Below are 57,671 nucleotides of genomic sequence, written 5' to 3'. Positions count from 1 at the left end.
GATGCCAGCGGCACCGGCACGATCATCAACGACGATATCAGCCTCATCGGCATCCACGACATCCAGGGCGCCTCGCACACGTCGCCGCTCGTCGGCCAGACGGTGACGACGCGCGGGATCGTGACCGCGGTCGACACCAACGGCTTCTACTTCCAGACCCCCGATGCCGAGATCGATGCCAACGATGCCACCTCGGAAGGCCTGTTCGTCTTCACCAGCAGCGCCCCCACCGTCACCGTCGGCCAGCTCGTCACCGTCACCGGCGCGGTTGCCGAGTTCATCCCCGGCGGTGCGGGCACCAACAACCTCTCCACCACGCAGCTCACCGGTCCGGTCATCAACGTCATCAGCAGCAACAATCCGCTGCCCACCGCGACCATCCTCGGTGCCGGCGGCCGCATGGCGCCGACCGAGATCATCGACGACGACAATTTCACCAGCTTCGATCCGGCAACCGACGGCATCGACTTCTTCGAGAGCGTCGAAGGCATGCTCGTCACCGTGCCGCAGCCGCTGGTCGTGGCCCCCACCACGAGCAACGGCGAGATCTTCACCGTTGCCGATCTTGGCGCCAATGCCTCGGGCCTCTCGGAGCGCGGCGCGCTCGTGTCGCGCAGCAGCGTGGGCGATGGCCTCAATGTCACCAACACCGGCCCGGGTTCGGACTACAACCCCGAACGCATCCAGATCGATGGCGACGCCTTCACCCCCGGCGGCGCCAACAGCATTCCCTTCGTCAACACCGGCACCGTGCTGGGCGACGTCACCGGCGTGGTCGCCTACAACTTCGGCAATTACGAGGTCCTCGCCACATCGGCCGTCACCGTGGCGACGCCGTCGATCCTCACCGACGATGTGACGACGCTGACCGGCAACGCCAACACCCTCACCATCGCCAGCTACAATGTCCTCAACCTCGATCCGGGCGATCCCGCGGCGCGCTTCACCAACCTTGCCCTCGATATCGTCGGCGGCCTCGGCTCGCCCGACATCATCGCGCTGCAGGAAATCCAGGACAACAGTGGCCCCAGCAACAATGGCGTGGTCTCGGCCAGCATGACGTTGCAGATGCTCGCCGATGCGATCAACGCCAATGGCGGCCCCACCTACACCTTCATCGACAACCCTTTCATCACCAACAACACCAATGGCGGTGAGCCCGGCGGCAACATCCGTGTGGCGTATCTCTACAATGCAGCGCGTGTCAGCCTCGTCGAAGGTTCGCTCGCCACCACGCCCGATGCCGCCATCGATTTCGCCGGCTCGCGGCCGCCGCTCATCGCCACCTTCGATTTCGAGGGCGAGCAGGTGACGCTCATCAACAATCACTTCACGTCCAAGGGTGGCTCGTCGCCGCTGTTCGGCGCGGTGCAGCCTTCGGGCAATGGTGGTGCGGCCGACCGGCTGGTGCAGGCGCAGAATGTCGCCGACTATGTGGCCACGCTCGATCCGGGCGCCAAGGTCATCGTGCTCGGGGATCTCAACGAGTTCGCCAATGAGGAATCGCTTGCCCCGCTCACCGCGGCCGGCCTCGGCAACCTGTCGCTCACCCTGCCTGCCAATGAGCGCTACAGCTACAGCTTCGACGGCAATGCCCAGCAGCTCGACCAGGTGTTCGTGAGCGGCGCGCTCGACGGCATCGCAGCGATGGACATCGTCCACCTCAACTCCGAATATGTGGCGACGAGCACCTCGGCGGCCGACCATGACCCGATCGTGATCGCGCTCACCTTCGCCCCCCCGGTGCCGTTCGGCCAGCCGGGCGACATCGCCTTTGTCGGCTTCAACGCCGATGGCAATGACGATCTGGCGTTCGTGGCGCTGAAGGCGATTGCCGCCGGCCAGGTGATCTACTTCAACGACCAGGAATGGCAGGGCACCGCATTCAACACCGGCGAAGGCCAGGTCACATGGACTGCCTCAGCCAATATCGCCGCCGGCACGGTGGTCACCATCAACAGCTTCAGCAACGCGCCGGTGAGCAATCTCGGGACCACGAGCGGCTCCTCGGGCCTCGGCAGCGATGGCGAGATCGTCTACGCCTATGTCGGCGCGCCCTTTGCGCCGACCAGCTTCCTCGCCGCCATCGCCAATGACGGCTTTGCGGTGTCCGGTGGCACGCTCGACGGCACCGGGCTGGTCGTCGGCGAGACCGCCATCGACCTCTCCAACGGCGGCACCAATCCCGGCGAAGACATCGGCGTGTTCAATGGCGAGCGCTTCGGCGCCACCAGCTTTGCCGACTATCTGTCGATCATCAACAACCCCGCCAACTGGCTGACGCAGGATGGCGCCGGCGACCAGTCGAACGACGGCATCGGCCCCGATCTGCCCTTCGAAACCACCGCTTTCATCCTCGGCGGCGTGGAAACCCACTCGGTCGGCTTCCAGCCGAACGCGGTGGCGCAGGCCGAAGGCGATAGCGGCACCACCGCCTTCACCTTCACCGTCGCGCGCACCGGCGGCACCACCGGCGTGTTGGACTTCAGCGGCACCGTCATGCTCGGCAGCGCCGACGCCGATGATTTCGGCGGCATCGCACCCACCGGTTTCAGCGGCCAGATCGCGGCTGGCGCGACCAGCGCCACCGTCACGATCAACGTCTCCGGAGACACCGTCATCGAAGCCGATGAGGACTTCACGCTCACCCTCACCAGCGTGACCAACGGCAGCGGCATCGCCGCCAGCATCGGCACCGCCACTGCCACCGGCACGATCACCAACGACGATGCTCCCGCTGCCGATTTCGCCCCCGGCGATCTCGCGTTCGTGGGCTTCAATTCGGACGGCGCCGACAATCTGGCGCTCGTGGCGCTGAAGGCGATCGACGCCGGCACCGTGCTCTATTTCAGCGACAATGAGTGGAACGGCACCGCCTGGACCGACCTCAACGAGAGCAGCTTCGCGCTCACCCTCACCAGCAGCGTGGCCGCCGGCGGCATCATCAAGCTCGACAACATCAGCACGGCCGCATCGACCACGAGCAACGTCGGCACCGTGGCGAGCGTGGCGGGCGGCGGTGGCAACCGCGGCCTCGCCAACGCCAACGAGCAGGTCTACGTCTATGTGGCCGACGCAGCGGCTCCGCTCGCCCCGACCGCCTTCCTCACCGCCGTCTCCAACGACGGCTTTGCCGGCGCGCTGCTTGCCGGCACCGGCCTTGTCGCCGGCCAGACCGCGCTCGATCTCGCCACTGTCGATGCCGGCGCCGATATCGCCGCCTTCACCGGCGCGCGGAACACCGCGGCGAGCTTTGCCGATTACCTTCCCATCCTCAACAACGCCGCCAACTGGGCGACACAGGATGCCGCTGGCGATCAGTCCGCCGATGGTATCGCCCCCGACGTGCCGTTCAGCAACGAAGCATTCACCACGGCGGGTCCCGGCCTGTCGATCGGCGGCATCGACGTCTACGACGCCGCGTCCTCGCTCGCCGGCAGTGTCACCACGCCGGTGGCTACCGACGATCTGGTGCTGGTGCGGCTCGGCTCGATCCAGGGCGGTGTCGCTGGCGCCGAGAGCATCGCCTTCGCCAACGGCCGTGTCTATGCGACCAGCGGCAACGGCGATGCCATCAACATCCACAGCGTCACGGCACAAGGCACGCTCGTCAACGAGGCACCGATCCTGCTGGGCGGGCTGCCGTCCTATGCACCGAGCGGTGTCACCAGCGTCGATGTCAGCAACGGCATTATCGCGGTGGGTTATGCGAACATCGATCCGGAGGCCGCGGGCTTCGTGGCGCTCTTCAACGCCGCCGACAACAGCCTGATCAAGACCATCCAGGTCGGCGTTCTGCCCGATGATGTCACCTTCTCGCCCGATGGAGCCAAGCTGCTGGTGGCCAATGAAGGCGAGCCGCTTTCGGCGCAGGGCAGCATCAGCATCATCGACATGAGCGGCGGTGCGGCCAATGCTGCGGTCAGCAACACGATCAGCTTTGCGTCGCTGAACGGCATGGAGGCGGCGCTGCGGGCCCGCGGTGTCGCCATCGCGCCAGGCCAGCCGGCCGCCGGCGACATCGAGCCCGAATATATCACCATCTCGGCCGATGGCACGCGCGCCTATGTCACGCTGCAGGAGGTCAATGCCGTCGCGGTCATCGATCTCACCAATCCGGCGGCCGATCGGCCGCTGGCGATCCAGCCGCTCGGCACGATCGATCGCAACCTGCCGGGCAATGCGCTCGACACCTCGGACCGCGATGGTGGCATCAACCTGCGCAATGTCGATATCCAGAGCCTGCCGCAGCCCGATGCGATCGCGACGTTCGATGTCGGCGGCGTGAGCTACTTCATCACTGCCAACGAAGGCGATTCGCGCGTCAACGTCCCCGATTCGGTGCGCCTGTCGTCGAGCAGCTATGTGCTCGATCCGATCCTCTTCCCCAACGCGGCGGCCATCAAGGCCGATGCCGATCTCGGCCGCCTCAACGTGCTGACGACGATCGGCGATACCGATGGGGACGGTGATTTCGACGTCATCCACACGCTCGGCGGCCGCGGCGTCTCGATCTTCCGTCAGGAGGCCGATGGCAGCATCACCAAGGTCCGCGAGACCGGTGGCGAGTTCGAAGCCATCATCGCCGCCACCAACCCGGCGATCTTCAACTCGAACCAGAGCACCAACCCGAGTTCGCTCGACACCCGGTCGGACGACAAGGGCCCCGAGCCCGAAGGTGTTTCGATCGGCGTGATCAATGGCCGGACCTACGCCTTTGTCGGGCTGGAGCGTGTCGGCGGCTATATGGTCTATGATGTGACCGATCCCGCCAATGCCACCTTCGTCACCTACAAGCCGCAGACCGCCGACGATCTCGGGCCGGAAACGAGCGTTTTCGTGAGCGCTGCGGACAGCCCCACCGGCCAGTCGCTGCTGCTGAGCGCACAGGAGATCAGCAACACCGTGACGCTCTATTCGGTGCAGGCGCAGACGCAGGGCGATGACGTCCTCACCGGCGGCGCCGGCGACGATGTGTTCAACGGCCGTGGTGGCAACGACATCATCTTCGGGCGCGGTGGCAACGACCGCATCGATGGCGGTGCCGGCAGCGACGTCCTCGATGGCGGAGACGGTATCGACACCGTCAGCTATGCCAGCGCCACTGGTGGCGTGCGCGTCAGCCTGATGAGCGGCACCGGCTTCGGGCCGGGCGGGGATGCCGATGTGCTGCGAGGCTTCGAGAACATCCTCGGCTCGTCCTTCGATGACGTGCTGTTCGGGGACAAGTTCGACAACATGATCGAGGGCGGCGCCGGCAACGACGTGCTGATCGGCGCGCGCGGCAACGACATCCTGATCGGCGGCGATGGCAGCGATGTGCTGCAGGGCGGTGTTGGCGCCGACATCTTCCGCTTCGACAGCGTGTCGGATGGGGCAGTCGATATCATCACCGACTATTACTTCACCACCGGGGACACGCTCGTGCTGGGGGAGGGGGTCACCGTCTCCAAGGTCCAGGTCTCCTACCTCTCGACCGGACAGGTCGCCAACGAAGTGCCGACCTACAACAAGGAAGGCTCGCTCGACCTGGTGCTGACGCTCACCGGCGAGGGCGGCACGCAGACGCTCAAGATCGTCGATGCCTACAGCTTCGGCAACAACGGCTATTGGGAAGGCGTGCTCGGAATGGACCTCGAATATGCCCGCCCGGCCTTCGGCACGCCCGATCTGGTGACGATCGGCTGACCGCCATCAACCGAGGACAGCGCCGCCGCCGGCTGAAACCGGCGGCGGCGTTATCCCCATTGCTTTTGGCCGTCCGTATTTGCACTCTGCCGTGCGCACACCGCACCGCAGGGGTATCATGAACGTTCAAACTATCGCATCGCCGCTCAACCGGCGCGCTGCTCTCGGCCTGCTGGCCGCCGGCATCGCGGCGCCGCTTGCCGCGGGCCAGTCCGGACCCGCGCTCACGCCTGCCGCGCGCCTGCGGGCGCTGATCGATGCAAGCTCGGCGGCCGAACTGGCGCTCGATCCGCTCGGCGAGCCCGGCCGGCCGCGCCCGGCGGGCACCGCGGTGTTCATCGATCCGCTCACCGACGCGCATGCCGATGCCGTGCTGGCGAACAAGCGCCGCGAGCTCGCCGAACTGCAGGCCATCGATCGCGGCGCGCTGACGGCCATGGACGCCATCGCCTATGATGTCTTTGCCTACAAGCTGCAGACATCGCTCGGTTTCATCACCTCCGGGCTGGCTGCAATCCAGCGCGAGGCGCCGCTCAACCCGTCGTTCGGGCTGCATGTCTCGATGCCCGATTTCGTCTCGGGCGCCGGCGCCGGCTTCGCCACTGTCGGGGACTATGAGGCGGGACTTGATCGGCTGACCGGCTTCACCGGCTTCATGGACACGACGCTGGTGCGGCTGCGCCAAGGCATGGCCGCCGGCCGGGTGCAGCCGAAGATCATTGTCGAGAATGTGCTCAAGCAGGTCGATGCGATGCTCGCACTGTCGGTGGAGGCGACGCCCTTCTACGCTGCCATCACGCGAATGCCCGCAGATTTTTCGCCGGCAGACCGCGTGAGGCTCACACAAGCCTACACCCAGGCAATCGCCGGGCAGGTGCTGCCGGCCTTCGCACGCTGGCAGGCGTTCCTCACCAAGGATTATGCGCCAAAGGCGCCGGACGGCCCCGGCCGCGCCTCGATGCCCGGCGGCGACCGCCTCTACGCCGCCGAGCTGGCCCGCCACACCACCACGAGCATGGGCGCCGATGCCATTCATGCGCTGGGGCTGCAGGAAGTCGCGCGCATCCGCGGCGAGATGGAGAAGGTGCGCGGCCAGGTCGGCTTCAAGGGCGATCTCAAGGCGCTGTTCGAGCATGTTCGCACCGATCCGAAATTCTACTGCAAGGACGAGGCCGAGCTGCTGGCGCGCTTCGCCGAGATCGAGGGCCGCATCTGGAAGGGCATTCCAGCCCTTTTCCACAACCGCCCCAAGGCGCCGTTCCGCGTCGCCGGGCTGCCGGCACTCGGCGGCCAGCGTGGCACCGGTTACTACAAGCCCGGCCCGCCCGATGGCGTGACGCCGGGCACGCTATTCTTCAACATGGCCATGCTCAACACCCGGCCGATCCCCACGCTCGAAACGCTCACCCTGCACGAGGGCATCCCCGGCCATCACTTCCAGATCACGCTGGCGCGCGAGAACACCAGCCTGCCACCGCTGCTGCGCTACGGCTCGACCACCGCCTATTCGGAAGGCTGGGGGCTCTACGTCGAATCGCTCGGCCGCGAACTCGGGATGTTCAAGGACCCCTGGCAATGGTTCGGGCATCTCGACATGGAGATGCTGCGCGCCGTGCGACTCGTGGTCGATACCGGCCTCCACGCGCGCGGCTGGAGCCGGCAGCGCGCCATCGATTTCATGATGGACAACACCTCGATGGCGCCGCGCGACGTCGCTGTGGAAATCGACCGCTACATCGCCCAGCCCGGCCAGGCCTGCGCCTACAAGATCGGCGAGCTGACCTTCGCCCGCCTGCGCCGCGAAGCCACGGCAGTCCTGGGCCCCCGCTTCGATGTCCGCGATTTCCACGGCCAGTGCATCGATACCGGCGGCATGCCGCTGGCGGTCCTCGAAGCCAAGATCACCGCCTGGATCAAGGCGGGCGGCGGCCGACAGGCCTGAGCTTGCCTGCCAGCGCCTGCCCCGACTAGATGACACCATGGCCGGCACCAGACCGGCAGGGAGAGTGATCCATGCGCGCAATCGACCATTTCATCGACGGCGCTGCCGTTTCCGGCACATCGGGCCGTTTCGCCGATGTGTTCGATCCCAACAGCGGAGCCGTGCAGGCGCAGGTGGCGCTGGCATCGGCGGCCGAGATGGACGCCGCCATCGCGTCGGCGGTGGCCGCGCAGAGGGGCTGGGCCGCCACCAACCCGCAGCGCCGGGCGCGCGTGCTGTTCGAGTTCAAGCGCCTGGTCGAGCGCGACATGGACGAACTGGCAGCACTGCTCTCCTCCGAGCACGGCAAGGTGATTGCCGACAGCCGCGGCGACATCCAGCGCGGCCTCGAAGTCATCGAGTTCGCCTGCGGAATCCCGCATCTGCTGAAGGGCGATTTCACGCTCGGCGCGGGGCCGGGAATCGACGTCTATTCGATGCGCATGCCGCTCGGCGTCGTCGCCGGCATCACCCCGTTCAACTTCCCCGCGATGATCCCGATGTGGATGTTCGGGGTCGCGATCGCCTGCGGCAACGCCTTCATCCTCAAGCCCTCCGAGCGTGATCCATCGGTGCCGGTCAGGTTCGGCGAACTGATGATGGAAGCCGGGCTTCCCCCCGGCATCCTCCAGGTCGTCCATGGCGACAAGGCCGCAGTCGATGCCATCCTCGACCATCCGGACATCAAGGCCGTCAGCTTCGTCGGCTCGTCGGACATCGCGCACTATGTCTATTCGCGCGGCACCGCCAACGCCAAGCGCGTCCAGGCGATGGGGGGTGCCAAGAACCACGCCGTCGTGCTGCCCGACGCCGACATGGACCAGACCGTCGCCGATCTCGTCGGTGCCGCCTTCGGCTCGGCTGGCGAGCGCTGCATGGCGCTGCCGGTGGTGGTGCCGGTCGGCGCCGCCACCGCCGACACGCTGCGCGAGGCGCTGCTGCCCGAAATCGCAAGATTGCGGCTCGGCGTGTCGACCGACAAGGATGCGCACTACGGCCCCGTCGTCAGCGCCGCCCACAAGGCGCGCATCGAGAATTACATCCAGATGGGCGTCGACGAAGGCGCCGAACTGGTGGTCGATGGCCGCGGCTTCAGCCTGCAAGGCCGTGAGGGCGGCTTCTTCGTCGGCCCCACCTTCTTCGATCATGTGCAGTCGACGGCGCGCAGCTACCAGGAGGAGATTTTCGGCCCCGTGCTGCAGATGCTTCGCGCAGAGACGTTCGAGCAGGCGCTGGCGCTGCCGAGCAACCACCAATATGGCAATGGCGTCGCGATCTTCACCCGCAACGGCCCCGCGGCGCGCGAGTTCGCGGCCAATGTCGAGGTCGGCATGGTCGGCATCAACGTGCCGATCCCGGTGCCGGTCGCCTATCACACCTTCGGCGGCTGGAAGCGCTCGGCCTTCGGGGACAGCAATGTCCATGGCCCCGAAGGTGTGCGCTTCTACACGAAGATCAAGACCGTCACCCAGCGCTGGCCAAGCCTCAACGCCGAGGGCGGTGTGACCGACAGCAGCTTCGTCATCCCGACGATGAAGTAGGGGAGGGGGAAGCATGGCACGCATCGCTTTCATCGGCCTCGGCAACATGGGCGGCGGCATGGCCGCCAATCTTGTCCGCGCCGGCCATCAGGTCACCGCTTTCGATCTCGCCGCCGACGCCATGGCGCGCGCGACCGAGGCCGGCTGCACCCCCTCCACATCGGCGGCCGAGGCGGCGCAGGATGTGGACGCCGTCGTCACCATGCTGCCCGCCGGCAAGCACGTCGCTGCAGTCTATGCCGAGTCGGTGTTCTCCGCAGCCGCCCCCGGCACGCTGTTCCTCGATTGCTCGACGATCGACGTGGGCACCGCCCGCAACACCGCCACCGGAGCCACGGCACAGGGCTTCGCGATGGTCGATGCCCCCGTCTCGGGCGGCATCGCCGCGGCCAATGCCGGCACTCTCACCTTCATGGTCGGCGGCAGCCAGCAAGCCTTCGCCCGCGCCGAGCCGTTGCTGCAGGCGATGGGCAAGGTGGTGATCCACGCCGGCGAGGCCGGTGCCGGCCAGGCTGCCAAGATCTGCAACAACATGCTGCTCGGCGCCTCGATGATCGCCACCGCCGAGGCCTTTGTGCTGGCCGAGAAGCTCGGGCTCGACCTGCAGACCTTCTTCGACATCAGCTCGAAAGCCAGTGGCCAGTGCTGGTCGATGACGAGCTATTGCCCGGTGCCGGGACCGGTGCCGACCTCGCCGGCCAATCGCAACTATGAAGGCGGCTTCGCGTCGGCGCTGATGCTCAAGGATCTCAAGCTGGCCGTCGAGGCGGCGGCGGCGGCCGGCGGTAGCGTGCCGATGGCAAGCCAGGCCGAGTCGCTCTACCAGATGTTCGTGGGGCTCGGCGGCGGCAGTCGTGATTTCTCGGCGATCATCAAGCTTCTCGATGGCAGCTGGGACAACGCCGGCTGACTGACCTGAGCGCTCGCCTTCTTCGCCCATCGCAAAGCGCATGCTCCGCATGTAAAATCATTGCGTGAGCAGCGACTGCCGGTGTCGCATCGCCAGCGACACAACGCATCCAGCGCAACGATGCGATGCAGACAGCGGTGTTTTTCCCTCCTGACATAATTGTTACACCTCACCCCGTGCTTTGGATTTCGGGGGAATTTCGATGAGGGTCCGGCCAACAGGGGGAAAAAGCCGGCAGGGCCTGTTGCGCGGCGCAGCGTTGGGCCTTGTTGCCATGGTGATGCTGGCGTCTCCGGCGATGGCGGCGATCGAGGAGCGTCCTGCCTATCCGAAGGTGCTGCCGATGCGCGAACGCGCAGCCGTGGTGAACCGGCTGCTCGCGGACAGGCTCGATACCGTGGTGCCGGCGATCATGCGCGAGCGCGGCGTCGACATGTGGGTGATCGTCGCCCGCGAGAATTTCGAGGAGCCGGTTGTCGCCACGATGCTCGATGCCGAAAGCCTGCTGGCGCGGCGGCGGACGATCCTGGTGTTCTTCGATCCGGGTCCCGGCAAGCCTCTCGAGCGCTTCACCGTCAGCCGCTACGGCCTTGGCGGGCTGTTCGCGCCGTCATGGGAGCCTGAAAAGCAGCCCGACCAATGGGCGCGGCTGGCCGAGATCATCGCCGAGCTCAACCCCTCGCACATCGCCATCAATTCCTCACCGCTCACCGCCTTTGCCGATGGCATGACGCTGAGCGCCTATGAAGGCATGATGGCGGCGCTCACGCCGGCAATGCGGTCGCGCATCATCCGCGACGAGCAGCTTGCCGTGCGCTGGCTCGAAACCCGCACGCCGGCGGAGATGGCGATCTATCCCGAAGTGATGCGGCTGGCGCACGCCATCCTCGCCGAGGGCCTTTCCAGCGCGGTCATCACCCCGGGCAAGACCACCACGCGCGACGTCGTCTGGTGGTACCGCCAGAAGATCGCCGACCTCGGCCTCACCGCCTGGTTCCAGCCCTCGGTCGCCATCAGCCGCAAGGGCGCCGAGCGCGCGCTGTCAGGCGACACCGTCATCGAGAAGGGCGACCTGATCTGGACCGATTTCGGCATCACCTATCTGCGGTTCAACACCGATACCCAGCAGAACGCCTATGTGCTGCGGGACGGCGAAACCGAGGCGCCGGCGGGGCTGCGCGCCGGCCTCAACGCCAGCAACCGCCTTCAGGATGCGCTGACCGACAGCTTCCGCGCCGGCGATACCGGCAATGCCGTTCTGGCGCGGGCGCGGGCACGCGCGCTTGCCGAGGGGCTGGACCCGAGCATCTACTCGCACCCGATCGGCTTCCACGGCCATGGCGCCGGCACCGCAATCGGCTTCTGGGACAATCAGAACCCCGATCCCCGCGGTGAGCACCGCGTCTTCCCCAATACCGCCTGGTCGATCGAGCTCAGCGCCACCGCCGCCGTGCCGGAATGGGGCGGACAGCGGATCGGCTTCAAGACCGAGCAGGACGCCTTTTTCGACGGCAACAAGGTCACCTACATCGACAAGCGCCGCACCGAGCTGTGGCTCATCGGCAAGGGAGGGAAATGACATGACAGCAACACTCCGCGGGCTCACCAGCCTCGGCGCCATGGCCGCGATGCTCGCCGCCATCCCCGCAGCGCCCGCCGCTGCCGAAAACTTCCGCATCACGCTGCCCGCCAGCGCGCCCGACGCGCAATATGATGGCCGGGTGCTGCTCATCCTCACCCCCAAGGGCGAGACCGAGCCCCGCTTCCAGGTGGCGGCGGATTTCGACGCGGCCCAGGTGGTCGGCATCACCGTCGACGGGCTGCGGCGCGGCCAGGCCGTCACCATCGATTCGACCATGCTCGGCTTCCCCGCCGAAAGCCTTTCGGGCGTCCCCAAGGGCGAGTATTTTGTCCAGGCGGTCCTTCACAAATACGACACCTACAACCTCGCCAACGGCAAGACGGTCAAGCTGCCGGCGGCGCGCGGCGCCGGGCAGAACTGGCGCAACGAGCCGGGCAACCTCGTCAGCAAGCCGGTCAAGCTCGCCTATGATCCGGCCAAGTCCGGCACCATCAGTCTCAACCTCGATACCGTGCTGCCGCCGATCGAACCGGCGAAGGACAGCGAATTCATCCGCCATTTCAAGTTCAAGAGCCCGAGCCTGACGAAGTTCTGGGGCCGGGACACCTTCATCACCGGCCATGTTCTGGTGCCCAAGGATTTCGACAAGCACCCCGAGGCCAAATATCCGCTGGCCATCTTTCACGGCCATTTCCCCGATGATTTCGGCGGCTTCCGCACCACTCCGCCCGAAGCCGACCTCAAATGCGTTCCTGCAGCCCGCTTCGGCGAGCCCTGCTACAACCGCATCGAGCAGCAGGAAGCCCATGACTTCTACAAGAAGTGGATCTCCGACGATTTCCCGCGGATGCTGATCGTCGAGATCGACCATTCCAACCCCTATTACGACGACAGCTATGCGGTGAACTCGGCCAACATCGGCCCCTATGGCGATGCCATCACCCATGAGTTCATTCCGGCACTCGAAAAGCAGTTCCGCGGCCTCGGGCAAGGCTGGGCGCGCTACCTCTACGGCGGATCGACCGGCGGCTGGGAGGCGGCCGCCGTCCAGATCTTCTATCCCAAGGAATATAACGGCGCCTTCATCGCCTGCCCCGATCCCATCGATTTCCGTCATTACATGGTCACCAACATCTACGAGGACAAGAACGCCTATTGGCGCGAGGGGCCGTTCGGCCGCGTCCCCAAGCCCGGCAAGCGCAACTATCTCGGCCATGTTCCCTATCTTGCCGAGCATGAGAACCGGCTGGAGCTGGTGCTCGGCGAAAAGACCCGCTCGGGCGGCCAGTGGGACATCTGGGAAGCGGTCTATTCGCCGATGGGGGAAGACGGCTATCCCAAGCGCATCTTCGACAAGCGCACCGGCGTCATCGATCCGGCGGTGGCAGCGCACTGGCGCGAAAACTACGACCTTCGCCACATCCTCGAGCGCGACTGGAAGAAGATCGGCCCCGACCTGCAGGGCAAGCTCCACATCTATGTCGGCGACATGGACAATTACTACCTCAACAACGCCGTCTACATGACCGAAGCGTTCCTCGAAAAGGCAGACCCGCCCTATCAGGGCGAGGTCAAGTACGGCGACCGCGCCGAGCATTGCTGGAACGGCGATCCCACCCAGCCCAACGCCATTTCGCGGCTGCGCTACAACAGCATGTACATCCCCAAGATCCTCGACCGGATCAAGAAAGCCGCACCGCCGGGCGCCGATCTGACCAGCTGGAAATACTGAGGCCCAGTTACAGGGCCCAGTCACAGGGCCCAGCCACGCGGCCCAGTCACAGGGCCAAATCAGAAGCCCCCGCAGACGCGCTGCGGGGAACACTCAACCTTTATCAACACAACAGGGAGAATTGCGATGGTCCGGGTCCGGCCGATACTGATGACGACGACAATCCTTGCCGCACTCGGCGGCCATGCTATGGCCAGCGCGCAGGATGTGCCGGCAGCCCAGCCGGCCGGCGCTCCCGCCGCCGCCGCAGCTCCTGCCCCCGCTGATGCCGATGAAATCGTCATCACCGGCAGTCGCATCCGCAGCCCCAATCTGCAGAGCGTCAGTCCGATCATCCAGGTCACCGCCGCCGAATTCGCCCAGCGCGGCACGGTGCGCACCGAGGATCTGCTCAACCAGCTTCCCAACGTCTTCGCAGCCCAAGGCGCCAACAACTCGAACGAGGCCACCGGCACCGCCCAGGTCGATCTTCGCGGCCTGTCGCCATCGCGCACCCTCGTCCTCGTCAACGGCCGGCGGCTTGCCTATGGCAGCCCCAAGAACATCCCGTCGGACGTCAACCAGGTGCCGGCTGCGCTCATCGAGTCGGTCGATGTGCTCACCGGCGGCGCCTCGGCCACCTATGGCTCCGATGCCATCGCCGGCGTCGTCAACTTCCGCCTCATGGAGAATTTCCAGGGCGTCCGGCTGATGGGCAATGTCTCCGCCTTCCAGCACAACAACAACAATGACGGCCTGCGCGATCTCGTCAGCTCGTTCGACCAGCGTTTCCCCGGCCAGTACCGGCTTGCCGACGATTCGGTTTGGAACGGCTTCGCGCAGGATTATTCCGCCGTGCTCGGCACCAACTTCGCCGAAGGCCGCGGCAACGTCACCGCCTATGCCTCCTACCGCAAGGTCAACCCGATCCTGCAGAAGGACTATGACTATTCGGCCTGCGCCCTCGGCGCGACCGGCCCGGGCGGCAACGCCTTCACCTGCTCGGGCTCGGCGAACAACGCGCCCGCCAACCTCACCAATGCCGCACGGCTTCCCGGGCTGCCCACGTCGTTCCGCGTGTCCGAAAGCCAGTTCGTGCCGGGCACCGCCAGCTACAATTTCGCGCCCTTCAACTATTACCAGCGCCCCGACGAGCGCTACATGCTCGGCACCGTGGCGCATTATGATTTCAACCGCCACCTGACCCTTTACATGGAGGGGCATTTCATGGACGACCGCTCGGTCGCCCAGATCGCGCCGGGCAACAACAATGGCGGCATCCTCGTCAATTCGTCGGGCATCAGCGGCATCAACTGCGATAACCCCTTCCTGTCGGCGCAGCAGGCGCAATTCCTGTGCACATCCAACGGCCTGTCGCTGGGCAGCACCTATGATGCCAGCGGCAATTACGTGGCGCCCCAGGGCATCGCCCAGGGCGTGCTCGTCGCGCGCCGCAATGTCGAGGGCGGCAACCGGCAGGACGATATCCGCCACACCACCTACCGCATCGTCGTCGGCGCGCGCGGTGATCTGGTCGGGTCGTTCCGCTACGATCTCTATGGCCAATATTCCAACGTCGGCTATCGCAGCCGCTTCTCGGGCGATGCGAACCGTCCCCGCACCGCCAACGCCTTCTATGCCGTTCGCGACGGTCGCGCAGGGTCCTCCACTTTCGGGCAGACGGTCTGCAAGATCAACGCCGACAACAACCCCGACAACAACGACCCCAACTGCGCGCCGCTCGATTATTTCGGCGCCGCCGCAAGCCAGGAATCGGTCGATTACATCGCCGAGTTCAAGAGCATCACCGGTGACACGAGCCTGACCAACATCGTGCTGTCGATCGACGGCAACCTCGGCGATTATGGCATCACTTCGCCGTTTGCCGAAACCGGCGTCGGCATCGCCTTCGGTGGTGAATATCGCAAGAACACCGTCGACTATGTGCCCGACGAGATCTACCGCGCCTCTGCCAGCCCCGAGCTGCCCATCTCGGGGCAGACCGTGGCCAAGGAAGCCTTCATCGAAGTCAATGTGCCGCTCGTCGAGAACGCGCCGTTCATGGAGCTGCTCAGCGTCGAGGGCGCCTATCGCTATTCGGACTATGATACCGGCTTCACCGCCAACGCCTGGAAGCTCGGCGCCACCTGGGCTCCGGTTTCCGATGTCCGGCTGCGCGGCAGCTTCCAGCGCGCCGTCCGCGCCCCCAACGTCATCGAGCTGTTCTCGGGCCAGTCGCTGTTCGAAGTCGAGCTGACGCAGAATGCCAATGGCTCGTTCGATCCCTGCTCCGGCGCCACTCCGTTCGCCAGCGCCGCGCAATGCGCCAACACCGGCGTCACCGCGGCACAATATGGCAACATCGTCGACAACCCGGCCGGGCAGTTCAATTCGCTGATCGGCGGCAACCCCGATCTCAATCCCGAAACCGCCGACACCATCTCGGTCGGCGCCGTGCTGCGGCCGTCGTTCCTGCCAGCACTCACCGTCTCGATCGATTACTTCGACATCAAGGTCAAAGACCTTGTCGGCAGCGTCAACCCCAATCTGTCGCTGGCAAACTGCATCAACAACGGCGATCCATTCTTCTGCAACCTCATCCAGCGCAATCCGGGGTCGGGCTCGCTGTTCCAGGGCGAGGCGGGCTTCTTCCGCCGCTTCAACGTCAACACCGGCTCGCTGCGCACCACGGGCATCGATCTCGCCGTCGATTACCGCACCAGCCTCGCCGGCATGCTCGGCGAAAACGCCGGCGGCCTCGCGTTCAACCTGCAGGGCACCTACCTCGGCAGCTTCGAGACGATCCCGCTGCCAAACTCGCCCGAATCCGACATCTACGAGTGCAAGGGTCTTTACGGCGGCCTGTGCGGCCGGCCCCGGCCCGAGTGGCGCCACCGCTTCATGACGACATGGCAATCGAACTTCAACTTCGACCTGTCGCTCATCTGGCGCCATGTGTCGTCGGTGGCCATCTCGTCGACCAGCACCCAGCCGGTGCTCGCCGGCAACGCGCCGGAGATCATCCGCACGCTGGGCTCGCGCAACTACTTCGACCTGTCGGCGGCGTATCGCGTGCGCGAAGGCTTCGTCTTCCGCCTCGGCGTCAACAACCTGTTCGACCGCCAGCCGCCGCTCACCACCAGTGCGGCAATCGAGGACGGCGGCAACGGCAACACCTATCCGCAATTCTACGATGCCACCGGGCGCTACCTCTTCCTCAACGCCTCGGTCGACTTCTAGAATTGCATCCCTCCGTCCGGCACGCAGCCGGACGGAGGGACCTGACTTGATACTGGAGAATGCCATGATCGGTTTCGCAAGGCTGGCGGCCATTGCCGCGTCAGGAGCCCTTGCGGGCGCAATCGCGCTGCCGGCGCACGCAGCCCCCGTCACCGATGCCGACCGCGCCATGGCGCGCGAAATCGTCTCCGAGCTTGTCGCCATCCCCACCGTCAAGGGCGCCGGCCATGTGCCCGCCCTCATCGCCACCGTCACCCGCCGCCTCAAGGCCGCCGGCTTCACCGATGCCGACATCATCACCGTGCCCGTCACCGTCGATACCGAGCCCACCGCCGGCCTCATCGTCCGCCTCGCCGGGCGCGGCAAGGCCAAGCCCGTCGCCCTGCTCGGCCATATGGATGTCGTCGGCGCCGTCCCCGGCAGCTGGGATACCGATCCCTTCAAGCCGGTCGAGAAGGACGGCTATCTTTATGCGCGCGGCGCTTCGGACAACAAGGCCGGCGTCTCGGCGCTGCTCGCCACCTTCATCCGCCTCAAGCGCGAGAACTGGGTGCCGTCGCGCGATTTCCTCCTCGTCTTCTCCGGCGACGAAGAAACGGGCATGCAGACCACCAAGGCACTGGTGAAGCATCCGCTCGTCGCCAGCGCCGAGTTCGCGCTCAATTCCGATGCCGGCGGCGCCGAGATGGAGGCCGATGGCTCCAACCCGGTCTTTTCCATCCAGTCGGCAGAAAAGACCTTCGCCACCTTCCTCCTCACCACCAGCAATCCCGGCGGCCACAGCTCGGCCCCGCGCCCCGACAACGCCATCTTCGATGCCGCCGAAGCCATCCAGGCGGTGCGCACGCTGCGCTTTCCCGCCGCCTTCAACGAGATCACCCGCCCGATGGTGGAAAGCCTTGCCGCGCGCAGCCCCGGCGCATTCGGCACCGCGCTCAAGGCCCTGCTCGCCAACCCGCAGGACACCGCGGCGCGCGGCATCGCCGAGCGCAACCCCGAAAGCGCGCTGATGTGGACCACCTGCGTGCCCACCATGCTCAAGGCCGGCAACGCCCCCAACGCGCTGCCGCAGACCGCCGAAATCACCGTCAACTGCCGCATCCTCCCCGGCACCAGCATCGAATCGGTGCAGGCGTCGCTGCAGGATGCCGTCCAGAAGACCGGCGCCAGGGTAACGCTCGACAATGCCGGCACCGCCAGCCCGGTCTCGCCCGTCAATCCACCGCTTTTCGCCGCCATCCGCCGCGCCGTCCACGCCAATTATCCCGGCGCCCCCGTCGAGCCATCGATGTCCTCGGGCGGCACCGATGGCCGCGAATTCCGCAGCCAGGGCATCCCCACCTATGGCGCCGGCAGCCTCGCCATGGTCCGCGTCCTCGATGCGCGCGCCCACGGCGCCAACGAGCGCCTCCTGCTCAAGTCGTTCGACAAGGAGCTGGTCTTCTGGGACACCTTGCTCCGCGATCTCGGCAAATGAGGCCGCGAGGAGCCCGCTCATGACCGCAATCGACCGCCGCCAGCTTCTTGCCTTCGGGGCCGCCGGCGCCGCCCTCGCAAGCCTTCCCGCCCGCGCCGGCATCGGCAGCATCCCCGCCAACAGCCCCATCGCCAACGCCGAGCCGATCACCACCGCCGAACGCATGGCGCGCATGGCCAGGGTCCAGTCGCTGATGCAGCAGGGCGGCATCGGTGCCCTTTTCGTCGAAGCCGGTTCGACGCTCCGCTATTTCACCGGCATCAACTGGTGGCGCAGCGAGCGGCTCACCGCCGCCCTCATCCCCGCCGAGGGGCCGATCTGCGTCGTCACCCCCTTCTTCGAGGAGCCATCGATCCGCGAGATGCTTGCCGTTCCCGGCGATGTCCGTGTCTGGCAGGAAGACGAAAACCCGCATGCGCTGGTCGCCGCATGGCTCACCGAGCGCAAACTGGCCGGTCGTCCCGTCGCGATCGAGGAGACCGTCCGCCACTTCGCCATCGATGGCCTGCAGCGCGCTCTCCCCGGCGTTGGTGTCCGCTCGGGCGCAGCACTGGTCAACGCCTGCCGCATGATCAAGTCCCCGGCCGAAATCGCGCTGATGCAGCGCGCCTCGGACATCACCATCGCTGCCTATCGCGCCATGGCGCCAAAGATCGAGAAGGGCATGTCGGGCCCCGACGTCTACCTCCTCATGGCCACCGAAACCGCCCGGCTCGGCGGCCAGACGCCCTCGGGCGGCGTCCAGCTCAACGAAGGCAGCGCGCTTCCCCATGGCTCGAAGGAGCGCCAGGCCGTGCGCGAAGGCTCGGTCATCCTGATGGACTGCGGCTGCACGGTCGATGGCTATCATGCCGATATCTCGCGCACGCTCGTCTTCGGCAGCCCCGATGCCAGTCAGCGCCGGCTGTTCGATCATGTCCGCCTCGGCCAGGAGGCCGCCATGGCGGCAGCCCGCGTCGGGACGCCCGCCGGCCGCGTCGATGATGCCGTCCGCGCCGTCTACGAGCCGCTCGGCTATGGCCCCGGCTACAAGCTGCCCGGGCTGTCGCACCGCACCGGCCATGGCATCGGTCTCGATGTCCATGAGCCGGTCAACCTCGTCCATGGCGAGGCCACCCCGCTGGCACCGGGCATGTGCTTTTCCAACGAGCCGGGGCTCTATGTTCCGGGGAGCTACGGCGTGCGCATCGAGGATTGCTTCTACATGACCGAAACCGGCCCCCGCTGGTTCTCGACCCCGCCCAAAAGCCTCGACGAGCCTTTCTCATGACCTTGAAACTCCTGCTCGCCGCCGCCGCCGCCCTGGCTTGCGCCCCGGCCAATGCCGCCGACCTGCCGCCGGCCGACCAGGCCGAAGCCTCGATGCGCCCCGCACTCCCCGCCATCCTGCCGCTCCGCCACCGCGCCGCGCTGCAGGATTTCTGGCTGCGCGAGCGCCTCGACACGCTCGTCCCGGCGCTGATGCGCGAGCACGGCATCGACATGTGGGTGCTGGTGGCGCGCGAATATCTCGAAGACCCGGTGATGGCGACCATGCTCAACGCCACCTCGCTCCACGCCCGGCGCCGCACCGTACTGATCTTCTTCGATCCCGGCGGCGGCAAGCGCGTCGAGCGGCTCGTCTTGAACAAGCACGGCATGGGGGATCTGTTCGCGCCGGGATGGGACATGGACAAGCAGCCCGACCAGTGGCGCCGCATCGCCGAGGTCATCACCGAGCGGTCGCCGCGCCGCATCGCGCTCAATGTCTCCCCAGACAGCGCCTTCGCCGATGGCCTCACCCACAGCCAGCACGAAGCGCTGATGGCGGTGCTCACGCCCGCACAGCGCGCCAGCGTCGTCCCCGGCTTCCCGCTCGCCATCGGCTGGCTCGAGACGCGAACGCGCGCGGAGATGGCGCGCTATGGCCAGATCGTCCGCATCGCCCATGCCATCATCGGGGAGGGCTTCAGTGGCGCCGTCGTCAAGCCCGGCACCACCACCAACCAGGATCTGGTCTGGTGGTACCGCCAGCGTGTGTCGGATCTCGGGCTCGGCTCCTGGTTCCAGCCGTCGGTCGAGATCACCCGCAAGGGTGTCCCCGGCATCTTGCGCGAAACCGACGAGCCCATCCAGCGCGGGGACATGCTGCGCGTCGATTTCGGCATCAGCTATCTCGGGCTCAACACCGATACCCAGCATGTCGCCTATGTGCTGCGTCCCGGCGAGCAGGACGCACCGGCCGGGCTGAAGGCGGGGCTGCGCGCCAGCAATGCCGTCCAGGATGCCGTGACGAGCGAGATGCGCACCGGCGACACCGGCAATCAAGTCCTCGCCCGGGCGCGCGCCAAGGCGATCGCCCAGGGCCTCGACCCCACCATCTATTCGCATCCCATCGGCTATCACGGCCATGCCGCCGGCAGCGCCATCGGCCAATCGGAAAATCAGACCTTCGTGCCGCACGGCGAATATCGGCTCCGCCCGAACATCGCCTGGTCGATCGAGCTCAAGGCCACTCAGGCAGTGCCCGAATGGGACGGCCAGATGGTCGATTTCAAGAGCGAGGAAGATGCCTTTTTCGACGGCAAGCGCGTCACCTATATCGACGGGCGGCAGACGCAGTTCCACCTCATCGAGGCTGAGCCATCCTGATCCTCTCACCCTCGCGCAGATTGCCTAACCCGCGCCCGGGGCGCATGACGCCCGGGTTGGTTGCTTGAGCGAGAATTTGGCGTGATCACCGATGCGGCCCTGCACTATTTCTACGAGACCGCGACCTTGGGATCGATGCGCCTCGCCAGCGACCGCATCGGCGTTGCCGTGTCCTCGGTCAGCCGCCAGATCGCCACGCTCGAAAAGGATCTCGGCATCCCGCTCTTCGAGCGTGGCCGCCGCACCATCCGGCTGACCGAAGCCGGCCAGCTCACCTACGAGCACTACAAATCGCAGATGGCGAGCCGCGAGCATCTGTTCGCGCAGATCCAGCAGCTTCTCGAGGTCAAGCTCGGCCATGTCGAAGTCGCCGTCGGCGAAGGCTTCCTGTGCCGCGCCTTCATGCAGCTCATCGCCGATTTCCAGCACCGTCATCCCGGCGTCTCGGTCACCATCCGCACCGCCACGACGCCCGATGCCGCGCGCCTTGTCATCAACGACGAGGCCCATATGGCGGTCATCTTCACCATGGCCGGCGAGCCGCGCCTGCGCACCCGCGTGTCGATGGCGCAGCCGCTGCACGCCGTCTGCGCCCCCGATCATCCCGCCGCGCGCAGCCAGGGCCTCACGCTGGCCGATCTCGCCCGGCATACGCTGTGCCTGCCGCCCAACGGCTTCCGCATCCGGCAGGTTCTCGCCGCCGCCGAAATCCGCCAGCACCTGCGGCTGAAGCCGGCGCTCACCACCGATTCGATCCACACGATGCGCGCCATCGTCAAGCAGGGCGAATCGATCACCGTGCTGCCGCACATTGCCATCGTCGACGATCTCCGCGCCGGCGAGCTCGTGGCGCTGCCGCTGATCGGCGTCGAGGAAGAGGAGGAGCGCATCGCCCTCGTCCACCGCATCGGCCGCCAGCTCGAAGGCGTGCCGGCGCGGATGCTCACCACCCTGCAGGGTCGCTTCCGCGCACTGTTCGAACTCGATTCGCCAGCAACCCGGACCGGCTAGAGGCTCGGCTCCATCCGCGTGTTCATCACCAGCTCCGCCACCGAGGCGGTGTTGGGCAGCGACAGCAGGAACGCCACGGCCTCGGCCACGGTTGCGGGCTGCATGCGATCGGCCTTGGGCGTCACGCCGGGCAGGTCGGCGATCAGATCGGTATCGACCGCCCCGGGGCAAAGTGCGGTCGCGCGCACCCCCTTGTCCCAGCCTTCCAGCCGCGCCGCATGCGTCAGCGCCACCACGGCATGCTTGGTCATCGCATAGGCCAGCGCGCTTCCCGGTCGCACGCGCTTGCCGTCGGTGGACGCGATGGTGACGATCCGCCCCCGCCCGGATGCCTCCAGATACGGCATGGCGGCCCGGATCAGCCGCAGCGGCGCCTTGACGTTCACCGCCCAGTGCCGGTCGAGCTCGGCTTCGCTGCCGGTTGCCAGCGTGAACGGCGTCAGCGTCCCGGCATTGTTGATGAGCGCGTCGATCCGCCCGAATGCGGCCACCGTCGCCGCCACCCAGGCCGAAGCGGTCTCGGCCACCTCGGCATCGAACCGGTGATGGAAGGCGCCCGGAAAACCGCTCCCCGGCCGCCGGTTGCCCAGCGACAACCGAAAACCCTCGGCCTCAAGCCGCTCGGCGATCGCCCGGCCGATGCCCCGCCCGGTCCCCGAGATCATCACCACCCGGTCGGCCGCCGCCAGCATCAGAACAGCCCCTGGTACACACCGCCGTCGTTGACGATGTTCTGCCCGGTCATATAGCCATTCTGCGCGCTGCACAGATAGGCGATGAGGTCCCCGCACTCCGCCGGATCGGCAAAGCGCCCGGCCGGCGTCGATTGCAGCCGGTTCTCCACAATCGCCTCATAGGTGGTGTTGCCGCGTGCGGCATGGCCATGGAGGTTGGTCTGCAGCGCCTCGGTGTCGAAAAACCCCGGCAGCACCGAATTGATGACGACATTGTGCGCCACAAGCTCGCGCACCATCGCGCCGATCGCCCCCGCCAGCGCCAGCCGTGCCGCATGGCTTGGCCCGAAATTGACCTGCGGAAACTTGATGAAGCTCACCGAGATATTGACGATTCGCCCGAAACGCCGTTCGCACATCCCCGGCACCACGGCGTTGATCAGCTCGAGCGTCGCGAAGAAATGCGCTTCCATCCAGCCATCCCATCCGGCGCGGTCCAGCGTCCGGAAGTTCTCTGGGGTCTGCCGCACCCCGGGGTTGGCGACCAGGATGTCGGGGTCCGGACACGCCGTCAGAATCGCCGCGCGGCCTTCCGCCGTGGTGATATCGGCCGCCACCGTCGCCACCGTCACGCCATGCTCGGCCCGCAGCTGCGCCGCCACATCCTCGAGCAGTGCCGCCCCGCGCGAAACCAGTGTCAAATTCACCCCCTCGCGCGCCAGCGACTCCGCCGCCGCATGCCCCAGCCCCTTGCTGGCACCGCAGACCAGCGCGTGACGCCCCTTGATGTGCAGGTCCATGTGCCTCTCCTCAGGCCGAAATCGCAGTGGCGGGCACGCTGCCCCCGAACCCGAGGTCGGCCAGCCCCCGCTCGAGATGCGCCATCTGCGCCTTCGTCAGCGGTTGCAGCGGCCCCCGCGGCCGGCCCCCGCCGGGCAGCCCGAGCAGGTCCATCGCCGCCTTGGTCGCCGGATAGAGCGACATCCCGTCGCTGGTGAACAGCTTCGTCAGCCGCTGCCCGGTGCGCTGCAGCGCATGCGCTGCCTCCAGATCACCGCGCTTCGCCGCATGGCAAAGCTCGAGCCCGCCTGGCCGCCACATGTTGGGAAAACAGTCGATCGTGCCATCGGCGCCCGCCAGCATCGCCGGCACGCCGAACAGCGACGATGGCCCGCAAAACACCCGCAACCGGTCGCCCACGCGCAGCAGGCTGGCATAAAAGTTGTTCCAGTCGCCGCTGCTCTCCTTCAGCGCCACCACCGTCGGCAGCTCGGCGAGCCGATCGAGAATGTCCGGCGTCAGTGCATTCCCCGCGTTGCCCGGGATGTTGTAGAGCATCAGCGGCAGCCCGCAGGCCGCCCCCACCTCGCGGTAATGCGCCACGATCTCGTCAGGCGTCAGCGCAATGAAATAGCTCGGCAGCACCAGGGCCACATCGGCGCCATTGCGCTCCGCCGCGCGCGTCAGCACGATCGTCTCCGCCGCCGTCGCCGCCCCCGTCGCCACAATCAGCGTGCCGCGTGCCGCCAGCGCCTCGCGCGCCACCGCCGTCAGCGCCACCCGCTCGTCATGCGTCAGCGCCCAGAACTCGCCGGTGCAGCCGCCCACCAGCACGCCGGTGGCGCCCTCGCCCATCAGTCGGTCGATGTTCGCCGCCAGCGCATCATGGTCCACGCCGCCCGCGGTGGTGAAGGGCGTGGTCACCGCCGGCATCGGGCCGTGCCAGTCGAAGTCGTTCCTATCCATCATGTTGCTCATCTCTGGGGGTTGGGCCCCTCACCGGGGAACAAGGCGCATCGAGGCGAACCCCGCTGCGGTCATCGAAAAGATGCAGCCGCTCGGCGCGTGCAGCCCAAGCCGCGGCATCGCCGGGCACCAGCGCACAATCGGCGGCGGCGCGCGCCGTCACCCGGCCGAAGCCGCCCTCCAGCGTTACCAGCGTCTCATGGCCCACCGCCTCGACATGGCTCACCCGCGCTGCGATGCCGCCATCACCGATCGTCACATCCTCGGCGCGCACGCCCACAGTCACCGCGCCGTCAGCCGCGCCGGTCGCGGCCACCACCTCGCCCGCCACCAGCAGCCGCCCCGCCGCCACCACGCCATCCAGAAACGCCATCGCCGGCGTGCCGATGAAGCCCGCCACCATCCGGTTCGCCGGCCGCCGATACACATCCGCCGGCGACCCGAACTGCTGCAGCACCCCGCCATCGATCACCGCGACATGCGTCGACATCGTCATCGCTTCGAGCTGGTCGTGCGTCACATAGACCATCGTCCGCCCGATGCGACGGTGCAGCGCCACCAGCTCGCTGCGCATCAGGCTGCGCAGCGTCGCGTCGAGGTTCGAAAGCGGTTCGTCGAGCAGGAAGATCCGCGGATCACGCACCAGCGCGCGCCCCAGCGCCACGCGCTGCTGCTGCCCGCCCGAAAGCTCGCGCGGGCGCCGCGCCAGCAGCGCATCCAGCTGCAGCATCGCCGCCACCCGCGCCACCGCGGCGTCGCGCTCGGCGCGCTTCACCCCGCGCTTGCGCAGCGGATAGGCGATGTTCTGCGCCACCGTCATGTGCGGGTAGAGCGCGTAGGACTGGAACACCATCGCGATGTCGCGCCGCCCCGGCGGCACGTCATTGACGACCTCGCCATCGAACAATATCCGCCCTTCGCTTGGATCCTCCAGCCCGGCCAGCATCCGCAGCAGGGTGGATTTTCCGCATCCCGAAGGCCCGAGCAGGCTCAGGAAAGCCCCCGAGGGCACCGCCAGATCGATGCCGCGCACCACATCGGTGGTGCCGAAGCGCTTGGTCAGCCCCTCGAAAGCAATGCTCGCCATCAGCCCTTCACCGCGCCGGCGCCGAAGCCCTTGACCAGATAGCCCTGCAGAAACGCCAGGATGATGATCAGCGGCACGCTCATCATCACCGATGCCGCCATCAGCAGCGACCATTCGATGTTGAAGCCGCTCACCAGCATCGTCATCACGCCGGTGGTCAGCGGCCGCACATCATCGGCGTTCACCAGCACCAGCGCGAACAGATACTCGTTCCACGCGAGGATGAAGGTGAACAGCGCCGTCGAGATGATCCCCGGCAGCGCCTGCGGCAGCAGCACATCGAAGAACGCCCCCATCCGCGACGCCCCGTCGATCAGCGCCGCTTGCTCGATCTCGGCTGGAATCGCCGCCATGAAGGTCCGCAGCAGCCACAGCGCATAGGGCAGCGCAAAGCTCGTATAGGCGATGACGAGGCTGGCGATGGTGTTGGCCAGCCCCAGCTTCACCATCATCAGGTAGAGCGGGATGATCAGCACCACCGACGGCAGCATGTAGCAAAGCAGCACCGCCGAGGCGATCGTCTCGCGCCCCCGGTATCGAAACCGCGCCAGGCTGAAGGCCCCCAGCACCGCCAGCCCCACCACCACCACCGTCGTCGCGGTGGCAATGGTCGCCGAATTGGCGAAATAGCCGGCAAAGCCGGTCTCGGTCAGCAACGTTGCATAATGTTCGAGCGTCGGTTCCTCGGGCAGCAACGCCGGTTCGAGCGAGAACACCTCGTCCTCGGGCTTGAGCGATGTCGCCACCATCCACACCAGAGGTGCGGCCACCAGCAGGATCAGCCCCCAGGCAAACAGGCTCCAGCCCCAGCGCGCGAGCCGGCCCTTCACGACCTTCCCCGCACGGCGAGCCGATAGGCGACGAAGAACCCGAGCATCACGATCATCATCGCCACCGCATAGGCCGCCGCCATCCCCATCCGGTTCAGCCCGAAGGCCTCCTGATAGACGGTCAGCGGCAGGGTCCGCGTGGCATCCACCGGCCCGCCGCCGGTCAGCAGGTAAATCAGGTCGAATTCCTTGAAATCCCAGATCGCCCGCAGCAGCACGACGATGCCCAGCACCTCGCCGATCTGCGGCAGCGTCACATCGCGAAAGCGCCCCCAGGCCCCGGCGCCGTCGAGCCGCGCCGCGTCGTAGAGCGATTCCGGAATCGTCTGCAGCCGCGCCAGCACCGCGATCACGACGAACGGAAAGAACTTCCACGCCCCCACGACGATCACGCTCAAGAGCGCATTGGGCATCGTCCCCAGCCAGTCGATCGGCGCCTCGATCACACCCAGCGCCATCAGCCCCTGGTTGGCGAGCCCGAACAGGTCGTTGAACAGCCAGCGCCACACCAGCACCGCCACCACCGTCGACACGAAATAGGGAAACAGCACGAGGCTGCGCGCCAGGCTGCGCAACCACAGGTCACGGTTGAGCAGCAGCGCCATCGCCACCCCGAGCACGACCTGCAGCGCCAGCGTCGCCGCCGTCCACACCAAAGTCACGCCGAGTGCAGGCCAGAAGCGCCCGCCCGGCCCGAGCAGTTCGGCGTAATTGCCGATGCCGGCAAAGCTGGCGCGCAGCGTCGGCGTGTCGACCTCGAACAGCGACAGCGCCAGTGCGGTGAACAGCGGATAGCCGATCACCGCCCCCAGCACGACTACCACCGGGGCGATCAGCAGCGGCCCCAGCCAGCCGTCGCCGCGCAGCTTTGCGGTCGCCGCCATCATCCGCGGTCGGTCCCGGCGCGCATGATGGCCGCGATGCGGTCGGTCGCCCGCGCCACAGCGGCTTTCGCCGGTTCGCCCGAAATCGTCACCCGCTGCACCATCTCGGCAATGGCGTTGCTGGCGATGATCTCGCCCGCCTTCACATTGGGCGCATGTGCAGCGCTCTCGAAGCCCAGATTATGCCCCGCCGCCGCCGCCGCCGTCATCGTGGCGATTTCCTTGGCAAACATCGTGGTGATCGGATTGCCGGAATAGTCCGGGCTGTTGGTGATCCCGCGCAGCACCGGCAGCACATGGCCGGGTGCAGCCAGCATCTGCCCGATATAACCCTCGGGCTCGTAGAGCGAGACCGCGAGCGCGCGCGTGGCCGCCATTTCGCTCGCGCCTTTGGGGATGAACAGGCAAGGAAAATCGTTGAAGGTCCAGGCCGGCGTTGCTGCGGTCTGGCCGGGGTAGGGGACGCAGAGCAGCTGTCGCGCCATCGCCGGGTTCTGCCGCGCCACATTCACCAGCACCCGCCCGCCATAGATGCCCGTCGCCGTGGCACCCGAAACAAAGGCATTGAGGCTGTCCGCCCAGCCGAAGCTGCTGGCGCTCGGCGGGCAGAATTCGCGCATCGAGCGGTAGAAGTCGAGCGCCGCATAGGTCGCCGGGCTGTCGAGCGTCAGTGTCAGGTCGGGGGCAAAAACCTGCCCGCCGGCGCGGTGGATGAAGGAGATGAACACCAAGGATGTCATGCTGTTGGTGCCAAAGGGCAGGGGGGCGCCATAGATCCGTGCCGTCTGCATCCGCCGGCAGGCGTCGCGCAGTTCGTCCCAGTCGCGCGGGGGTGCTGCAAGGCCCGCCGCTTCCATCAGGTCGCGCCGCAGCCACAGCATGTCCACCGCCGTGCCGCCGAGCGCCACCGCACTCAGCCGTCCGTCCGTTGCCAGATACGGCGCATTGGCGCCGGGCAGAAAGCGGTCGGCGCCAATGCTCGCCACCACGGCGTCCATCGGCTCGACCAGCCCTTGCGCATAATAGCTTTGCGCCGCGAAAGACGGCAGGTGCGTCACGATATTGGGCACCTGCCCGGCGGCAAAGGCCGCGGCGAACTGCGCGGGATAGCCATCGTCCGAGGTCTGCTCGAAGGCCACGCGGTAGCCGGGGTTCGCCGCCTCGAAGCGCTTGATCTGTGCCTTGTAGGCACGCGCCTGCGCGGGTGCGGCCTGCGGGGACCACCAGCGCAGCAGCTTGCGATCGTCGGGCGCCCCGCACGCCGCCACCGGCAGCGCCAGCGCAGCCGCCAGCACGCTCCGCCGGTCGCAGAGCGACGACGTGTCGCTGAGTGCTGGCTTGCCGGTCATCGTCCCCTTCTCCTGCGCGCCTGTCGCCCCGGCACGTCGGTTCCACCATCCGCCGGACCGTCGTCCGGTGCAAGACCATCAACAACAGCGGACCATAGTCCAGCCGACCCCGAAAGCCCTTAACCATTCCAGAAAAATGCGAACAATTACAAAGGTATGACCAAGATTATTGCCCGTTGCCTCCGCCGTCGCCTGCCGCTTGTGCGGGCAACGCAACATTGAAGCGCTCCGGGCGGAACTGTTCGATGTCCACCATCGGTGCGCGGCCGAGAATATCGTCGGCCACCATCCGTGCCGCGAGTGGTCCCAGCGTGTAGCCGGCGTCCCCGGGGATCGCCACCGCCAGCCCCGGATGGCCCGCCACGCGCCCCAGCACCCCGCGCCCGTCGACAACGGTGTTGTTCCCCGCCCAGCAGCGCAGGATCCGCAGCTGGCCGAGTGCCGGCACCACATGCAGCCCCAGTGTCGCGCTGGCGATCAGGCTGTCGAGTTCCAGTCCCGGCGCCGCATTGCCCGCAGCGGGCAGCGCCGGCCAGCCGCCGCCGATCACCACCTGTCCCGAGCCGAGCTGCTTCAGCGTGATCATCCGGTCGGCATGCTGGACCAGATGCCCGATCAGCGGTGACGCAGGCTCGGTGATGGCGATGTTGAGCGGCTCGGCCACGCTCGGGATCGCCAGTCCGAAGGGTGCCGCCAGCCGCCCGCTGTCCCAGGCTGCGGCAATCACCAGCCGCCGGCACGCCATCCGCCCGGCGTCGCTCTCGACCACGAAGCCATCCGTATCCGCCGCCACCGCCGTCACCCGCACTCCGGGTCGCCGGTCCACCCCCAGCCCGCGCGTCCATCCGGCAAGTGCCTTGTTCGCCGCGAGCGGGTTGAGCTTGCCTTCGTCGCGGCAGAGTTCGGCGCCGACGATCGCCGGCCCCAGATACGGCGCCATCCGCTCGACATCGCTGCGCCCGAGAATTTCGACATCGAGCCCCAGCGCCCGCTCGCGCGCCGCCTTGTGGCCGAGAAACGCCAGCTGCTCCTCGCTTTCGGCCACCATCAGCCCGCCGGTCAGCTTCATCTCGAAATCGAGCCCCAGCCGCGCGCCCAGCTCGGCCCAGAACCGCACTGCCAGCGGATAGAGCGGCAGCTGCGCCTCCAGCCCCGGCACCTGTGCCGGATAAAGCCGCATGAACCGGCTCTGCATCTGCACATGCAGGCTGCCGGCATTGCTCGTGGAGCCTGCCGCATGACCGGAATCGAGCAGGGTCACCGCCATCCCGGCCTCGGCGAGAAATCCGGCGATGCAGGTGCCGACAATGCCGCCGCCGATCACCACCGTCTCGGCCCGCTGCGGTAACCTTGGTGTCACCGCGCCAGGTCCGCAATCCGCACTGGCCGGACCGGTGCTCGCGGCGCCAGCCCGGCGGGCATTGCCTCGGGCGCCAGCCGTGCCAGCAGCGGCGCGCAGCTCCGCCCCTGGCACGGCCCCATCCCCAGCCGCGTCGCCTGCTTGATCGCGGCATGGCTCGCCGCGCCTGCGGCCTGCGCCGCCGCCACATCGCCGGCGGTCACGCCTTCGCAGCGGCAGACGATCGTCTCGGCCGTCAGATGCCCGACCAAAGGCCGCGCCGGCGCAAACAGCGTCCACAGCGCTGCCTGAAAACCCCGGTGCCGCGCCAATCGCACTTCGGCATCACCGGCATCGGCCACCAGCCCCAGGTGCCGCGCCGCCGCCGCCCCCGCCAGCGCCCCCGCCGCCGCCGCCACATGCGCGCCGCCGATCGTGGTGCAATCGCCCGCCGAAAACACTCCGGGCTGTTGCCCGAGCCCCCGCCCCAGCTCATCCGCCGGCGCCAGCTCATAGCCCAGGCACAGCGTATCGGCCGCGAGCACCTGCCCGGTGTCGGTCTCGATCTCGAGGCCCGGCCGCACCGCCCGCACCTGCGCCCCCCACAGCATCCGCACCCCGCGCAGCCGCAACCGATAGGCAAGGCCCTGCCGCACCAGCCCCGGCGCACTCGCCGCCATCCGCGCCACCACCCCCGCCTGCCCGATCCCCGGCGCCCGCGCCGCCTCCACCAGCGCCACCACGTTCGCCCCCGCTGCGACGAGCTCCGCCGCCAACTGCAGGTTGAGCGGCCCATTGCCGGCAATCACGATCCGCCCCGGCGGCACCCGCCGCGCCGTCCGCCACATCCCCTGCACCGCCCCGGTGGTCATCACCCCCGGCAGCGTCCACCCCGGCACCGGCCACGCCACTTCCTGCGCCCCGGTCGCGATCACCGTTGCGCCGGGCACCACCCGGAACGAAGCCCCACCGCGGCTGGCAACAAACACCGGCCCCGGATACGCGCCCCACACCAGCGTGTCGGCAAGCATCTCCACCCCCGCCGCCAGAGCCTCGGTGATCAGCGCCGCCCCCTCGCGCGCCTGTGCGTCCGCCGCCGGCCCGGCGGTCACCGCCGGCTGCTTGTAATATTGCCCGCCGGCACTGCCGCGTTCATCGAGCAGCAGCACCTCGGCGCCCGCGCGCCGCGCCACCAGCGCTGCCGCAAGCCCCGCCGGCCCGGCACCGATCACCAGCACATCGGGCCGCCGCTCGGGCAGGTCCGCCGCCCGCCGCAGAAACCCTTCAATCGCCCCTCCGCTACCCGCCGACAGCCCCTCAAGGCCCCCGCCGGGTACCGCCACCATCCCGTCCGCCACCTTAACCATGCATGCCCGGCGGTTGGAAACGCCGTCCACATTCACCAGACAAGCCTGGCACGCGCCCATGCCGCACCACGCCCCTTGCGCCGCACCCTGCGCGTCATGGCGCAACGTTGTCACCCCCGCTGCGGTCAGCGCCGCCAGCAGGCTCTCGCCCGGCCGCGCGGGCAGCCGCCGACCATCCCAGAAAATGGCGATAGGGTCAGGGATAGCGCCAGCTCGTCATGTCCGCCCCGGCCGGCGCGGTCTTCGCCATGCGGTCGAGAATCTTGGGCACATACATGGTGTTGTAGCGCAGCCGGGTGATGGCATTGGGAAGCGTCGGATCACCGTTCCAGCAATGCTCGGCCCGGTCGCCATAGGTCACCTCGCCCTCATACGGCGGGTCGGCCTTGGTCAAAAAATCCTCCATCAGATAGACGGCATTGTTCAGGTAGAAATTGTCCATGTCGCCGACATGGATATGGATCTTCCCCTGCAGCTTGGGCGCCAGCTTCACCCAGTCACGCTGCAATATGTGCCGCAAATCATAATTCTCCCGCCAATGCGCCGCCACTGCCTTGTCGATCACCCCGGTTGTCTTGTCCCAGATCGGCCTGGGATAACCATCATCACCCATCGGCGAATACACAGCGTCCCAGATGTCCCACTGGCCGCCCGAGCGCGATTTCGAGCCGATCACCCGCTCGTACCGGTTCTCCATCTCGTTGGTCCAGTTCACATGGCCCAGATAGTTGCGGTTGACGAAGCGCGGCACCCGCCCGAACGGCCCCTGCATCCAGAAAGCATTATCGTCGTCATAGATGTTGACGACCTTGGTCTGGCGGAAGTCGATCGTGTCCGGGCAGGCAGCAAAGGCGCCATTATATTCGTCCGGATAGAACACCTGCACCGCCAGCGCCTCCCACCCGCCGGTCGAGCCGCCATAGGTGAACCGCGCCCAGCCGGCGCCGATGCCGCGGAACTTCTTCTCCAGCGCGGGGATGAACTCGTACTGGATTGCATCGCCATAAGGCCCGAGATTGGCCGAATTTACCGCATAGCTGTCATCGAAATAGGGGTTGGAATGGTCGATTTCGACCACCAGGAACCGCGGAAAATCGGCCGATGTCCATGTCTTGTAGAAGCCATGCGCCTCCTGCTGCTCCACCCGGTTGTAGCAGGAGTCATTGAACCGCGCGCTCGGCTCGCAAACGAGATCCGCGGCGGGCGGCGTCGCACGGATGCCGCTGAAACCTTCGGGAAAATGCCCGTGGTTGATCATCACCGGGTAGCGCGCCTGCGGGTGCCGGTCGAAGTCCTTCGGCACCAGCACATAGGCGTTGAGGAAGGTGTCGCGCCCCCAGAATTTCGAAAGGCTCGGGCTTCTGAAGCTGAACCGCCGCACGAATTCGGTGTCGACCGGCGGCGCGATCTCGGGCAGCACCTTGTCGAGCACCAGGTCAATCGTGTCCGCCGATGCCGAATCGAACTCGATCTCCTTGACCGCACTCACCAGATTGCCTGGCTCCTTGCGCCAGTTCTGCCCCGCCCCGCGCGCCGCCGGCAGCTTCACCGTCTTGCCATTGGCAAGCTTGTAAGTGTCATACTTGTGCAAAATCGCCTGGACGAAATAGCGCCCCTTGGGAATTTCGCGCATCGTTTCCAGCGGATAACCGGTCACCTCATCGCCCAGGCTCACTGCCTGCCCGGCACGCATCGCTTGCGCATCCACCCCGAAAACCTGCGCCGAAGTATTGCTGCGGTTGGCCTGGAAGCGCGGCTCGCTGGCGCCGTCCTTCGTCAGCACCACCAGCACCCGGCCGTCATAGTCGCGCTGCGGCTGCCCCGGCCCCAACGTCACCCGCACCTGCGCAGCCATCGCCGGCGCCGCCAGCATCAGCGCAATGAGGGCCCCCATCCGCAACATCACGCCGCCTCCGGCCGCGCGAACGACGCCGCGAGCAGGTGTGCCGGCACCCGGAAGCGCCCCGCCACGTCCTTCATCTGCTCGCGCTCGGTGATAAGCGCATGGCGGCCGCCGCTCACCAGCACGGTCGCCGGCAGCAGTTGCGCATTGTACCGCGCCGCCGAGCTCTCGGTGTAACCCCCGGCATCGAGGAACGCGACCAGGTCACCCCGCGCCAGCGCCGGCATTTCCCGATGCGCGCCAAGTTCGTCGGAGTTGCACAGCGGCCCCACCAGATCGACCGTCTCGCAGTCGCCATCGGCCGCATTCCGCACCCGCACGGCATGGTAATACCAGTCGAGCACCGACGCCCAGGAGAGATGGTTGGTCGAAAGATCGAGGTTCACCCAGGTCTTGGCGCCGCGCTTCACGGCACCCACGCGGCCCACCGCCACCCCTGCAGGGCCGGACAGGGCGCGCCCCGGCTCAAGCCGCAGCTTGGGCAGCGGCAACCCGCGCGCTTCCGCTTCCTCCCGAATGGCACTGCACACCGCCCGCGCATAGTCCGCCGGCGTCGGCGCATCGGGCCCGTCGATCTGCCGGTTCGGCCCCGTTCCGTACCATTTGCCGAAGGTCCAGCCGCCGCCGATATCGATCGTCGGCGGCGTCCACCCCGTTTCGTCGCGCAGATTGGCCGACCAGACGATCATCTCGCGCGCCATCACGGCGAAGTCGGCGGGCTCGTTCGACATGCGCGAGAGGTGGAAATGCGTCTCCTTCAGCCGCATGGCCGGCATCGCCAGCGCGCGGCGGACGATGTCGACGGTCTGCTCGCGCGTCATCCCCCATTTGGTGCTGTCGCTCTGCTGCTTCAGCGAACCCGGCCCGTGCATCGAAACGCCCATCCGGTCGCGCAACGGCTCGAGGTCGAGCTTCAGCCGGATGCCCAGATTGGCCACCACCCCCAGACGCGCGGCAATGTCGGCAATCCGGTCCAGCTCGTCCTCGGCATCGATGTTGATGCACAGCCCGTTGGCGAGCGCCATCTCCAGCTCTTCGTCCTGCTTGTTCGAGCCGTTGAGCACCAGCGTCGCCGGGTCGGTGCCCGCCAGCAGCGCCATGTACATCTCCTGCGCGCCGAAACAGTCGCCGCCAGCACCTTCCTGATTCATGATGTGCCGTATTGCGAGCCCGTTGTTGGACTTGTTAGCAAACAGGATCTCGACATCGGGATACTCCGCCGCAAAGGCATCCCGGAACGCCCGGTAATTGTGCCGCAACTGGTTTTCCGAAATCACATAGAGCGGCGTGCCATAGGCCTCGGCCAGTGCCGCCACATCGCATCCATCCACCCAGAGATTGCCGTTGGGCCCGATCCCCACAAACTCGCCGAACCGCGTCGCATAGTCGGGGGCCGCCAGCGGCGGCGCATGTATCGGGCTGGTCACATTGCTCTCCCTGCTCGGTTGCCCCCGCCTCTGCGACGGTCAGCAATCCCTGCCGGATCATGCCCAGCGCCGCCGGCGAGGCAAGGGGGCTTTGCGGGGCCACGGCGCAATGCAACCAGATGCGCCGCCAAACGCAACAACGTGGCGTCGGTGCATGCAGGTCGACCTCAATGCAGATAGTCTGGAGCATGTCCGGCATGCCGCGCCAGAATGCGCTTCCAAGCCGCAAGCAGCTATGTTGTCGGCAGTTGCTCAACAGAACGAAGCCGAGTCACCGGTGGTGCAATCGTCTCGCCCAGCGTCGTGCCTTCCTCAGCCTCGTTGAGCACCAACGCGATCTTCGCCTCGCTGAGCTTTGGCTACTTCATCGCATCCTGCTCAGCTGCTCGCCGATACGTCACGACTGGTGATTCCAAATTGGTCGTCGGCTGAGCGTGTCTCGGGCAAAATATAGGCAATGCCATTGGTAGTGGCAAAGGTCGGTTGGATGAAACGTTCATAGAACGTGCCTGAAACATTGATACAGCCAAGCGAAACACGTTTTTCAGCCGGCGTGGCGCTGGACAAGCGTGCCAACCGGCTTTTGCTGCTGAGCCCCGGCTTTCGGTCCGAGGCTCGATGCAGCGCAATTGCAGTGTCATAGTCGATCCAGAGGATTTGCGATCCGTCCAGATCCTGCCCGATCTGTGCGACGAAGCGGCCCGCGGGGGTTATGCGTTCCTGTGGCGCAATCTCGGACAGTTTTCGCGTGCCAATTTCAGGCGGCGAGTCGTCCCCGCGAGCCAGACCCAGAAGCACGGGCGTCGTCGCACGGAGCTTGCCTGCGGCGTCGAACAGAAACAGTCGCGCGTTCGCCTTGTCTACCACCATGAAAGGCTGGTTGACGCTGTCGTTGGTGGCCACGATCCAGTCGGAGACACGACGCGCTTCGGCAAAGTCGGTTGTGTCGAGCAAAGCGACCTTGCCGCGCTCGTGGTCGACAGACCCTTGCGATGCAGCGGACGGCACGGCGGAGGTGAAGAAAGCAAGCGCCACAACGCAAAGAAGAACGGGTTTCAAACTCAATCTCAGCTGAACAAATGGTTAAGAACATATTTACTAGCATGAGTGGTTGCAACTGACCAGAAATGTTTTCGCTGTGAGTTCTCCTGGTCATCGAATGCCGAAGATATTGCCACGGGCTTGCTGGCGGGCTCGCGACCGCCAGCAGGTCTCTTTGGGCGGACACGGCCGACCACCGAAGGTCCAGATTGAGCAGCGCCGGGGAGGTATCGATCAACGGCGCTTTGTCACTACGGGGCTTGCCCACTTCGCGTGTTCTTTATATGTTCCAACAAACCGATATGAAGGGAGAACCGGGATGAGCCATCTGACGCTTTACACGAACCCGCAGTCTCGCGGGATGATTGCGCACTGGATGCTGGCGGAATTGGGACAGCCGTTCGAGCTGGTAAACCTCGACTATGGGACCACGATGAAAGCTCCGGATTATCTGGCAATCAACCCAATGGGCAAGGTGCCGGCGCTGGTGCACCGGTTGAGCGGCCGGGAGGTGGTGGTGACGGAGGCAGCAGCTATTTGTGCCTATTTGGCGGAAGCCTTCGCCGACGCCGGGCTTCTGCCCGACATGACCGGCCGAGCGGCCTACTTCCGCTGGATGTTCTTCTGCGCCGGGCCGATGGAGGCCGCGATAATGGATAGACACATGAAGGTGGAAGTGTCGGACGAGCAAAAGGTGATGGTAGGCTACGGCCGCTATGACGAGGCAGTTGCAGCGCTGGCAGGTGCGATGCCGACGGGTGACGAGTGGATTTCGGGAAGTCAGTTCACGGCGGCCGACGTTTATGTCGGCGCGACGGTGAGTTGGGGCCTCCAGTTTGGCACGCTGCCCGAGCAGCCGGAGTTCCGGGCCTATTTCGAGCGGCTGAAGAAGCGGCCAGCATATCTGAAGGTATTTTCCGAGATGCCGGCGAGTTAGGCGGGATCGCCAATGTCTTTAACTGGCCGCGAGGACAAACCTATAGTCCAGACCATTGCCGATCGTTTCGAGCCTCAGGATCTCTTGGGCGGCTCCTGACATGCATTGCGCACGGTGCGCGTCGGCGCCTGAAAGACCCGGTGCAGCCCCTATCGCCGTGAGAGTTCGCGCGTGTAATCAACCAGCGCGAACAGGGTCGCGGGGGTCGCGGTGTGCAATTGAGCCTCCCACTTTGCTTCGGCGGCGAGTTCGTCAAGCTTCTTGTCGGCCGCCGGAAGTGCTGTGATCATCGCTGCCGAGATGATCGTCAGGTCTTCCGGCGTCGGATCGGGCTTGCAGAACAGCGCCGAAATGCTCGGGTCGGCGATGGCGAGCGAGGCCGGCAAGGTGAGAATCCCGTCGCGCAGGTCTTCCTCACCGCCACCGCCCAGCGATTCGAGGCCCTTGACGTCACCGACGTCGTCGCAACCATGGTAGAGCACGCCGAGCAGGTGGGCGAATTTGCGCAGGGCATCGTCGCGGGTGGCGAGGCAGGCGCAGGTTTCGAACATCGAACCCGTGTCTTCGCCGGCAATGGCAAGCCAGTCCTCGACGCCGAGCGGTTGCCGGCGCAGGCGCCATTGCGCGCATTCGGCGACTCCGAGGCGCTTCAACAGGTCGGAAAACAGCAGGATGTCGTGCGGGTCCTCGGCCGACAGGCGATAGCCTTCCGCGACGATGAAGCCCGAGGCCATCAGCGCGTTCAATTCGCCGAACCTGGTGTGCATCGTTGCCTTGCCGCGACGCTCGGGCGATTTGTCGAGGATGTCGTCGATGACCAGCGACACATTGTGCATCATCTCGAGCACGGCGGCGGAGCGGATGATGCTTTCGGGAATCTCCCCCTCGCGGACGGCGCGGTAACAGCTGAAGATCGTCAGCGGCCGGAAGTATTTGGGCTTGGCGATGAACTGCCATTCCAGCAACGGGCGCATTTCGGCGCTGCAGCCGGCGACCCAGGCCTCGATATAGCGGCGCAGGCGCTCGATCTCGTCGGTAAAGCCGAGATGCTCGATGATATCGCGGGTGATGGTGTCGGTCATGGTTTCACCCGCCAGCGGCGCTTGTAGGGAGCATCCGGCGCGGGTGGTTTCCCCCGCGCGGCTTTCGTCAGCGCGGCTTCGGCAGCGCGCATGGCAGCCCCGGCGAATGCCGAAAACGTCGTGGCAAGCTCGGACGGCGGCGGCCGCGGGTCGCCGCGGCCGGGCTGGTGCCGGGCAAAGTCCTGCAGAAGGTCCACTGCCTTCAGCAGCGTCGCCTTGCCGGCGTCGGCAAGGCTGGCCGACTTGATCCCCGGCGCCAGTTCGAGCGCGAGCGAATAGGCGGTCGTCCACCAGTCGAGGGTGCAGGACAACGGCAGCAGCAGCGGGTAGTTCTCGGTCCCCGGACGCTCACCGCCCGGATTTGCGAGGCTTTCCGAAAGTGCTGCCCAGGCACTGGCGCCATAGGCGGCGGGAAGCAACGCCAGCTTGGCGGCAAGCAGCTTGGCGCTGCCATCGAGCTGTTCGGCGGCAAGGGTGATGGGCTCTCCGCGCATCTTGCCATGGCTGCGGGCATCCGCCGCCTGCAGCGCCTGCGCCGCCAGCAATCCAGTCTGCACCGCAGCCTCGATGGTCGCCATGTCGGCGCTCGACTGGCAGTAATCGCCGGCGAGGAAGATGTTGGACAGCGCGGCCGGGTCGCTGGCCGTCGGGCGAAAGGCCCAGCTGCTGACGTCGTCGATGAACAGGCGGTTGGTGTCGTTGGCGCGGAAATGGCTCATCGCCCATTCGATGTCGCTGTCGGGGTCGCCCCAGTGCGTGCCGAGGTTGAAGATCGGCAGCCAGCGGTGCAACTGCTCGATCATCGCAAAGCCACGCGCCTCGGGCCCCACGGCGGGAATGGCGAACCCATCGGAAGCGGCAAGAACCAGCGCGGTACGCTCCCGCATCATCGAACTCGTCTCCCAAAGCTGCGAGATATCGATGACGCTGAGCATCATCGACGACCCGGTGAGGCCGATCTGGCCCTGGGGGACCCCGGCCAGCTTTTTCTTGAAATAGATGTCGACGACCGGGATGGCGGCGTCGTGGAAATGCTGGAGCTGGGCGATGCGGGGCTCCACGGCGACAATCTTGGTCGCAGGGTCCTCGCCAGGGGCGCCCATCGCAAGGCGGATCATGGCACCTGCCGGCGTCGCGATGATGGCATGGTCAAAGGCTTGCGGCGCGGCGACGCCATTGCGCGCTTCGACGATGAGGCGGGGGCGCCCGTCGATGATGTCGAGCGCGGTGACCATGGTGTCGGTGTGCACGGTGACGCCAAGGTCGCGCAGCTTGTCGGCGAGCGGCTGCATGATCTTCTGGCGCAGGCTGCCCCGCAGCAGCCACGCGAGCGGCCGCTGATTGGGAAAGCTGCTGAAATGGCGAAGGAAATCCTGATAAGTCTTGGCAGCGGTGACGTCGCTGTTCATCGACCAGACGAGGGTGAGGATATAGTTGTGAACCTTGGCGACATCCTCGGTCACATAGCCGCGCGAATAGAGGAAGCCGTTGACGTCGATCCGTTCAAGATTGTCGGTGACGTCGCCGCCGAAAGGGTGGGCGGCAAGATCGAGCATCGAGAACATCAGGACGATCATCTCGGGCACCGAGAGGATGCCCGAGGTCAGGTTTTCCCAGACGGTGGAGAGGGTCGAAGGGTTCCGGAGGTCGAGATAGGTTTCGGCACCGAGTTCGAGCAGCTTCACGCCGTCCTGCGGCTCGAAGTGCGTGGCGCGCGCGAACCCCAGATCCTGTTCGAATATCGTCCAGAAATTGGCGTACCAGTCGCAGAACATGTGCGGATAGACGTCATGGTCGATGCCATGGACGTTGGTCGACGACATGTTGCCGCCGAGCTCGGGCTTGGCCTCGAAGACCGTCACGGCAAAGCCGCGCTGGGAGAGGCGGAGGGCAGCGCTGAGCCCGGCGATGCCGCCGCCGATGATCGCGACCTCGGGTCGGGCCGGGGCGGCTTTCGCCGGGCTTGCCTTGCGGGATCGGGCCTTGGCCATGGCAGTTCCCTTCAGAGTTCGAGGCCGCGGACGCGCGGATTGTCGGTGGTGGCAAGCGCCGGACCCATGCGGGCAAAGGCGCGAGCGACATCGGCCAGCCAGGCATAATGCCAGGCGGCATCGTCGGCGATCGATGCCTGCCAGCCCCGGTGCCAGGCGCCGAGATCCCCGAGCATGTCGCGGGCGCTGCCGCCGGGGGCACGGCCGGCGAGCAGCGCGCTGACGGCATCGACGCCGCCCCGGGCGAGATGGCCGAACACCGCGCTCCACAGCTGGATGAGAATGGCACGCGGCTGCACATCGACACCGCCGAAGCCGGCGCCGGCGACGCGGCCGAATTCGGGATCGGGGTTGGCGCGTTCGAAGCCGCGGCGGGTAACGCGCCACAGGATCTCGCGGAAGTGCCAGTTGCGCATGAGGGCGGCGCAAAAGCCGACATAGAGCATCGACGGATCGAAATGGGCGCGGAAGTCGGTCTCGTAGCGGCCGAGGAAATCGGCGTCGAAGCGCCCGGCCGCCATCGCTGCGACGACGGTGCGCGACGCGATGATCGCCGATTCCATGCCCTGGGTGATGCCTTCGCCGGTTATCGGATCGACGAAGGACCCGGCGTCGCCGATCAGCAAGCCGCCGTCGAAATGGTTGTGATCGATTCCGCCATAGGCCTTGACCACGCCGCCCAGCGGCTTGCTGGCGGCGCGTGCGTTGCGGCACCCGGGGTGGCGAAGGCGCAGGCGGGCAAGGCTTTCTCCAAAAATTTTCGGTACCGACAGCCCGAAGCGATCGGCGCTTTCGCTGAGCACGCCGATGCCGAAATTGGCGCGGCCGCCCGGCATCGGAAACATCCAGCCGTAACCGGGGATATGGTCCTCGTCGAACCAGATGGTGGTTTCGCCGGCGTCGACCTCGACGCCTTCGAGGTACATGCGGCGAGCGATACCGATGTGGCGGCGGTCGCGGCGCGGCAGCCCGGCGCTGCGCCCGATCAGCGATTCAAAGCCGTCGGCGCCAATGACGAGAGGCGCCGAGAGCGTGCGGCTGGCGTCGCCGGAGCGGATATCGACCTGGTTGATGCCGTCGCTGCGGCGCACGGCGGTCGCCTCGGTCGCCATCAGCACCGTCGCGCCGGTGTCAGCGGCATTCTGCAGCAGCATGGTGTCGAGCTCTGCGCGCGGGATGATCAGGCTGTGGCGCGGCTGGCCATGCTCGCCGTCGTAATAGGGAATGGTGTTGTGGTAGGCGAGGTGCGGGCCGAAATAGACCCGGTTAGCTGTGATCGGCAGGCGCGACTGACCATCGAGCGCGGCGCCGCAGCCCATGGCGCGGATCAACCGGAGCCCGGCCGGCTCGACGAAATCGCCGCAGACTTTCTCGCGCGGGAAGCGCGTCCGCTCGAGCACGGCGACGTTGATGCCCTGCCGCGCCAGGGCCCAGCCCATCGTAGCCCCGGCCGGGCCGCCGCCGACGACGATGACATCGAAGCAATCGCCCGCCATCAATCCCCCGTCTGCGCCAGCAGCGCCTCGAAGCGACGGATAACGAGGCTGCGCCCCTGGCGGGCCACGATGCCGGCGTCGACAAGGCGGTTGAAGGCGCGCGTCACCGTCTCGCGCTGGCCGCCGACGATTGCTGCAAGTTCGGCATGGGTCGGCAGGTCGGGCACGATGCCGCCATCGCCGACGACCCCGGCGGCGAGTGCCATGCGGGTGACCTCGGCGGCGACCCGGCCCGGCAGGCTGACAGTGCTGGCGGCGAACAGCCGGTCGCTCAATTCGCGGACCCGGCTGGCGAGGTCGGCGAGCAGCGCCGCGGCGATGGCCGGGTGGTCGGCGACCAGCGCCCGGAAGTCGGCGGCGGCGATGACGCCAACCCGCGCCTCGCCCAGCGCGACGACGCTTGCCGAACGCGGGCCGCCATCGAGCGCAGCAATTTCGCCGAAATAGCCGTGCACCGGGATGCGACGGTAGCCGAACTCCTGTCCGGACGCCGAGAAGCGCTTGGCGAGCAGCGGCCCATCGCACAGCAGGAAGACGTCGCTGCCGCCGGCGCCGAAGGAAACAAGCGTGTCGCCGCGGCTGAAATGGCGCATCCGGATGCGGCCGACAAACTTGTTGGCGGCCGCGTCGGGCATCTCGGCAAAAAGCGTGAAATGGGCAAGGTCGGCGGCGGTGAAGCCGGCTGGAGCCGCCCCTGTCCAATCCGGCCCACCCGCCACCTCATCCCCCCGATACGGTCGTCATTCCAACCCCGTGCCTTTCTATGGCCTGCCGGTGATTGGTGCAACGCCGTCGCTGGCGGCTGCTGCCGCCAGCAGCCGTGCGGCCTCGGCATGGTCCAGCGGGTTGCAGCCCGTCGGGCATCGTTTGGCGACCGGCGCAAGGATAGCAAGGGCAGCGGCGGGATCGTCGCGGTCGAGATGCCAGGCCGCCAGCGCGCACGCCGCCGGCAGTTCGATGCCGCGCGCGCCCATGGCGCCGGCAAGGGCCAGGGCCTCGGCAAAGTCGCTCGCCGCGGCGGCGCCGGTGCGCAGGCGGCCACGCAGAAGCAGGCTGGCGGGCCGATAAAGGCGTTCCTGCGGATTGAAGGCAAGAGCCTGTTCGACGGTCGCGAGCGCCGCTTCGGTATCGCCTTCGGCCAGCTCGATCTCGGCAAGGCGATTGAGTTGCGTCGGCACGGCGATCCGCGCGCCGGCGTCGATCTGGCCTTGCAGGGAGGCGCGCACCTGCGCGGCATGGCCGTTGCCGACCCCGCGATAGGCACGGCCCCAGGCGATCGGCCCCTGCACAAGCGCCGCGAGATAGGCGAACCCCTGTTCCTCGGCGAGCGCCAGCAACCGCATTCCGACCCGCTCCGCCGCCGCCGCATCGCGTTCGCAGAGCAGGAGCTGGCTCTGGTAGTGAAGCGCCATGGCAAGATCGTAGGGATTGCAGCTGGCGGTGGCAAAATCGAACGCGGCGTCGAGGCGCGCCCGGGCCGTCGGCGTGTCGCCGCGCCACCAGGCGGCCATGGCGGCGACGCCGATGGAACTGACGGTGTTGCCGGGCGGTTGGCGCCGGCCGATGCCGTCGACAAGACCGGCAAGCCGGGCATAGCTCGCCTCCATGGCGGCGAGCGCGCCGGTGAAGAAATCGACCTGGATGCGCGCGCCGAGAGCGAACATGAGGAGATCGCCATCGCTGCGATCGGCCTCCCACATGGCCATCACCTCATCGGCCCGGGTGCCGGCGGCATCATGGTCGCCGCGGGTCAGTGTCGCCTGCCACAACCGGCGCTCTTCGGCGAGGAACGCGACGTTGCCCGCTTCGTCGGGCTGCCGGGCGCGAACCGTCGCCTCCACCGTCTCCGCCGCCGCATAGCCCTGCGTCAGCTGGAGGATACGGCCGAGCTCGCCATACAGGCCATGGACCGCATCGCCGTGTTCAGCGGCTTCCGCGATGGCGATGGCTCGGCGAAAGGCCGTCTCCGCCTCGCGATATTCGGCGCGCGCCTGGGCGCGACTGCCGGCGCGTCGATACCAGTCGAGCGCCTCCGGGCCGGCGCCCGCCTCGGCGAAATGATGGGCGAGGCGCATCGGGTTATCGGTGGCGATTGCCGGGAACTGGCCGGCAAGGGTGGCGGCAATATGCTGGTGGTTCTGGCGATACTGCTGCCGCAGCATCGAATCGGCGGCCGCATCCTGCAGCAGCGCGTGGCGGAACGTATAGGTCGCCCGCGGCGGGATGCCATCGCGGTGAAGGATCCCGCGCGACACGATCTCGGCGAGTGCCGGGCCAAGGAAGGCCTCATCGAGACCGGTGACCGCGGCAATCATCTCGTGACCGAACGACCGCCCGAGCAGCGCACCAACCTGCGCCAGGCGCTTGGCCGGACCCAGGCGATCGAGGCGGGCCATGATCGAATCCTGCAGCGTCGCCGGAATGCCGGCGCCGGGCGCGTCCTGCTTCACATGCTCGACAAAGGCCTGGGCAAGTTCCTCGGCGTAAAGGGGCACGCCGTCACAGCGATCGACAAGGGCGGCGACGGCGCCGGGATCGGTGCCGCCGACGATTTCGCGGACGATCGCCGCAATGTCGGCAGCGCCGAGACCGGGCACGTCGATGATCCGATAACGCGCCGGCGGCCAGGGCAGCGTCGTTTCCGGACGCATCGTGCCGATCACATAGAGCGGGACATCGGCGGCGGCGTCGATGATCAGCTGCAGCAGCTCGAGGCTCGAGGGGTCGTACCAGTGCAGATCCTCGACGGCGATGACGAGCGGCTTGCCGCGGGCAAGGTGAACGCACCAGCGGGCGAGCGAATCAAGGGCCGGGGCGCGGTCGTCCGGCCCCAGCGCCAGGCCGTCGAAGCCGAGGAGGCGCGCTAGGCGATCGACAAAGCCCGGGGTTTCGAGCCCGAGTTCGGCAAGCGCCGCGGTCAGGCGGTCGCGAGCGACGCCCGCCGGTTCGTCGCCGTCGAGGCCGAGGCTGGCGCGCATCGCCTCGACGATCGGGTAAAGTGCGCTGGCTTGTTGCAGGGCGGCGCCGTGGCAGGAAATCCAGCCATGCGGGGCGGCGCCGAGGTGTTGGCGCAAGGCCTGGAGGAGCCGCGTCTTGCCGATGCCCGGTTCGCCACGCAGGATGGTGACGCGACGCTGACCGGCGCAGATGGCGCTCCAGTCGCGGGCGAGATCGGCGAGAATGGCGTCGCGCCCGACGATCGTGCGGCCGGAGCCATCGGACCAGGCTGCAATCCGGCTGCGAATGCCGCGTGGGGCGGTGGGGCGAAACGCCATCACGGGGGTGGAGAGGCCCTTCAGCGCCTTTGGCCCCAGCGCCTCGAGCTCGAAAGCGCCGCGGGTGCGGCCGGCCGTGGCGTCGCTGACCATGACGGTGCCGGCGTCGGCCGCGGCCGCAAGGCGCGCCGCAACATTGACGGTGCTGCCCGTGGCGAGGGTTTCGCGCCGCAGGCCGGAACCGACCGAGCCGACGACGACGGGCCCGGTGTGGATGCCGATGCGCACGGCAAGGTCGCCGGCGCGCAGATGCGGGACGCTCGCCCGCAAGCGTTCGCCAAGGCGCGGAACTTCGCCCGCAATCTCCATGGCGGCACTGACCGCGCGGGCAGGGTCGTCCTCATGGGCGGCCGGATAGCCCAGGTAGATCAGCATGCCGTCGCCGAGATACTGGGCGACATGGCCGTCGACGTTGCGGATGATCTCGGCGGCGAGTTGCTGATAGGCGCGGAGCACCGCCTGGACATCTTCAGGGTCGAGGCGCGACGCCATTTCGGTCGACCCCACCAGGTCGCAGAACATCACGGTCAGCTGGCGGCGATCGCCGACGGTTGCGGTCGCCGGAGAGGCACGGGGGCGTGACAAGCGGGTGCCGCAGGCACGGCAAAACGAATCGCCGATATCGACGGGGGCGTCGCAGCCGGTGCAGCAGGCATGGGTTGATCGCGGGGCGGCAGTCATGGCGTCGTCCTGGGTACTCCTTTCGCGACGCCAATATGCCGACCGCGGCGCGCGGCAAAAGCCCCGAAGATCGATTTAGACCATGTTTGTGACGCCGGTCACAGCCTTGGCGCTTCTGGTCGCGCTAGCAAGCCCTTGTTGTCGTTGCCGCGACCGTCGTGGTGGCGAATCGAATGGAAGGGGAATTGCCATGCTCCGCACCTATGCCGACCTCGTCGTCCAGCACCGCAAGGTCATATTGGCGCTGTCGCTTCTGCTGACCCTTTTGTTGGGGCTGCAGCTGCGCAACCTCGACGTCATCGTCGACGCCGACGAATTGCTGCCGCGCGACCATCCCTTCGTCCAGGTGACGGAACGCGTGCAGGCGGTGTTCGGCAATCGCTATACCGTCGTTATCGGGGTGACGCCGGCGAACGGCGACGTTTTCACGCCCAAAACGCTCGGCAAGGTCCTCGCGGTCACCAATGCACTGGTGGCAACGCCCGGGGTGGCGGCAGGCAATATCCAGAGCCTCGCCGCCCCGCGCGCCAAGGATATCGCCGGCAATGCCGAAGGACTCGCCGTCTCCCGGCTGCTCGACCATGTGCCGGCGACGCTCGCCGAAGCACAGGCGGTGAAGGCGCGGCTGGCCGCCAATCCGCAGTATCGCGACGTGCTGGTCAGCCGGGACGGCGGCACCGCCGCCATTTACGTCGAGTTCAAGAAGGACCCCAAGGGCTTCGGCGCCGTGATGGCGAAGATCGAGGCAGCCGTGGCGCCGATCCGCGATGCCGACACACGGATCGAGGTCGCCGGCCAGCCGGTGTTCCTCGGCCTGCTCGAAACCTTTTCGAAGCGCATGGCGTGGCTGTTGCCGATCGCCATCCTGCTGATCGGCATCATTCACCTCGAGGCGTTTCGCACCATTCAGGGTCTTGTGCTGCCGCTGGTCACCGCTGTCCTGGCGCTCGTCTGGTCGCTCGGCATCATGACCATGGCCGGGGTCCATCTCGACCCGTTCAACAACGTCACCCCCATCCTGATCCTCGCTGTCGCCGCCGGCCATGCGGTGCAGATGCTGAAGCGCTACTATGAGGAGTATGACCGGTTGCGCGCCGATCCCGCGCTCGACCCGCGCGCCGCCAATCGCGCCGCGGTGGTCGCCTCGGTGATCAAGGTCGGCCCGGTCATGCTCGCCGCCTGCACCATTGCATCGCTCAGCTTCATGTCGCTGGCCTGGTTCGACATCCAGGCGATCCGCACGTTCGGCATCTTCTGCGGGCTCGGCATCATCAGCATCGCCGTTGTCGAGCTCACCTTCACGCCGGCGCTGCGCGCCATGCTGCCGGCGCCGAAGCACCGCGAGACGCGTGCCGAAAAGAAGATCACCTTCTGGGATCGCCTCGCTGCCGGGCTGGCAAAGCTCGTCGCCACGGCACCGGCGCGGCGGCGGGTGTTCGTCGTCGCGGGGATTGCGGCGGTGGCACTCGCCGCCGGCGCCTCGCAGGTCCATATCGACAATTCGCTGCGCAGCTTCTTCGGCGCGGACCTCGCGGCGCGCGTCGATGACAGCACGCTCAACAGCGAACTCGCCGGCACCAACACTTTTTATGTGCTGGTCGAGGGCCGCAGCGACGATGCCATCAAGGACCCGGCGGTGCTACGGGCAATGGACAATACGCAACGCTGGCTCGCCGCCCAGCCGGGCATCGGCCACACGCTGTCGGTCGTCGACCTGCTGAAGCAGATCAACCGCGGGATGAACGGCGGTGCCAAGGCGGCCGGCATGTTGCCGGCGAATGCCGACCTCGTGTCGCAATATCTGCTGCTCTATTCGATGTCGGGTGAACCCGGAGATTTTGACGGGCTGGTCGACTATCCCTACCGCAGCGCCATCATCCAGGCGTTCGTGAAGACCGACAGCTCGGTGTTCGTCGCCGACATCAACAAGCGCATCCTGCCGGTCATCCAGGCCAATTTCCCGTCGAATGTCACGGTGCGGCTGGGCGGCAGCATCACCACGCCGACGGCGATGAACGAGGTCATGGTTGCCGGCAAGGTAAGGAACGTCCTCCAGATCTTTGCGGTGGTCTTCATCGTCGCCGCGGTCATGTTCCGATCGGCCCGGCTCGGGGCGCTGATCCTGGTGCCGCTGGCGGCAACCGTGCTGGCGGTGTTCGGGGTGATGGGCCTGCTGCACATCCCCTTGCAGATCGCCACCGCCACCATGGCGGCGCTCGCCGTCGGCATCGGCGCCGATTATGCCATCTACCTGACCTGGCGACTGCGCGAGGAGCTCAAGGACGGTGCTGACGAGGCCGACGCCGTCGCCGCGACCTATGCCAGCGCCGGCAAGGCGGTGCTGTTCGTCGCGACAGCGGTTGCCGGTGGCTATGCGGTGCTGATGCTGTCGCTGGGCTTCAACGTCCACCTCTGGCTCGGCCTGTTGACCAGCGTCTCGATGGTGGCGGCGGCGGTCTCGGCCCTCACGCTTTATGCGGCGCTGCTGCTGACCGTGCGGCCGCGGGTGATCTTTGCCGCACGCCGACAGGACAAGGCCAAACGTGCCGGTCTCGTCAGCCGCCCCGCCGCCATTGCCCTCTCCCTCGTGCTGACAGGAGCCGCTCTCATGCATGCCGAGCCTGGCCACGCGCAAATCTCGACCACGTCCGCGGCCAATGTCGATGCCGCCACGCTGATGGCCGACAGCCTGAAAGCCGGCAAGCCGCAGCGCTCGCTTGCTGTCGGGCGCTTCGTCCTCATCAACTCCGCCGGGCAACAGCGGGTGCGGCAGACGACGAGCATTACGGAACTGAAGAGCGATGGCGCCAACAATCGCCGCGTCACCCGCTTCAATTCGCCGGCGGATATCGCCGGCACTGCGGTGCTGACGGTTGAAAATGCAGGTGATGACGACATCTGGGTCTATCTGCCGGCGTTGAAAAAGGTACGACGGTTGGCTGCCTCCAATCGCCGCGATGCCTTTGTCGGCACCGACTTCTCCTATGGCGATGTGCTCGGCCACCCCGTCGAGGAATGGACGCACCGGCTGCTGCGGACCGAAACCGTCGACGGCGCCGCGACCTCGGTGGTCGAATCGCTGCCGCGCGATGCCGCGGTCGCAGCGGCGACCGGCTACAGCCGCCGGCTCAGCTGGCTGCGCACCGCTGACCGGGTGCCGGTGAAGGCCGAGTATTATGGCCCGCAGGCTACGCTGATGAAGGTCTATACGGCCACCGACATCCGCCTCGTCGATCCGGCGCGCCGGTGTTTCCAGCCGATGCGCCAGGTGATGCGCAACGTCGCCACCGGCCACATGACGGTCATCGAATATACCAGCTTCAAGACCGACGTCCCCGTCGCTGCCGAACAGTTCCAGCCGCGTTCGCTCGAGCGGGGTCTCTGATCGTCATGCGTGCAATCGGCTTCCTGGCGGCGCTGGTGGCGACCACGGCGGGCGCGCAGGAGGCGCCCGACGAGCGGCCGGGCCTTGCCGAGCGGGTGGGGCTGGCAACCTCCTTTCGCGCCGGCGCCTGGACCCATGACCGCGACCTCAACGACGAAACGCTGACCGCCGTCGGCGGGGTGCGGGCAAGGCTGGCGCCCCGGGCCGGTGCGCTCGACGCCTTCGCCGAAGGCTATGTCCAGGCCGACAGCGTCGACGGGGCCGACGCCGACCTCGTCGAAGGCTGGCTGCGCTGGACACATGGCCCCCTCGCAATCAAGGCCGGCCGGCAGATTGTCGTCTGGGGTCGCGCCGACCGCCTCAACCCGTCCGACGTCCTCAGTTCGCGCGATTATACGCTCCTCGTCGCCAGCGACGATGAACAGCGGCGCGGCAGCCTGATGGTCCAGGGCCGTCTCGGGCTCGGCGATTACACCCTCGACGGCTATTGGCTGCCGGAATTTCGTGACAACCGCTTTCCGCTCGATCGCAACCCCACCGGCGCCATTGTCGTCGCCGACCAGCGCGTCGCGGATCGCAGCCAGTTCGCGCTGAAGCTCGATCGCAGCGGGGGCAGCATCGACTGGTCGCTGGGCTGGTTCCACGGCACCGACCGCACCCGCGATTTCGTGCGCGTTGCCGTGCCCGCGGGCAGCCCGGCCGGCGCGTTCACCGGCGTGCAGCAGCAATTCCCCAGCGTCGATGTGCTCGCCGCCGATGTGGCCGGCACCTGGGGGCGGATCGGCTGGCGCGCCGAGGCAGCCTGGAGCCGCTATCGCGGTGCCGACACCATCTTCAGGAAGAACGACAATCTCTGGCTGGTCGCCGGTTTCGACACCGACGTCGCCGGATGGAACCTCAACCTCCAATACAGTGTCCGCCGGGTCTTCGACCATTCCGACCCGCGCGACCTCGCTGACCCCATCGATCGCGCCGTCGCCAGCCAATCGGCGGCGGTCAACAACCAGCTCGATCGCACCCAGCACGGCGTGACGGCCCGCGTGGCGCGCAAATGGCTGCAGGACACGCTCGACGTCGAACTCGCTTCGATCGTCTACCTCAACACCGGCGACGCCGCGATCCGACCCAAAATGACCTACGCCATCAACGATCGCCTCCGCCTCACCGTCGCGGCCGACATCTTCGTCGGCCCCCGCCTCAGCTATTTCGGCCGCGTGCGCGAACTGTCAGCCGGCTTTCTGCAACTCACCTGCGGCTTTTGAGGATGACCCGATGATCAAGTTGTTCGGACGCATGATCCCCGCCGCCGCGCGTGGGCTGTCGGGCCCGAGGCTGCACCCGACCGAGGTGGTGACAAGCCGCTTTCGCGTGCTGCCGCACGACATCGACATGAACCGGCATCTCAACAATGGCCGCTATCTGCAGGTCATCGATGTCAATCGCATGGAGTATCTGCTGCGCACCGGCGTCGCCCAGACCATCCTGCGGGAACGCTGGAAACCGATCCTTGGCAGCACGACGATCCGGTTCCGCCGCGAGCTTCGGTTGTGGGAACGCGCTGTCGCCGCGACCGAACTGCTCGGCTGGGACGATCGCTGGGTCTATCTCGAACACCGCATCACGACCCTCGCGGGCAGGCCGGTCGCCGTCGCCATGGCGAGGGCAGGCTTCCGCAGCCGGGGCAGCTGGGTGCCAACCGGGCAACTGCTGGCCGCGTTGCCGCACCAGATGTCGCCGATGGAGCTCCCGGCCCGCGTCGAGACCTGGCGCCGCCTCGACGACTGTCTTGCGGAAGGCGGGATGCCGAGGACGTCGCCGGCAATCTCAAGCCCGACACCTCCTGCACAAGCGTTCAGGGCCTCGCTGAAATCCCAGGGCTGTATGGGACGGAGCACGGGCGAGACCGCCAGGCGCGCGGTGTGACTCCCCGTCACGCAACGCCAGACGCAATCATTTCTCAAGCGTTGTCACAGATCGTCGAAAACGGTGACCTTGGCGCCGGCGGTGCACTGGGCGATGGCGCCGCGCAGGCGCGGCATGAGTTTGGTGCGGTCGCCTTCGCCGACGTTGCGGTTGCCTTCGAACAGGGCCAGCGCCTCGCGCCAGGCGGCACAGGCGCGGTCGCGGGCGCCACCGATGTAGAAATTGCCGCCGCTGGTGGTCAGTGCCGTCGCCATGCTGCGGCGGGCGCCGGCGGTGTCACCGGCCAGCGCCACCATGCGGCGATGCGCGGCGATGACTTCATCGGACATGGCAAAGGCCTGGGCATGACGGCCGAGGTCACCGAGCAGCTGGGCCTGGACCTCGCCGACGGTGGAGAGCAGCTGCAGCGAGGTGGCGTCGCCGTTGCTGCGCACCCGCAGCGCACGGGCAAGGTCGGTGGCTTCGCCGATCGAAAACATCGCCGCGGCCTCGTCATGGCCGGCGCGTTGCAGGATGGCGCGGTACCAGAGCGACATCGCCAGCTTGCGCGGCAGGGCGGGATCGTCGGGATAGGCGGCGACCAGCGTGCGGTTGATGGCGACGGCCTGGTCGACGGCGGCGAGTGCTGCGGCTTCGTCGCCGAGCTTGTGGTTGGCCTCGCCGAGCAGGCGCAGGTTGGCGGACCGGACCATGCGCAGCGGCCGGGCGGTGGCGAGCGCCGGCGGCAGGCCGGTGATGAAGGCCTCGGTGGCGCGATATTCGGTGCGGGCGGCGGCATAATCGTCGCCCCAGGCGTAGCTGTCGCCCAGCCCCTGCGAAGCGAGCGCATAGAGCCGGGCCGAATCGACGTTGCGCGCCGGGTCGGCCGCCAGCAGCCGCCGGGTTTCGAGCGCCTTGCGCTTGGCCAGCGGCGGGTCGTTGTCGGTGTAGAGCGCTGTGGCGGTCTGTTCGACGAGCAGGTCGGCATAGGCAATGGTGACGGCGGGATCATCGGGGTAGCGGCGGTGCAGCGGCGCAAGGATGGCTTCTGCGCGCCCGATGAGCTTGTTGCCATCCTCGAGCCGGCCGAGCTGGTTGTCGCCGCCGTTGCCGACAACCTTGGCAAGGCGGAGAAAGCCGAGCCCGGTTTCGACACGGACGTCGCGGGGCGCATCCTCCTGGCCGGCCAGCGCCAGCAGGTAGGTCTGCCCGGTTTCGGCGAGTTTTGCGCGGGCGATGGCGCTGCCCGGAACCTTGCCGACCTCGTCATAGGCATCGAACAGCAGCGACTTGGCGATGGCGCGGGTCTGGGCAAAGCGCTGCTCGGCCTCGGCGCGGGCGGTTTCGGCTCGGGCATTGGCGGCCAGCGTGGTGCCGAGCGCACCGACGAGCATCACGACGGCGGTGGTCCCGGCGGCGACGCCGGCGCGGTGGCGGGCGACGAAGCGGCCGATCCGATAGCGGCGGCCGCCGTTGCGCGCCGCCACCACGTCACCGCGCTGCCAGGCCCGGACATCGGCGGAAAGCGCGTCGACGCTGGCATAGCGCGCCTGCGGATCGACGGCGCGGGCGCGGGCGATGATCGCGGCCAGATCGGCGTCGCCGCGGCCAGTGGTGTCGGGCAGCATCAGGGCGAGGAGGACGCCGAGCGAATAGACATCGGACAGCGTCGTGGCGGGATCGCCGGCGATGCGTTCCGGCGCGGCGAAGCCCGGCGTCAGACTGCGCGCGACGACGCCGGGCACGCGATCGGGCGGGGACGCCAGCGGCGGCCGGGCGATGCCGAAATCGATCAGCCTGGCATTGTCGTTGCGGTCGACAAGGATGTTGGCGGGCGTCAGGTCGCGGTGGATGATGAGGTTCTGGTGGGCAAAGCCGACGGCGCTGCAGACATCGAGGAACAGCGTGGTGCGGGCGCCGGTGGTCGGGCCGGAATCCAGCCATTCGTCGAGCCGGATGCCGTCGACGAACTCCATGACGATATAGGGCTCGCCGGCCGGGGTTTCGCCGCCGTCGAACAGTCGGGCGATATGCGGGTGGGACAGGCGGGCGAGCGTCTGGCGTTCGCGGGCGAAGCGCTCGATGAAGACGTCGGACAGCGCGCCGGGGCGGATCAGCTTGATGGCGACGACATGGTCGAAATCGCCGGTGTCGCGCTCACCGCGATAGACGGCGCCCATGCCGCCGACGCCGATCAGCCGGGTGATGCGATAGCGGCCGATGCGGTCGGGCATGGGGGCATCGGCAACCGTGGCGGCGGCCGAACCGGTGCGCAGGCGGGAATCGTCGCTGGCGGCGAGCAGGCGGCGCAGACGAGCAGCAAGGGCGGGATCATCGCCGCTGGCATCGGTGATGAAGGCATCGCGGGCGTCGGGCGGCAGCGCCAGCGCCGCGTCGAGCAGGGGCAGCGCGCGGGCATCGAGCGCCGCGTCGGCCATCAGGCGTCGGACATTTCGGCAAGCAACCAGAGCCGCGCCGACGTCCAGCGGCGTTTCACCGTGGCCTCCGAACAGCCGAGGACGGCAGCGATGTCGCGAATTTCGAGACCGCCGAAATAGCGCATCTCGACAATGTCCGCGCGTTCCGGGTCGATGCGGGCGAGGTCGTCGAGGGCGGCGGACAGGCGCTCGATCTCGCAATCGGGGTCGTCGAGGGCGATGCCGGTGAGCAGCTCCACCTTTTCATGCTTGCGCTTGTTGGTGCGGCGCGAGCGCAGGTGGTCGAGCAACGCGCGCCGCATCATCGTCGCCGACAATGCCTTGAAATGCTGGGCATCGGCCCAGTCGATCCGATTGAGCGCAACCAGGCGCGCGACCGATTCCTGCACAAGGTCGCTCGTCGACAAGGAGCAACCGCGCTCGCCGCGCAGCATCGCGGCAGCCGATCGGCGCAGATCGGGATAAAAGGCGGCAAACAGCGCGTCGCGGGCGCCCATGTCCCCAGCCCGCCAGCGGACCAGCAAGGCCCGTGTATCATGCTCGCCCACTCACGCCACTCCCGCCACTCCCGCAGGTTAACGCTTTGTTGGCGGTCGTAAAGCCCTCTCGAAAGCATCGTGTGAAAAAGCCCGCGGAGGCGTGAGCCGTTTGGCGGTCCGGCCGCGCCTTTGAAGACAACAGCGGCTTGGCGCTGGCCCCGGGGGACACACATGATCGACGGTTTCGGACTGACACGGCAGCGGCGCAACTGGCTGGTCGGCGTATCGACGCTGGCGCTGGGCTTCGCGGCGGGCCCGGGGGCGAGCCAGCAGGTCGTCGTCGGCTCGCCGGCATGCCCGGTCGTGGCGGGCGTCGCCACCTGCACCGGCAACCTGTCGGGCGGGGTAACTTCGCAGCAGTCGGCAGGCCATGCCGCCGTCGGCACGATCAACGTCAACAACGTAACCGGAAACATCGCGCCTCCCGGCCTTTTCGGCATCGGCGCCGACCGCAGCGACCGCGACCTCACGATCAATGTCGCCGACGGTGTCGTCATCCGCACCCTCGACAACCTCGGCATCACCGAGCCGGCGCAAGGCATCATCCTTATCGTGCGCAACGGTTTTGACGCCACCATCGACAGTGGCGCGACGATCTTTGCCGATGGCGGCGCGCAGGCCAATGCCGGCATCGAGGCGGCGGTGTTTTCGGGCGACAGCAACGCCAGCATCACCAACCGCGGCGCCGTCACCGTCACCACCACCAACCAGAGCGGCTTTGCCCTCGCTGCCTCCTCCAACGAGGCGACCGGCAACATCACCATCGTCAATTCGGGCGTGCTGAGTGCCACCACCGGCGGCAGCGGCGAGCGCACCGGCGTCACCGCGGGCATTTTCGCCGTGCATGGCGCCGCCGGCGGCACCACGCGCATCACCAACAGCGGCGCCATCACGGTGCGCCCGGCGGCGGCGACCAGCGACAGCGATTTCAACGGCATCGCGTCGGGCATCGTGGTCAACACGCTGGTGTCGGGCGGCCGCTCCACCATCGTCAACAGCGGCGCCATCGATGCGCAGGGCCAGGCGACCCACGGCATCACCAACTTTGCCGCCGGCAATGTCGGCGGCGACGGCACTTTTGCGCGCATCGAGAACACCGGTACCATCGCCATCAGTGGCGCCGACAACAATGGCCTGTTCGCACAAGGCCGCGGCGAGGGCGTCGACCTCACCGTGATCAACGGCGCCGCCGGTACGGTACGGATGACCAATGCCACCAACAGCAACGGCATGCTGGTGCTCAACCAGGCCCGCACAGGCACGCTGACCGTCGACAATGACGCGGCGCTGACTTCGGTGTCGGGCGCGTCGAGCCGCGGCATCGCGGTGTCGTCGAGCGGTGCGCCGGCCAACGGCAACTACACCATGAACATCGACAACAGCGGCGCCATCGAGCTCGGCACGCTGTTCGCGCAGGGCATCACCGTGTTCGCGACGCGCGATGACACGGCGAACGTGACGCTGGTCAATTCCGGCACCATCCGTGGGCTGGCATCCAACACGATCAATTCGGTGGGCCTGTCGGTCAACCTCGACGGCGCCGGCACCGGCGACAATCCCGGCATCGCCACGATCCGCAACAGCGGCGATATCACCCTGGCGCAGGGCACGGCGATCATCAGCTTTGCCGATGACGTGACGGTGGAGAACAGCGCGACGCTGCGCACCACGGGCGCGGCTTCCGACGTCGTCGGGCTGGTCGGCAGCGGTGCCGGTTCGGTGATGCGCTTCACAACGACCGGCGATGTCATCGCCAGCGGCGCGAATTCCAACGCCATCGTCGTCGTCGGCACGGCCTCCACAGCGGCGGTGACGATCGATGCCGCCGATGTGACGGTCGCAGCGGGATCGGCGGCGCTGCTCGTCGACGGCGATGTCGCGACGACCTTCCGCGCCCGCAACGCCAGCGTCGTCACCGGCAACCTGCGCTTTGGCGGCGGTGCCGACGTGCTGGCGTTCGAGGCGGGCAGCCGGCTGGTCGGCAACGTCGATTTCGGCGCCGGCAACGACAGCGTTACCATCATCAACGGCACATTGTCGGGGACCGTGGCGCTGGGCGCCGGCGACGATGTGCTGACCTTCCAGACGCCGACGCTGGCCGACATCCTGGCCATCGACAGCGTCGACGGCGGCGCCGGCAACGACACCATCAACCTCAACCTCGCCGCCGGCGCGACTTTCGTTGTGCCCGAGATCGGCGGCCTGATGGTGAGCAACGTCGAAACGATTGCCCAGTTCGGCGATGCGACGGTGACCATCAATGGCACAGCGCCGCTGGCAACGCGTTATGAGCTGCGCGAAGGTCGGCTGAACCTCGGCGCGACGCTCAATGCCGTCGATGTGGCGACGAGTGCGGGCACGCTGTTCAACCTGACCGGCAGCATCCTCAACCTGAGCGTGGCCGGCGACCTGTCGCCCGGCGGGATGGGCACGATCGCGACGGCGAACGTGCTGGGGACGTTCACGACGGCGGCCGGCAGCCGCTATCTGGTCGATGTGCTCGGCAACGGCACCAGCGACCGGGTCGCGGTTACCGGGGCGGCGACGCTGGGCGGCGGCAGTGTCGTGGTGCGCTCGCTGACGCCGGAGGCGAATTTTGCCGGCAGCACGTCGTTCACCATCCTGTCGGCGACTGGCGGCGTGACGGGGACGTTCTCCGGGGTGTCGGAGGTCGACCTGCCGTTCCTGACGCTGGCGCTGGTCCACAATGCCAATGACGTGCAGCTGACGGCGGCACGGGCGGTCACTCCGACCCCGTCCCCGACCCCGACCCCGACGCCGACTCCGACGCCGACGCCCACGCCCACTCCCACTCCCACTCCCACTCCCACCCCGACACCCACGCCAACTCCGACGCCGACGCCAACTCCGACCCCGACGCCAACCCCGACACCCACCCCCCCACCGGTGGCCTTCGCCAGCGTGGCGCGTACATTCAACCAGCGGCAGGTCGCCGGCGTCTTCGATGCGGTCGAGGCAACAGCGACCGGCGACACGCGCACCGTCATCAATGCGCTGGTGTTAGCTTCCACCGACCAGGCGCTGACCGGCTTCGACACCATGTCGGGTGAAATCCACGCCTCGGTGCTGGCCGCCGGGGTGCACCAGGGCGAGATCCTCACCGACGCCATGCACAACAGGGTCCGCGCCACCGGCGGCGGCGCCGGCGGCGCGGCAGGCCTCCAGCTCGGCGCCTGGCTGTCGGGCGGCCTCATCGACGGGCGTATCCAGGGTGACGGCAATGGTGCCCGCCTCGACGGCAGCCGCCGCGGTATCACCGGCGGCATCGATTTCGTCGATGCAGCGTCGGGCACGCTTCTCGGCGTCGCCGGCGGCTGGTCGAGCGGCAATGTCACGTCCAGTGCGCGCCGCTCGCGGGCCGAGCTCGATAGCTGGCATCTCGGTGCTTATGGCCGGGTCGGCACCGGCCGCACCGGGCTGACGCTGGCCGGCAGCTTCGCCTGGTCTTCGGGCGACGCCGATGTCACCCGGCAGATTGCCGTCAACACGATCAACCGCACGGCGATGTCCGTCTACACCCTCAAGACCACCACGCTCGCCGCCGAGGCGCGCTATGGCTTTGCCATGAGCAAAAGCATCAGCATCGGCCCGATCGCCAACGTCGCCCATGCCAGGGTCAGCCGAGACGGCTTTGTCGAGGCCGGCGCGTCCAGCCTCGGCATCGTCGGTCCCGATGACAGCGACAGCTTGACATCATGGGGCGCAGGCGGCTTTGCCAACTGGGTGTCGGGCACCGGCCGCGTCGACGTCAGCGTTGCCTATGACCGCGCCGCCGGCGACTTCACCGAAACCAGATTGGCTTTCGCCGGGGCGCCGGGCAACACCTATCGTCTGCGGTCGCCCGGGGGCAGTGACAATGCGCTTGAGGCAAGCGTGACCGGTAATGTCGCACTCGGCGACGGCTGGGGCATCGGCGCCGCCTATCGCGGCCGTCTGGGTGGCGATTTCACCGCCCATAGCGCACTGGTCACATTGCACTGGCGGCGCTGAAGCCCAGCTTCGGCCGCCCGTCACCTTGCGCCGTCATTTCCGGCGTTTGGTACAGGCGGCCGGCAAATGAAGGTGCACGTCGAGCGGCCTCCGCACGCATCCATTCCAGTGAACGATCATGTATCGGCTTGCAGTCGCATCTGACCTGGAGGTTGTGCGGCCGAGCTGCGGGCGTGCGTTTCGGGGCGGCTGGATGCGGCTGATGCGGCTAGGTCGATATCCGCGCCATCAGCGATCACACCAAGCTCGATACCACCGAGATCTGCAACAAACGAATGCCGAGGCTGCGGTTCGAATCGATCTCCGCTGCCGCGAACGTCTGCGCGATACTAAAATATCGGGCTACACGAGCCAACCGATACCAAATCATTGAAAATGGTGGACACACTTGGGCTCGAACCAAGGACCCGCTGATTAAGAGGATCGTGTCCCACAGCGTGGTGTAGGTTCGCGGTCTCGCCGCTTTGATCTCCGGCTTGGCCGGGTTGATCATGCTGCCATGGATGACAGCGTGA

General features: G+C 67.2%; 36 protein-coding genes (1 of these 36 running past the window's edge). 16 read left to right on the top strand and 20 right to left on the bottom strand.

The features are described from left to right. From FHS79_RS12215 to FHS79_RS12165, 11 genes are all read left to right on the top strand, one after another. Positions 1-5,688, top strand: partial view of a choice-of-anchor I family protein gene (locus FHS79_RS12215; protein WP_184200342.1) — the 3' portion only. 861 nt of this gene lie to the left of the window's left edge; 5,688 of the gene's 6,549 nt are visible here — the last part of the coding sequence; its start codon lies off the left edge, out of view; the stop codon is at positions 5,686-5,688. Positions 5,689-5,806: 118 nt separating this feature from the next. Continuing rightward, a complete protein-coding gene (locus tag FHS79_RS12210; protein ID WP_184200339.1) occupies positions 5,807-7,630 on the top strand; it encodes a DUF885 domain-containing protein in 1,824 nt (607 codons plus the stop codon). Positions 7,631-7,701: 71 nt separating this feature from the next. After that, on the top strand, positions 7,702-9,210 hold the full coding sequence (locus tag FHS79_RS12205; protein ID WP_184200336.1) for a CoA-acylating methylmalonate-semialdehyde dehydrogenase: 1,509 nt from the start codon (positions 7,702-7,704) through the stop codon (positions 9,208-9,210). A 13-nt stretch (positions 9,211-9,223) separates the two neighbouring features. Next, positions 9,224-10,120, top strand: a complete 897-nt coding sequence (gene mmsB / locus FHS79_RS12200) for a 3-hydroxyisobutyrate dehydrogenase (RefSeq protein ID WP_184200333.1) — start codon at positions 9,224-9,226, stop codon at positions 10,118-10,120. A 259-nt stretch (positions 10,121-10,379) separates the two neighbouring features. After that, entirely contained in the window at positions 10,380-11,699 is a 1,320-nt protein-coding gene (locus FHS79_RS12195; protein WP_341534458.1) for a M24 family metallopeptidase, read from the top strand. 1 nt (position 11,700) lies between these two features. Then, positions 11,701-13,434, top strand: coding sequence for an alpha/beta hydrolase (locus tag FHS79_RS12190; RefSeq protein WP_243452854.1), 1,734 nt, complete (start codon positions 11,701-11,703; stop codon positions 13,432-13,434). Between the two features lie 126 nt (positions 13,435-13,560). Beyond that, on the top strand, positions 13,561-16,653 hold the full coding sequence (locus FHS79_RS12185; RefSeq protein ID WP_184200330.1) for a TonB-dependent receptor domain-containing protein: 3,093 nt from the start codon (positions 13,561-13,563) through the stop codon (positions 16,651-16,653). Positions 16,654-16,717: 64 nt separating this feature from the next. Continuing rightward, a complete protein-coding gene (locus FHS79_RS12180) occupies positions 16,718-18,130 on the top strand; it encodes a M20/M25/M40 family metallo-hydrolase (RefSeq protein ID WP_184200327.1) in 1,413 nt (470 codons plus the stop codon). Between the two features lie 19 nt (positions 18,131-18,149). Then, positions 18,150-19,400, top strand: coding sequence for a M24 family metallopeptidase (locus FHS79_RS12175; protein WP_184200324.1), 1,251 nt, complete (start codon positions 18,150-18,152; stop codon positions 19,398-19,400). Further along, positions 19,397-20,761 carry a M24 family metallopeptidase gene (locus FHS79_RS12170; protein WP_184200321.1) on the top strand — a complete coding sequence of 455 codons (1,365 nt, stop codon included), beginning with the start codon at positions 19,397-19,399 and terminating at the stop codon, positions 20,759-20,761. The genes FHS79_RS12175 and FHS79_RS12170 overlap by 4 nt, the downstream gene beginning before the upstream one ends. Before the next feature lie 81 nt (positions 20,762-20,842). Beyond that, on the top strand, positions 20,843-21,772 hold the full coding sequence (locus FHS79_RS12165) for a LysR family transcriptional regulator (protein WP_341534457.1): 930 nt from the start codon (positions 20,843-20,845) through the stop codon (positions 21,770-21,772). Here the strand turns inward: FHS79_RS12165 and FHS79_RS12160 are convergent. The 12 genes from FHS79_RS12160 to FHS79_RS12105 all read right to left on the bottom strand — a co-directional run bounded on the left by FHS79_RS12160 (position 21,769) and on the right by FHS79_RS12105 (position 35,413). Continuing rightward, a complete protein-coding gene (locus tag FHS79_RS12160) occupies positions 21,769-22,464 on the bottom strand; it encodes an SDR family NAD(P)-dependent oxidoreductase (protein WP_184200318.1) in 696 nt (231 codons plus the stop codon). The genes FHS79_RS12165 and FHS79_RS12160 overlap by 4 nt on opposite strands. Beyond that, positions 22,464-23,246: an SDR family oxidoreductase gene (locus FHS79_RS12155; protein ID WP_184200315.1), complete on the bottom strand. Its 783-nt coding sequence runs from the start codon at positions 23,244-23,246 to the stop codon at positions 22,464-22,466. Before FHS79_RS12155 ends, FHS79_RS12160 begins: the two co-directional genes overlap by 1 nt. A 10-nt stretch (positions 23,247-23,256) precedes the next feature. Next, positions 23,257-24,195 (bottom strand): dihydrodipicolinate synthase family protein, encoded by a 939-nt coding sequence (locus tag FHS79_RS12150; protein ID WP_184200312.1) that lies wholly within the window; start codon positions 24,193-24,195, stop codon positions 23,257-23,259. Further along, a complete protein-coding gene (locus FHS79_RS12145; RefSeq protein ID WP_184200309.1) occupies positions 24,185-25,279 on the bottom strand; it encodes an ABC transporter ATP-binding protein in 1,095 nt (364 codons plus the stop codon). The genes FHS79_RS12150 and FHS79_RS12145 overlap by 11 nt, the downstream gene beginning before the upstream one ends. Beyond that, positions 25,279-26,109, bottom strand: coding sequence for an ABC transporter permease subunit (locus tag FHS79_RS12140; protein ID WP_184200306.1), 831 nt, complete (start codon positions 26,107-26,109; stop codon positions 25,279-25,281). The genes FHS79_RS12145 and FHS79_RS12140 overlap by 1 nt, the downstream gene beginning before the upstream one ends. Next, positions 26,106-26,993: a carbohydrate ABC transporter permease gene (locus FHS79_RS12135; protein ID WP_184200303.1), complete on the bottom strand. Its 888-nt coding sequence runs from the start codon at positions 26,991-26,993 to the stop codon at positions 26,106-26,108. Before FHS79_RS12135 ends, FHS79_RS12140 begins: the two co-directional genes overlap by 4 nt. Further along, positions 26,993-28,342: an ABC transporter substrate-binding protein gene (locus FHS79_RS12130; RefSeq protein WP_184200300.1), complete on the bottom strand. Its 1,350-nt coding sequence runs from the start codon at positions 28,340-28,342 to the stop codon at positions 26,993-26,995. The genes FHS79_RS12135 and FHS79_RS12130 overlap by 1 nt, the downstream gene beginning before the upstream one ends. 166 nt (positions 28,343-28,508) lie before the next feature. Beyond that, the gene (locus FHS79_RS12125) at positions 28,509-29,702 is read right to left on the bottom strand and encodes an FAD-dependent oxidoreductase (protein ID WP_184200298.1); all 1,194 of its coding nucleotides are present in this window, start codon (positions 29,700-29,702) and stop codon (positions 28,509-28,511) included. Then, complete coding sequence (locus FHS79_RS12120) at positions 29,699-31,234, bottom strand: FAD-dependent oxidoreductase (RefSeq protein WP_341534459.1); 1,536 nt, start codon at positions 31,232-31,234, stop codon at positions 29,699-29,701. The genes FHS79_RS12125 and FHS79_RS12120 overlap by 4 nt, the downstream gene beginning before the upstream one ends. 10 nt (positions 31,235-31,244) lie before the next feature. Continuing rightward, complete coding sequence (locus FHS79_RS12115; protein ID WP_184200410.1) at positions 31,245-32,951, bottom strand: alpha/beta hydrolase; 1,707 nt, start codon at positions 32,949-32,951, stop codon at positions 31,245-31,247. Beyond that, positions 32,951-34,378: an alanine racemase gene (locus FHS79_RS12110; protein ID WP_184200293.1), complete on the bottom strand. Its 1,428-nt coding sequence runs from the start codon at positions 34,376-34,378 to the stop codon at positions 32,951-32,953. Before FHS79_RS12110 ends, FHS79_RS12115 begins: the two co-directional genes overlap by 1 nt. Positions 34,379-34,756: 378 nt before the next feature. Further along, the gene (locus FHS79_RS12105; protein ID WP_207792337.1) at positions 34,757-35,413 is read right to left on the bottom strand and encodes a L,D-transpeptidase; all 657 of its coding nucleotides are present in this window, start codon (positions 35,411-35,413) and stop codon (positions 34,757-34,759) included. Between the two features lie 325 nt (positions 35,414-35,738). On the opposite strand from FHS79_RS12105, the gene FHS79_RS12100 reads away from it, so the two are divergent. Beyond that, on the top strand, positions 35,739-36,356 hold the full coding sequence (locus FHS79_RS12100) for a glutathione S-transferase family protein (protein WP_184200290.1): 618 nt from the start codon (positions 35,739-35,741) through the stop codon (positions 36,354-36,356). Between the two features lie 149 nt (positions 36,357-36,505). Here FHS79_RS12100 and FHS79_RS12095 read toward each other — a convergent pair whose 3' ends face one another. From FHS79_RS12095 to FHS79_RS12075, 5 genes are read right to left on the bottom strand one after another with little or no spacing between them, the layout of a single operon-like run. Beyond that, on the bottom strand, positions 36,506-37,438 hold the full coding sequence (locus FHS79_RS12095) for a polyprenyl synthetase family protein (RefSeq protein WP_184200287.1): 933 nt from the start codon (positions 37,436-37,438) through the stop codon (positions 36,506-36,508). Continuing rightward, positions 37,435-39,429: an FAD-dependent oxidoreductase gene (locus tag FHS79_RS12090; RefSeq protein WP_184200284.1), complete on the bottom strand. Its 1,995-nt coding sequence runs from the start codon at positions 39,427-39,429 to the stop codon at positions 37,435-37,437. Before FHS79_RS12090 ends, FHS79_RS12095 begins: the two co-directional genes overlap by 4 nt. Positions 39,430-39,440: 11 nt before the next feature. Beyond that, positions 39,441-40,925, bottom strand: a complete 1,485-nt coding sequence (locus FHS79_RS12085; RefSeq protein WP_184200281.1) for an NAD(P)/FAD-dependent oxidoreductase — start codon at positions 40,923-40,925, stop codon at positions 39,441-39,443. Next, on the bottom strand, positions 40,925-41,644 hold the full coding sequence (locus FHS79_RS12080) for a Crp/Fnr family transcriptional regulator (protein WP_184200278.1): 720 nt from the start codon (positions 41,642-41,644) through the stop codon (positions 40,925-40,927). The genes FHS79_RS12085 and FHS79_RS12080 overlap by 1 nt, the downstream gene beginning before the upstream one ends. Before the next feature lie 42 nt (positions 41,645-41,686). Then, on the bottom strand, positions 41,687-44,785 hold the full coding sequence (locus FHS79_RS12075; RefSeq protein WP_184200275.1) for an AAA family ATPase: 3,099 nt from the start codon (positions 44,783-44,785) through the stop codon (positions 41,687-41,689). Between the two features lie 286 nt (positions 44,786-45,071). On the opposite strand from FHS79_RS12075, the gene FHS79_RS12070 reads away from it, so the two are divergent. The 3 genes from FHS79_RS12070 to FHS79_RS12060 are packed head-to-tail and all read left to right on the top strand — an operon-like array spanning position 45,072 to position 50,189. Then, positions 45,072-48,266, top strand: a complete 3,195-nt coding sequence (locus FHS79_RS12070) for an outer membrane lipoprotein-sorting protein (protein WP_184200272.1) — start codon at positions 45,072-45,074, stop codon at positions 48,264-48,266. A 5-nt stretch (positions 48,267-48,271) separates the two neighbouring features. Next, the gene (locus FHS79_RS12065; RefSeq protein ID WP_184200269.1) at positions 48,272-49,528 is read left to right on the top strand and encodes a DUF1302 domain-containing protein; all 1,257 of its coding nucleotides are present in this window, start codon (positions 48,272-48,274) and stop codon (positions 49,526-49,528) included. A gap of 10 nt (positions 49,529-49,538) precedes the next feature. Then, positions 49,539-50,189 (top strand): thioesterase family protein, encoded by a 651-nt coding sequence (locus tag FHS79_RS12060; protein ID WP_184200266.1) that lies wholly within the window; start codon positions 49,539-49,541, stop codon positions 50,187-50,189. 44 nt (positions 50,190-50,233) lie between these two features. On the opposite strand, the gene FHS79_RS12055 is transcribed toward FHS79_RS12060, so the two are convergent. Further along, positions 50,234-52,606: a serine/threonine-protein kinase gene (locus tag FHS79_RS12055; RefSeq protein ID WP_184200263.1), complete on the bottom strand. Its 2,373-nt coding sequence runs from the start codon at positions 52,604-52,606 to the stop codon at positions 50,234-50,236. Beyond that, positions 52,606-53,154, bottom strand: a complete 549-nt coding sequence (locus FHS79_RS12050) for an ECF-type sigma factor (RefSeq protein ID WP_207792336.1) — start codon at positions 53,152-53,154, stop codon at positions 52,606-52,608. Before FHS79_RS12050 ends, FHS79_RS12055 begins: the two co-directional genes overlap by 1 nt. Before the next feature lie 162 nt (positions 53,155-53,316). Between FHS79_RS12050 and FHS79_RS19170 the strand changes: the two genes are divergently transcribed. Continuing rightward, complete coding sequence (locus FHS79_RS19170; protein WP_184200260.1) at positions 53,317-57,156, top strand: autotransporter outer membrane beta-barrel domain-containing protein; 3,840 nt, start codon at positions 53,317-53,319, stop codon at positions 57,154-57,156. Between the two features lie 235 nt (positions 57,157-57,391). On the opposite strand, the gene FHS79_RS12040 is transcribed toward FHS79_RS19170, so the two are convergent. Further along, on the bottom strand, positions 57,392-57,671 hold a 280-nt coding region (locus FHS79_RS12040), incomplete at its 5' end, for a hypothetical protein (protein ID WP_207792335.1).

Source organism: Polymorphobacter multimanifer (assembly GCF_014205635.1).
GTDB lineage: Bacteria > Pseudomonadota > Alphaproteobacteria > Sphingomonadales > Sphingomonadaceae > Sandarakinorhabdus > Sandarakinorhabdus multimanifer.
This window is presented reverse-complemented; position numbering and strand designations above follow the sequence as displayed.

Coding starts and splice junctions, on each gene's coding strand:
- FHS79_RS12210 (WP_184200339.1), top strand. CDS start 5,807: ATGAACGTTCAAACTATCGCATCGCCGCTCAACCGGCGCGCTGCTCTC.
- FHS79_RS12205 (WP_184200336.1), top strand. CDS start 7,702: ATGCGCGCAATCGACCATTTCATCGACGGCGCTGCCGTTTCCGGCACA.
- mmsB (WP_184200333.1), top strand. CDS start 9,224: ATGGCACGCATCGCTTTCATCGGCCTCGGCAACATGGGCGGCGGCATG.
- FHS79_RS12190 (WP_243452854.1), top strand. CDS start 11,701: ATGACAGCAACACTCCGCGGGCTCACCAGCCTCGGCGCCATGGCCGCG.
- FHS79_RS12185 (WP_184200330.1), top strand. CDS start 13,561: ATGGTCCGGGTCCGGCCGATACTGATGACGACGACAATCCTTGCCGCA.
- FHS79_RS12180 (WP_184200327.1), top strand. CDS start 16,718: ATGATCGGTTTCGCAAGGCTGGCGGCCATTGCCGCGTCAGGAGCCCTT.
- FHS79_RS12175 (WP_184200324.1), top strand. CDS start 18,150: ATGACCGCAATCGACCGCCGCCAGCTTCTTGCCTTCGGGGCCGCCGGC.
- FHS79_RS12170 (WP_184200321.1), top strand. CDS start 19,397: ATGACCTTGAAACTCCTGCTCGCCGCCGCCGCCGCCCTGGCTTGCGCC.
- FHS79_RS12160 (WP_184200318.1), bottom strand. CDS start 22,464: ATGCTGGCGGCGGCCGACCGGGTGGTGATGATCTCGGGGACCGGGCGG.
- FHS79_RS12155 (WP_184200315.1), bottom strand. CDS start 23,246: ATGGACCTGCACATCAAGGGGCGTCACGCGCTGGTCTGCGGTGCCAGC.
- FHS79_RS12150 (WP_184200312.1), bottom strand. CDS start 24,195: ATGATGGATAGGAACGACTTCGACTGGCACGGCCCGATGCCGGCGGTG.
- FHS79_RS12145 (WP_184200309.1), bottom strand. CDS start 25,279: ATGGCGAGCATTGCTTTCGAGGGGCTGACCAAGCGCTTCGGCACCACC.
- FHS79_RS12135 (WP_184200303.1), bottom strand. CDS start 26,993: ATGGCGGCGACCGCAAAGCTGCGCGGCGACGGCTGGCTGGGGCCGCTG.
- FHS79_RS12130 (WP_184200300.1), bottom strand. CDS start 28,342: ATGACCGGCAAGCCAGCACTCAGCGACACGTCGTCGCTCTGCGACCGG.
- FHS79_RS12115 (WP_184200410.1), bottom strand. CDS start 32,951: ATGTTGCGGATGGGGGCCCTCATTGCGCTGATGCTGGCGGCGCCGGCG.
- FHS79_RS12100 (WP_184200290.1), top strand. CDS start 35,739: ATGAGCCATCTGACGCTTTACACGAACCCGCAGTCTCGCGGGATGATT.
- FHS79_RS12095 (WP_184200287.1), bottom strand. CDS start 37,438: ATGACCGACACCATCACCCGCGATATCATCGAGCATCTCGGCTTTACC.
- FHS79_RS12090 (WP_184200284.1), bottom strand. CDS start 39,429: ATGGCCAAGGCCCGATCCCGCAAGGCAAGCCCGGCGAAAGCCGCCCCG.
- FHS79_RS12085 (WP_184200281.1), bottom strand. CDS start 40,925: ATGGCGGGCGATTGCTTCGATGTCATCGTCGTCGGCGGCGGCCCGGCC.
- FHS79_RS12070 (WP_184200272.1), top strand. CDS start 45,072: ATGCTCCGCACCTATGCCGACCTCGTCGTCCAGCACCGCAAGGTCATA.
- FHS79_RS12065 (WP_184200269.1), top strand. CDS start 48,272: ATGCGTGCAATCGGCTTCCTGGCGGCGCTGGTGGCGACCACGGCGGGC.
- FHS79_RS12060 (WP_184200266.1), top strand. CDS start 49,539: ATGATCAAGTTGTTCGGACGCATGATCCCCGCCGCCGCGCGTGGGCTG.
- FHS79_RS12055 (WP_184200263.1), bottom strand. CDS start 52,606: ATGGCCGACGCGGCGCTCGATGCCCGCGCGCTGCCCCTGCTCGACGCG.
- FHS79_RS19170 (WP_184200260.1), top strand. CDS start 53,317: ATGATCGACGGTTTCGGACTGACACGGCAGCGGCGCAACTGGCTGGTC.